This is a genomic window from Klugiella xanthotipulae (assembly GCF_006716695.1).
Taxonomy (GTDB): Bacteria; Actinomycetota; Actinomycetes; order Actinomycetales; family Microbacteriaceae; genus Klugiella; species Klugiella xanthotipulae.
Genome location: NZ_VFPN01000002.1, coordinates 576416 through 634086, shown reverse-complemented (window position 1 = coordinate 634086; position 57671 = coordinate 576416). Strand labels below are relative to the sequence as shown.

General features: G+C 64.8%; 28 protein-coding genes (2 of these 28 running past the window's edge). 20 read left to right on the top strand and 8 right to left on the bottom strand.

Annotated features, from left to right (window positions below):
- On the bottom strand, positions 1–870 hold the 5' end (the start) of the coding sequence (locus FB466_RS08830) for an MMPL family transporter (protein WP_141917696.1). 1188 nt of this gene lie to the left of the window's left edge; only the first 870 of its 2058 coding nucleotides appear in the window; it begins with the start codon at positions 868–870; its stop codon lies beyond the left edge, outside the window.
- Between the two features lie 75 nt (positions 871–945).
- Between FB466_RS08830 and FB466_RS08825 the strand changes: the two genes are divergently transcribed.
- The 4 genes from FB466_RS08825 (at position 946) to FB466_RS08810 (ending at position 4575) form a co-directional block, all read left to right on the top strand.
- Positions 946–1419: a MarR family winged helix-turn-helix transcriptional regulator gene (locus FB466_RS08825; RefSeq protein ID WP_141917694.1), complete on the top strand. Its 474-nt coding sequence runs from the start codon at positions 946–948 to the stop codon at positions 1417–1419.
- Positions 1420–2185: 766 nt separating this feature from the next.
- The gene (locus FB466_RS08820; RefSeq protein WP_141917693.1) at positions 2186–2962 is read left to right on the top strand and encodes a lipase; all 777 of its coding nucleotides are present in this window, start codon (positions 2186–2188) and stop codon (positions 2960–2962) included.
- Between the two features lie 172 nt (positions 2963–3134).
- Positions 3135–4007 (top strand): HNH endonuclease family protein, encoded by an 873-nt coding sequence (locus FB466_RS08815; RefSeq protein WP_141917692.1) that lies wholly within the window; start codon positions 3135–3137, stop codon positions 4005–4007.
- Between the two features lie 283 nt (positions 4008–4290).
- Complete coding sequence (locus FB466_RS08810; protein WP_141915348.1) at positions 4291–4575, top strand: pyrophosphorylase; 285 nt, start codon at positions 4291–4293, stop codon at positions 4573–4575.
- Positions 4576–4888: 313 nt separating this feature from the next.
- Here the strand turns inward: FB466_RS08810 and FB466_RS08805 are convergent.
- Positions 4889–6111, bottom strand: a protein-coding gene (locus FB466_RS08805; protein ID WP_141917690.1) for an IS3 family transposase whose coding sequence is annotated in 2 segments (ribosomal slippage) — positions 4889–5826 and positions 5826–6111 — 1224 coding nt in all. Because the reading frame shifts where the segments join, the coding sequence is not laid out codon by codon here.
- Between the two features lie 73 nt (positions 6112–6184).
- Between FB466_RS08805 and FB466_RS08800 the strand changes: the two genes are divergently transcribed.
- The 5 genes from FB466_RS08800 (at position 6185) to FB466_RS08780 (ending at position 23360) form a co-directional block, all read left to right on the top strand.
- A complete protein-coding gene (locus tag FB466_RS08800; RefSeq protein ID WP_141917688.1) occupies positions 6185–6364 on the top strand; it encodes a hypothetical protein in 180 nt (59 codons plus the stop codon).
- A gap of 91 nt (positions 6365–6455) precedes the next feature.
- Positions 6456–7598: an alpha/beta hydrolase gene (locus FB466_RS08795; protein WP_141917687.1), complete on the top strand. Its 1143-nt coding sequence runs from the start codon at positions 6456–6458 to the stop codon at positions 7596–7598.
- A 90-nt stretch (positions 7599–7688) separates the two neighbouring features.
- Positions 7689–10301 (top strand): helix-turn-helix transcriptional regulator, encoded by a 2613-nt coding sequence (locus tag FB466_RS13735; protein WP_141917685.1) that lies wholly within the window; start codon positions 7689–7691, stop codon positions 10299–10301.
- Between the two features lie 567 nt (positions 10302–10868).
- The gene (locus FB466_RS08785) at positions 10869–22838 is read left to right on the top strand and encodes an Ig-like domain-containing protein (RefSeq protein WP_141917684.1); all 11970 of its coding nucleotides are present in this window, start codon (positions 10869–10871) and stop codon (positions 22836–22838) included.
- A 114-nt stretch (positions 22839–22952) separates the two neighbouring features.
- On the top strand, positions 22953–23360 hold the full coding sequence (locus FB466_RS08780; protein ID WP_141917682.1) for a DNA polymerase III subunit chi: 408 nt from the start codon (positions 22953–22955) through the stop codon (positions 23358–23360).
- A gap of 99 nt (positions 23361–23459) precedes the next feature.
- On the opposite strand, the gene FB466_RS08775 is transcribed toward FB466_RS08780, so the two are convergent.
- Entirely contained in the window at positions 23460–24107 is a 648-nt protein-coding gene (locus tag FB466_RS08775; RefSeq protein WP_170206088.1) for a DUF1266 domain-containing protein, read from the bottom strand.
- A gap of 1053 nt (positions 24108–25160) precedes the next feature.
- On the opposite strand from FB466_RS08775, the gene FB466_RS08770 reads away from it, so the two are divergent.
- The 4 genes from FB466_RS08770 to FB466_RS08755 all read left to right on the top strand — a co-directional run bounded on the left by FB466_RS08770 (position 25161) and on the right by FB466_RS08755 (position 32465).
- A complete protein-coding gene (locus tag FB466_RS08770; protein ID WP_141915348.1) occupies positions 25161–25445 on the top strand; it encodes a pyrophosphorylase in 285 nt (94 codons plus the stop codon).
- Between the two features lie 148 nt (positions 25446–25593).
- Positions 25594–31125 carry a DUF6531 domain-containing protein gene (locus tag FB466_RS08765; RefSeq protein WP_141917679.1) on the top strand — a complete coding sequence of 1844 codons (5532 nt, stop codon included), beginning with the start codon at positions 25594–25596 and terminating at the stop codon, positions 31123–31125.
- The gene (locus tag FB466_RS08760; RefSeq protein ID WP_141917677.1) at positions 31122–31544 is read left to right on the top strand and encodes a hypothetical protein; all 423 of its coding nucleotides are present in this window, start codon (positions 31122–31124) and stop codon (positions 31542–31544) included. Before FB466_RS08765 ends, FB466_RS08760 begins: the two co-directional genes overlap by 4 nt.
- Positions 31545–32087: 543 nt before the next feature.
- Positions 32088–32465 carry a hypothetical protein gene (locus FB466_RS08755; protein ID WP_141917675.1) on the top strand — a complete coding sequence of 126 codons (378 nt, stop codon included), beginning with the start codon at positions 32088–32090 and terminating at the stop codon, positions 32463–32465.
- Between the two features lie 417 nt (positions 32466–32882).
- On the opposite strand, the gene FB466_RS13890 is transcribed toward FB466_RS08755, so the two are convergent.
- On the bottom strand, positions 32883–33014 hold the full coding sequence (locus tag FB466_RS13890; RefSeq protein ID WP_281285167.1) for a hypothetical protein: 132 nt from the start codon (positions 33012–33014) through the stop codon (positions 32883–32885).
- A 180-nt stretch (positions 33015–33194) separates the two neighbouring features.
- On the bottom strand, positions 33195–34208 hold the full coding sequence (locus FB466_RS08750; protein WP_170206086.1) for a quinone oxidoreductase family protein: 1014 nt from the start codon (positions 34206–34208) through the stop codon (positions 33195–33197).
- A 28-nt stretch (positions 34209–34236) separates the two neighbouring features.
- On the opposite strand from FB466_RS08750, the gene FB466_RS08745 reads away from it, so the two are divergent.
- From FB466_RS08745 to FB466_RS13630, 3 genes are all read left to right on the top strand, one after another.
- Positions 34237–34677: a MarR family winged helix-turn-helix transcriptional regulator gene (locus FB466_RS08745; protein WP_141917671.1), complete on the top strand. Its 441-nt coding sequence runs from the start codon at positions 34237–34239 to the stop codon at positions 34675–34677.
- A 190-nt stretch (positions 34678–34867) separates the two neighbouring features.
- On the top strand, positions 34868–35368 hold the full coding sequence (locus FB466_RS13635) for an EamA family transporter (RefSeq protein WP_211344793.1): 501 nt from the start codon (positions 34868–34870) through the stop codon (positions 35366–35368).
- Positions 35369–35373: 5 nt separating this feature from the next.
- Positions 35374–35715 carry an EamA family transporter gene (locus tag FB466_RS13630; RefSeq protein WP_211344792.1) on the top strand — a complete coding sequence of 114 codons (342 nt, stop codon included), beginning with the start codon at positions 35374–35376 and terminating at the stop codon, positions 35713–35715.
- Between the two features lie 20 nt (positions 35716–35735).
- Here the strand turns inward: FB466_RS13630 and FB466_RS13500 are convergent, their stop codons facing one another.
- Both FB466_RS13500 and FB466_RS08725 read right to left on the bottom strand, forming a co-directional pair.
- Positions 35736–36728, bottom strand: coding sequence for a DUF6745 domain-containing protein (locus FB466_RS13500; protein WP_170206085.1), 993 nt, complete (start codon positions 36726–36728; stop codon positions 35736–35738).
- Positions 36729–36838: 110 nt separating this feature from the next.
- Entirely contained in the window at positions 36839–37642 is an 804-nt protein-coding gene (locus FB466_RS08725) for a VIT1/CCC1 transporter family protein (protein ID WP_211344791.1), read from the bottom strand.
- Positions 37643–37912: 270 nt separating this feature from the next.
- Between FB466_RS08725 and cls the strand changes: the two genes are divergently transcribed.
- The 3 genes from cls (at position 37913) to FB466_RS08710 (ending at position 41931) form a co-directional block, all read left to right on the top strand.
- On the top strand, positions 37913–39367 hold the full coding sequence (gene cls / locus FB466_RS08720; RefSeq protein ID WP_141917666.1) for a cardiolipin synthase: 1455 nt from the start codon (positions 37913–37915) through the stop codon (positions 39365–39367).
- Between the two features lie 67 nt (positions 39368–39434).
- Positions 39435–40115, top strand: a complete 681-nt coding sequence (locus tag FB466_RS08715; protein ID WP_141917664.1) for a GAP family protein — start codon at positions 39435–39437, stop codon at positions 40113–40115.
- A gap of 160 nt (positions 40116–40275) precedes the next feature.
- Complete coding sequence (locus FB466_RS08710) at positions 40276–41931, top strand: MFS transporter (RefSeq protein WP_141917662.1); 1656 nt, start codon at positions 40276–40278, stop codon at positions 41929–41931.
- Positions 41932–41939: 8 nt separating this feature from the next.
- On the opposite strand, the gene FB466_RS08705 is transcribed toward FB466_RS08710, so the two are convergent.
- Entirely contained in the window at positions 41940–42314 is a 375-nt protein-coding gene (locus FB466_RS08705) for an META domain-containing protein (protein ID WP_141917661.1), read from the bottom strand.
- Between the two features lie 555 nt (positions 42315–42869).
- Here FB466_RS08705 and FB466_RS08700 point away from each other — a divergent pair.
- On the top strand, positions 42870–57671 hold the 5' portion of the coding sequence (locus FB466_RS08700) for an invasin domain 3-containing protein (protein WP_141917659.1). The gene runs 1011 nt beyond the window's last position; 14802 of the gene's 15813 nt are visible here — the first part of the coding sequence; the start codon lies at positions 42870–42872; its stop codon lies beyond the right edge, outside the window.

The window sequence follows — 57671 nt, the reverse complement described above, 5'->3', positions numbered from 1 at the left end:
GAGCAGGCTGAGTACCACGGTGCTACCGCTCGCGATAATGGCGGGGCCAGCCCCGTGTAGCGCGCGTGCCATCGCGTCTCGGCGGTCCTCGTGTATGCGCAGTTCGTCGCGGTAGCGGGCGATCAGTAGCAGGGCGTAGTTCGTCCCGGCACCGAAGACGAGTACCGAGAGGATACCGGTGACCGAGGCGTCCAGTTGGATGCCGAAGAGCGCGGCCACACGGGTCGCAACAATACTCGATACGCCGTCGGCGGTGCCAACCACCACGAGAGGAACGAGCCACAACCACGGGCTGCGGTAGGTGACGATGAGAAGCACCGCGACCACAATGACGGTGGTCAATAGCAGCGTGAAGTTAGCGCCCTTGAAGACCGCGGCGATATCGACGGCGAACCCTTCCGGTCCGGAGAGTTTGGCGGTGAGCCCCTGGGGGAGGTCCTCATTGGCGAGGTTGCGCAACTCGGTGGCTCGGTCGGCCTGGGCTGCCACATCCTCGTCCACCTCGAGAGGAACCACCACGAGGGCTACGGTGGTGTCGTCGGAGACGGTGGGGGGCGGAACCATGCCGCCCTCGGCGAGGTCAGCCACGCGGGCGGAGGCGTCGGAGATGGCGGCCATATCGTCATCTGTCAGGGTGTCACCGTCGCGGCTAAAGACGAGGATTCCGGCGGTTGAGTCAGCCCCGGGTAGCGTTGCCTGCAGATCGGCGACTTTTTGGGACTCGGCTGAGGAGGGGAGCCCGACGCCCGGTGAGCTTTCGCCACTGCTCCCTGACCCCAGGGAGAAGACCGCGGCGATGGCGAGGAAGGCCGCCGCCAGGACTATCCATGATGTCCGTTTACCCGTCACAAATTCGGTGATCTTTTTCATTCCGCCCTCTGGTCACAATTGTGCAGTGAAGTATTCACTAGTTAGGCTAACTAAATTAGCGATAAAGTGGATGTTATGCAAATAGACCCCGGAGGGGAGCGTCCTCCCGCACGCGTGCGCCCCGCGAGCCAGCATCTGCATCGCCTGGTTGAACTGAGCAGCGAGTTTGAGCGGGGGCTGGCCCGTGAACTCGGTATCAACCTGACCGACCTGGAGGCCATGGAGCACCTCATTCAGGACGGCCCGCTCAGCCCGGGTGATATTGCGCGCCGACTCGGTATCAGTGCCGCCTCGGTCACGATAGCGGTGGATCGGCTGAGTGCCATGGGTCACGTCTCGCGCCAGCCCAATCCCCTGGACCGCCGCGGCGTGTTGATCTCGGCCACCCCCGACTCTCGCCAACGCACCATGAGTGTGCTGATGCCCATGATCTTTGCGGTAGATGGAGTGCTCGACGAGTTTGAGCCCGAGCAGCAGGCGACGATTACGCGTTACCTGTTGCGGGTGACGGATCGGTACCAGGAAAAGGTTGATCGCCTGGGCGATTGACCGTTCGCCGGGCGAGAACGTGCTGGTCCATCGGGTATCGCGGCTGGCGCTGCCGTAGGCCGAACACCGAAGCCGTATTCGTGGGCACGCACGCGTATCCGCGGGGGTACGCACCCGCCGGGGGAGCACACGGAAACACCGCTCACCCGGCACGGGAACTGCGGCTTTTTTATCCCCCGAACCGGGGATTTTACTAATCTTTTAATCAAGCAACGACGGGCACCGTGTCCCAAACACAGCCCGTCACCGCTTGTTCTGCCTTACCCCAATGAGGCAGAGCATCGGGTGGTCGGAACCCCAAGTCCGCCACCCGAACCCCGCCTTACCCTAATGAGGCACCCCCGGATGGCTGGAACCCCAAGTCCGCCACCCGGACCCCGATATCCCGAAGAAGCGGGATGTTGGATGTCTGAATTTTTCACTACTCAGCATCCGACCCAGGGCCGTTGGTTACTCTGTGCGACAGAGGTGACCGACGGCCCTGTCTCGTTGCCCGGTATGCGGGGAGTGTGCGTACTCAGGGGATATGCATAGACCTCTAACGGGACTGCCAGTTCCGGGCCTCGATCAGGAATTACACTTAAACCGTACTCATAGGGGTGTGAGTACCGCTCGGTGACACTGATGGTGTCCCTCCCACGAGCTTCTAATGGCCGACCGCTCGGCCACCGACACGACTCATGTGTGCCGAGATACTAACGCAATGACGGCCGCGCTACCGCGTGGCGACGCTCCGCTCAGGGGCAGAGTACAAGGGGAACTCATTTTGACTCGCATCACATCGCTGGCTGCCGCGCGGCTTACTGCCGACGCGCGCCGTCTCCGTCCGACCCGCAAGAATGTGGCGCTCGGACTCTTCTCGCTGCTCGCATTCTCATGTGCCGCAACGCCCCTCGCTCCGACGGGAGCCTGGGCCGCCGATGAGGAGACCGTTACGTTTGCCTACGGCTCACTCACCGGAGCGGGTGAAGGTTCGCTCGTTGACCCGGGCTTCCTGGACGACATCAGCGTAACCAAACAGTCGCTCGATATCCCCGAGGTGCCCGAGCCGATAACGCTTGATCTGGAGACCTTTGATGTGGCCCTGGTGGATATCGCCACGGTGACCGACCCGGCCGACCTGAACAACGGTCACCACTTCGATGTGGCGGCAACGATTGCCGCCGCGTATGCGGAGGTCGGCACGAGCCGACCCACCGGCTGGAGCATGCCGGGTGAGTGTATCGCCGGTGCTAAGCGGTGGATTCTCGCCGGCGGCGGGGCCTGGACGGGCTCCGGCAGTCCCGTGGCCAACTATGTGGGGGCCACGCGTGTGGATCTCGCGGCGGCGACCCCCGGAGACGTCATCCAGTACACGCTTCGGAGTGCGCCGAACTCCTGGGCGATCGGGGTGCACACCCTGCTCATTACGGGTGTCAACAGCGACGGCAGCTTTCAGATGGTGGAGCAGAACAACCCGGCTGGTTCCGGCCTGGTCAGCGCAAACGATCACTGGACGCCCAGCCCGCCGAGCGGCTTTGACGCCGTGGTCTGGCGCTTCTAAGCGTGGGGGTGTTCTAGCCGGTTCGGTCCCCAGGTTCAGCTCCCCGCTGTGCCCGCTCGTCCCGGCTCGATGTCACACCCCTCCCGTACACTCGATGGCGTGACCCGGCCTCACAACGCGACCTGGTTATCCGAGCCAGCCGTCGGCGCAGGCCCCGCCGAAGGATACCCCGATGAGTACGTCAAAAAACGCCGCGACGCGCGCTGCCCGGGCCCGGACAGCGCGACGCGCGCGCCTGGCTGGCCTGGTGGTGGCGTTCGTCCTCGTGACCCTGTGCACGCTTCAATATCTTGAGCGTGAGGGCATTGTCGCCTTTCCGGGGGCAGACGCTCACCGCCCTGGGAACAGCGAGGTCGAGAGCGCTGACTCTCCGGTGCGTTCCGCCAGCTCGGGTCAGCTGACCGCGGCGAGTGCCGACATCCTGCTGGCCTCCGGCCTGGCACACGCAACCGATGGCGGTGTGCGGGTGGATACGCGGGCCGCCCTCGACGCCCTCGACGGCATCCCTGCCCCCACCGGCCGGAGCACCGGGGTGGCCTACGACCGGGCGGCCCAGTTTGGCGACGGCTGGGTGGACACCGACCACAACGGCTGCGACACCCGCAACGACGTGCTGCGGCGCGATCTTACGGATGTGCGGCTCGTCCCCAATACGCACGGCTGCCGGGTTCTCTCGGGCTCGCTGTACAGCATGTACCGGGGCGAGAGGGTCACGGGGGAGCCCGGGAAGGTGGGCGATGTGATCCATATTGACCACGTTGTGGCGCTGTCCTGGGCCTGGAAAAATGGTGCGGATGCCTGGAGCCGTGATGCGCGTATCGGGTTTGCCAACGACCCCATCCACCTCAAGGCGGAGGAGGCGGGCGAGAACACCCGCAAAAGCGATGACGGTCCGGCTGCCTGGTCGCCGCCCAACCCCGAGGGGGTGTGCGAGTATGCGGCGCTGTTCACCAACGCGGTGGCGGAGTACCGCCTATCGCTGCCCTCGGATGATCGGCGAGCGCTCCGTTCCATGTTCCTGTCGAGCTGTGGGGAGACTTTCTGAGGCTGCGCGAGTATCCGCTTTGTTGTGAATTCACCTGATCTTTCACACTAATTCTGCATAAAAAGTTTTTGAGGGTAATTTTCTTTCGGGATGTGTTCAGGTGAGCTCGACAGGGGTATTTTCCCCAGGCTAGACGTACAAATTGAATTATGTTTTTCCCGAGATATTCTTTGTGCTCATCTCGTCGTTTTTGTATCTCTCATTTCTCTGACTAATCTTTCCTCTAACGGCTTCTCGGACGTCTTGTTCGTGGGGCTCTTCCCCCGATGTTGGAGGTTTATTGATGTCACGCGTATTGTCTACCGAGCAGGCGAAGACCGCTATCCGTCAGATTCAGTCGATTGTGAATGGTGGTTTTACGGACCAGATTTCGCAGTTGGATGCTCAGGGGCGCATTCTGTCGGACCAGAATGTGTGGGATGGTCCGTTGGCGTCCACGTTCCGCGGCTCGACGTGGCCTGAGACGAAGGCGGCGCTGGATAAGGCGAAGACCGAACTGGAGCAGCTTCGCACGCAGCTGGATAAGATCTCGCAGGATATCTTCAGCGCCGGTGGCGGCGGAGCGTAAGTCTTTCATCGGCCGCGTCTCGTCACTGGCGAGGCGCGGCCACTGTCGTTTTTAGCGGTAATCAGATGGTGTGTGTGGGATTCAATTTCTCGCTGCCCGAATAGTTGAGAGATGTGACGCATGGCAAAGATCGGTGGTAACGACCCCACGGGGTACTCGTATAGTGCAGCGGATTCGCTGAAAACTGCGATCAGTAATCTTGTGAACGCCATTGATAATCAGCGGAGTTCGCGTGCCAGCTACGTGCGGACGGCGCAGCAGGATTTCCGGGGCTACTGGTTTGGCCTGGGTTTAGTTCCGACTATTTTGTTCATCACTCGACGGTTGTCACGAGTGACTGCGCCTCAGCATAGTACGCCGTCTCAACCTCGACCGGGGTTCGCCTGCCTAGCTCGCCGTGGAGGCGCTCATTGTTCCACCACCACACATACTCCAGGGTGGCGAGTTCGACTTCCTCAACTGTTTTCCAGGGGCCACGCATGCGGATGAGTTCTGCTTTGTAGAGCGCGTTCACTGACTCGGCCAGGGCATTATCGTAGCTGTCACCTACGGTCCCCGTTGAAGGAATCGCCCCCAGTTCTCTGACGCGGTTGGAGTAGACCATCGACATGTAGTTCGATCCGTGGTCGCTGTGATGCACGGCCCCGTCGAGCGTTCCACCTGATTGCCAGGCCGCCATCTCAAGCGCCTGCAGCGGCAGTATCTCAGCTTTCAGTGTTGAGGCAACGTTCCAGCCAACGATCTTACGATCAAAGACATCAATAATGAACGCGGTGTATGCGAACCCAGCCCACGTAGCAACGTAAGTGATGTCACACACCAACAACTTCATTGGCCCGTCGGCCACGAACTGGCGTTCGACGAGATCACCCGGCAGCTGATCCCTGACGTCACTCGTTGTTGTGAAGGCTCTCTTCGAACGACGTACCCCACGCACTCCGGCGATTTTCATCAGACGCTCGGTTTGGTCGCGTCCGATGACCCACCCTGCTCTGGTGAGGAGGGCGTGCATCTTGCGGCGCCCGTAGACGCTGTAGTGCTGTTTGTGGAGTTGACGGATCTCGGTGACGAGAATCTCGTCGCGTAGTTTCCTGACCGACGGGAGTCTGTGTTTCGCTGCCCGATATCCTCGGGACGTCAGAAACCCACGAATTGCCGAGCCCAGCACACGGCACAGGAACTCAACCCCGAAACGATCACGATAGGTATCGATGAATTGGATCATTTCGTTCGTGGCGGGTCGAGTTCCTTGGCGAAAAATATGCTCGCAGCTCGCAAGACTTCGTTTGCTTTCTTGAGTTCAGCGACTTCGCGGCGCAGTCGCCGGTTCTCCTCGTTCATATCAGTGGTCACGCCGGGTTTTTGGCCAGTATCGATCAGCGTTTGACGATGCCAGATACGCAGCGTGTCTGGTGAGACACCGAGGAGCTTGCCGACCTGGTTGCTGGCTGCGTTGAGGCTCGTATGCTCGGGGAGCGCTTCGGTGAGCATACGCAGCGCGCGTTCACGGAATTCTGGTTCATATTTGTTTGCCATGGTGTTCCTATCCTTGTTGAAAGTACGGAACTAAACCCAGGCCAAACCAGTTGCTATCGTGTGTCAGACGCCGATGTGGGGGGAATTCGCCGATGCGAACGCCAGAGGGCGCCGCTCGGGCATCCAGCGATTCCTCGCCACGCTCGACCCGCTCTGGCTGAGCATCGTCACCGGCATCATTGGTGTCGCGGGCATCGTGTGGGGCGTCATCACCTGGATCAAGATGCTGCGTGAGGACGCTGAGGACGACTAACCCGGCGTTGCCGTCACACCTGTTTCGGGGGTGATTGAGGTTCCGGCCCGGTCAGGCATAAAAACAGGTGCGTCGTCGCGCCCCAGCGACTATGCTGACAGCACACTACCGGTCGGTGCGAGCCCGTGTTGTGGGCCGCACCACCAGCAACCGACGGGGTGGGGGCCGCGACCATGATGCGTACAACACGGATGCCGGGGTTGCGCTGATGCCGCCCGCCCGGCCGCGACCGTGGTACCGCCGCCCGCGGCGGGTGATTGTCGCGGCCGTCGCCGTCGCCGCTACGTCCGGTCTCGCCGCCACCCTCATCACGCCCACGCCGTCGGTGCTTATCGTTCGGGAGCTTCGCGAGCGGGGGGCTGCGGAGGCCGTTGCCGAGATGGCGGCCTACGCCCCCGGCACGGGCGTGGCTGAGCGGCTCAATATCCCCTACGACGGCGTCAACGACGCGGTTACACTCGACCTGTACACCCCGGAAGAGGCCGGGGGGCCGCTGCCCGTGGTCGTGTGGGTCCACGGCGGGACCTGGGCCTCGGGCAGCAAAGCCGATGTGGCACCGTATCTGCGCATCCTGGCCGCCTACGGATACGCGACCGTGAGCGTTGATTATTCGCTGGCACCCGAGGCGCGCTACCCGGATGCGGTCACCCAGGTGAACAACGCCCTCGGCTACGTGAGTGCGCACGCCACCGAGCTGGGCATCGACCCGGACCGGATGGTGCTCGCCGGGGATTCTGCGGGGGCCCAGCTGGCCAGCCAGGTGGCAGCCCTGACCACCAACCCGGGCTACGCGGCCGACCTCGGTATCGTGCCGACGGTGGCCGCGTATCAGCTGCGCGGCATCATCCTTGACGGCGGGGTGTACGACCTCGACGCTCTGGGCGACCTGGAGGGGGCCGAGGGCTGGGGGTTCGCCACCGGGTTGTGGGCTTACACGGGCACCAGGGAGTGGGCCCAGTCGCCGGTTGGTCGGCAGATGTCCACGATTCACGCCGTCACAGCCGGGTTCCCTGAAACGTTCATTGCGGGCGGCAATGCGGACGCCCTCACCCGGCAGCAGTCCCGCCCCTTTGCCCAGAAACTGGCCGACCTGGGGGTGCCCGTCACAGCCGTTTTCTTCTCGGATGAGGAGGATCCGGGGCTCGCGCACGGCTTCCCGTTCCAGCTTGACCTCGCCGCGGCCCACACCACACTGGCCCGGACGGTCGCATTTCTGGTGCGGGTGACGGCGTAACCGTCGAATTGGTGCGGCCCCCGCCGACGCGCCGGTAAGATCGAGAACAGGGGGACGTGTGGCATCCCCATTGTGGGGAGGGGAGGCCATATGTCGGACTCTTTGCCGTTGCCCCGCGTGCCCCGGGACGCCATCCTCCGGCCCCGCCTCAACGCCCTGCTCAATGCGGAACTTCCGCTCACCGTGTTGCGGGCGGGCGGCGGAGCGGGCAAATCGACCCTGCTTGCACAGTGGCTCGCCGAGCGGGCCGCCCACACCGCCCGCTACCTGTACGTGGAGTTGGGGCGTCGGGCCATCTCGCGCACCGAACTCCTCACCCGGATCGGTGAGCACCTGTCCCGGCTTCCCTTCATCGATGACCCCCGGGGATGGCTGCGGGGACTGGCGGCCGCCGGGTCGGTAGAGAAGCAGTTGTGCATCCTCGTCCAGGCCCTGGAGGCACTGGCTGAGCCGCTCACCATCGTGATCGACCACTACTCGTCGGCGAGCGACCCGGCGAGTGACGCCGACATCCTCACCCTGCTGGAACGCTTCCGCCGCCTGCGCGTTGTCGTGGCGACCCGTTCACCGCGGCAGCTGAGTGGCCTGGCCGTGGAGGCCCTCGTTGATGTGGCCTACATTGAGTCGGCCGACCTCTTCCTGACCCCGGAGGAGGCGGGCCTCGTGCTGCGGGGGATGACCGGGCGGCCCGTTCCTGACGGGCTCGACCTCCGGCTCTGCCGCCTCCCGCTCGCCGCCCGACTCGTGGGCGTCGGGCTGAAACGATCCGGCGCGGAGGGGAACGCGGTCATCCCCTCGATGGAGGAGGTCTCCGACCTGCTCCTCGAATACTTCCTCGCCGACCCAGAACTCTCCGACATGGTGACGTTCCTGATGCGCGTCTCCCCGGCACCTCGGGTGACGACGGCGCTGGGCAGCCTGCTCGGTGAAACCGATCGTGCGCAGGAATTTCTCGACCGGGCCGCACTGGACGCGGTGGGTGCGTGGGCGGGTAGCCCCGAGGGGCCCATCTTCTCCCTCTTCCCGGAGGTCCGAGCCGCGCTCCAGCGGCAGGCTGCGCTGCGAATAGCTCCCGAACTGTTGCACGTGCACCACGACCTGGCGCGCTGGGCGCTCGCGGCGGGGCGCTACACCCTCGCCCTCGAAAACGCGCTCGCCGAGCACGACTACCTCTTTGCCTCGCGCGTGGTGCGGGAATCCTGGGCCCACCTGGACGACGCCCTGGCCGCGGAGTTTCTGCACCTCCTCAACGCGGTACCGAGCGCCGACCTCTCCGGATTCCCCACCCTGCTCGTGGTGATGGGCGTGGCCCTCACCGCCCAGGGTCACCGCTCACGCGCCGCCTTTCTGCTCACGAAAGCGCTCGCCGCGCTGGACCGGCGTGAGCAGGATGACGACCCCGTCGAGGCCGTCTGGTGGCTGGCTCTCGCCTCCCTCGCCCACCGTACTGTTGGCAATTTCTCCCAGGCTGCCCAGCGTGCCCGGCGTGCGGTCCAGGTGGCCCCCCGCATCGGTAAGAAGCAGCGCTACGAGATGGGTGCCAGCCTGCCGCTGCTGGTGCAGATCTGTGCTACCTCCCTTTTCTATAACGCCGACTACAGCCAGGCCATCGCGGGGTGTGAACTGTCCCTCGTGTACGCCGAGCCCCGGTTCCCCAGGGTGATGTTTGGGAGCGTCTCGCTACTCATGGGCATCCTGGCCTTCCGCGGCGATATGCGACGAGCCCGCACCCTGCTGGCCCAGACGGAGGCGGCGGGTCCGTCCGACGAGCTGACCCACGGTAACTCGGCGGAACTGTACCGCATAACGCGTGCCCTCGACCGGCTCGGGGTCGGTGAGCCGGCGGCGGCGCGTGCCGAGCTGGATAGTGTGCGCGCCCACCTTGGCAGGGCCGAGCACTGGGCCTACTTCTGCGCGGTGGATGCCTGGATTGACCTCTCCATTGGTGCCCCGGCCCGCGCCCTCGCCAGCATCGACGCGGCGCTCGTGCCCGGTGCGCATCCGAAGACCTCGCCGAGCATCCTCAGCGGGTTGCTGGGGATACGGGCGATGGCCCTCCTCTCGGAGGGTCACGTCGCCGGTGCCCAGCGCCAGCTCAGCGACCTCCCGGCCCCCGGCCCGCTCATCGTGGCGTTTCGGGGTCTCAGCCAGCTGGTTGGCGACCAGCCCGAAAAGGCCATGGCCACGCTCGCCGAGACGATTGACCGCACGGCGTCGGCCACGAACCTGCGCGCGTCTGCCCTGGCGCGGATCATCTACGCGGCGGCGGCCCTGCGCCTGGGCCACGTCGAGGTTGCGGTGGATGCCGCCACATCGGCACTCGAGACCGCGCTCGTGGTGGAGGGCTGGCTGGCCCCGCTGATGCTGCCGCGGCGCGACCTGCTCGCCCTGCGGGAGGTTGTGACCGGTGCCGCCCGCGAGTTCGTGGACTCCTTCCTGCGCAGCGACCCGCCGGACGACCTCTTCCCCATCGTCCACCGGGCGGTGCCGCTGACCGCGCGCGAAACGGTTCTGTTGCGCGAGTTGCCCAGCGGGGACTCCCTGCCCGTGATCGCGGCCCGGCTCTCGGTCTCCGCCAACACGGTGAAGGCGCAACTGCGCACCCTGTACCGCAAGTTTGGCGTGTCCTCCCGCGAAGAGGCGGTACGGGCGGCCGCGGAGTCCGGGTATTTCTTCCCGGGGCCACCGACCCCCACCGCATAACTAAGACGGCATCGGGTTAAAAGGCGGGTTAATTAGCCCCTGTTAGTGCTCCGCTCCGGTATACACCGCACCGCGGTGATTGTCTGAGGAGTGACGCATCGCATCACCCGTTCTCCGCGCTCACATGTGAGTGGGCGTACACGACGCTTGTCCTGCCCGGGATTTTTGGCCACACACCGGGCGTGAGGAGGGGCCGTCGGTCGGGGTGGGTGACGGGCGTCTGAGGAGGGGGAAAGAGTGATGGCTGTATCCACTGTGGGGTAGGCGATTCGTTTCGTCAGCGCTGGGGGGCTGCCAGCCCCCGCGGTATGCGGGGTGAAGCTACGGGTGGCGATCAGTCAGCTGTGGGTGAAATCACAAGGTAAACACATACTATTAATTGTGCGCGGTGGTCTGTAGGGGGCCACCCGTTCTGTGCAGCCATTTGGGGGCTGCGCGTCGTGTTGCGCGCCGGTTAACCGGTCGCAACAGCTGATTGGGGGAGCAATAATCCTGTCTGCTAAAAATTTTTACTTTTTATGGTGCAAACTGCGTCATAGTTCACACACATCTGAATCTCAAGAGGGTGTGAAGAACTTTCAAATACGCGAGACGTCAAAGCACTCGCCGCAGTTGAGCTACGCGTTTAGGGCGCTAGCGGCGGCCACTGCTTTCATCGTTGCGTTCTTCGGGCTTCTGAATACGAGTGCCATGATGGCATCCGCGGAGACGCTCGACAACGGCTACGACATCACCCTCTTCGTGAACGATATCCGGGACGTCGCTGATGTGACGCCGGGCAACGGCGTGTGTGCAACGCGCTATACCGTCACCAACACCGCCGGGGTGACGGCACCGAGCTGTACCCTGTACGCCGCCATCCAGGAAGCCAACGCCCTCACGGGTAAGCGCGTTCTGATCGCGCCGGCCCCCGAGATCCGCCAGGCAAACGCCACGGGCACGATGGCCTCCACGGGTACCGTGAAGCTTAACTACGACACCACCACGAACCCGACTCCGCAGGCGACCCCCATGGTGGCCAACGGTGCGGCCATGACCTCCAACGTTGGTGGCTATGTTGACGCTGATGACGGTGCGATGTACCTCATCAAGAATGACGGCATCACGATTGACCTGCAGAACCGGATCGGGTTCACCACCACGATTGACGGCCCGGGCTATGCCGTGTTCGCGTTCACGGGGAAGAACCAGTCGTTCCGTAACTTCAGCCAGCTCTCCAGCGGTGAGAGCATGATTTATGTCGGCCAGACCGCCGAGAACCTCACCGTGGAAAACGGTCTCCTCAACAACCCGCAGGGCAGTATCGCCGCCGAGCGCGCCGTGGTTGTTGTGGCCGGGGCCAAGAACACCACCTTCCGCAATGTGACCTTTGACAACCTCTGGTGGTACGGGCTCACCATGATCGCCAACGGCACCAAGACGATTGAGGGTCTGACAATCGACCGCTCCACGTTTAGTGCGACAGCGACCAACAACTACTACTACGGCATCCTGCCCTGGAACGCCGTCACGGTCAACAACATGAGCGTGACGAATACCACGTTCAAGGACTGGAACACCCGCGCGCCGATCACGCTCAACTCCGGCACGTACAACAACCTGTCGATTGTGGGAAACACCTTCCTCCAGACCCGGACGACGGCGACTGATGCCCTCACGCTCACCGCGGCCGGCAGTAACCAGGTCGTCGCCAATAACCTGTTTAAGTACAGCCGCACGGGTACCGCTGCGGACACCTGGGTGACGGCTGCGAACAACGGTTTGACCATCCGCGACAACCACTTCCAGGGCGGTGCACGCACCAACCTGATCACCGCGAATGGTGCGGCAAACACCATCAAGATTCTGCGGAACACGGCCGACAACATCGCGGGATTCACCAACACCCCGATTGCCGCGGAGTACTACAACAACACCAACCAGGTCTTTACCAACGCGGCCAACGGATACGTGCGTACCGTTTACCCGAGTGCTGCGACCATCCCCAGTGCCCCGGTGGGCTCGTGTGTGGTGAACGTGACCATGCAGGCACCCCAGACTGGTGGATACGCGCCCACATACCCCGTGTACGTGGACGCCTTCGCCGGTGACAACGCGGCCAACGGCGGCGACGACCGCGGTCTGGAACAGTACCTGGGCCGCGTGAAGGTTAACTCGGCCGCCGATTTTGCCAAGACCGTTCCCTTCGCCTACTCGGGCGGACCCGCCGTGCTGCGCTTGCAGACGTTCGACAGCCTCGGCCGCTCCTCGCAGTACTCGCGCACCGTGGCCATCACGGGTAGCGACACCTGTGCCCCCGAAATGTGGATCAAACAGGGCACAACCCAGGAAGACGCCACCTCGTGGCGCAACATCGTGTTTGAGGTGCAGTCGTCGGAGCCACTCGGCACCGATACCCTGACCGCCTCGGACATCACCTTCGCCTCGGGAAGCCCCGCGGGCTCGCAGGTGGTTGGCCTGGAGCAGATCTCGAGCACGCGCTGGAACCTGACGGTGAAGGCCAACGCCTCGGGCACGATCACCCCGGCTATCGCCAAGAACACGGTGAACGACCGGGCGGGGAACAAAAACACCAACCCGGCCAACACCAAGGTAGCCCCGATCAACTTTGCGGGTGCCGCGGATGACGAGGAGATGACCGGCGTTGCCGGTGCGGCCCTCGATAACTCCGTCACCTACAACTCGCCTCTGTCCATCACGCTGCCCAACCCCCGCTCCCTCACGGTGAACGAGGCGGGCGACGCCACCCAGGCCAGCTACCGGGTACAGATCGTAGCGGTTGACCCCAACACGGGTCAGGTCAACAAGGCCCCGATGGACACCGTGTTCCTTAACCAGGAGTGGACCGGACTGGTCAAGGACTCGACGCTGCCCACGCCCAAGCCGGCCCAGGCCGCGACCTCGGTTGCGAAGACGCTGCCCACCAACGAGCACCTGAGCACCACGCAGCCCACGCTCGACACCATCCAGAGCTTTGTTGACGTGCCCGTTGTGGCGATTAACAACGCGATTGTGGACGGTACCCGCAGCGTGACGCTCAACACCTCCGTGGATTCGACCGACTACGAGTACGACGAGTTGCAGATCGACATGCTCAGCGTAACGGTCCTCGACGATGACGCTCCCGTGGCGTCGGCCTCCTCGGTGAGCACGAAGACCAACAACGCCCTGGCCAACGGCTCGGCTCTGAACACTGTTCAGGCCGTCGTGAAGAACGCCGCGGGTGTTGCGGTCAGCAACGCGACCGTGACCTTCACACTGCCCGCCGGTGTGACCTACACCCCCGCGACGGGCACCCCGGTGGCCGGACCCGGCACGGTGACGGTAGAAACCGACGGCACCGGAACAGCCGCGCTGCCGCTCACCTCCTTGACGGGCAATAAGGCGTTCTCAATTGCTGCCGCGGTGAACACCACCCAGGCGATCACGGGTTCGCCCGCATCCGTCATCTTTACCCCCGTTCCCGTGGACACCTCAACCTCGAGTTTCAGCGTGTCAACGGGTACCAAGGCGGCCGATAACACCGAGAGTCACACGCTCACGGTGAAGCTGAGCAACCAGATCGGTAGCCCCGCCGGTGGATTTGCCGCGAGCATCACCGCGGCCGCTGCACCCGCAGCGGGCGTGACCGTTGGCGCGTTCACCGAGGGCGAGGAGGGCACCTACACGGCCCCCATCACCTCGACGACGGCCGGGACCAAGACCATCACGGTCACGGTGAACAACAACGCCGTCTCGCTCGTCAACCCGGCAGGGCAGAACACCGCCACCTTCGTGGCCGGGGCACCCCAGGTGGGTGCGGGCTACTCCTCGCTCGCGCTCAGCACCGCCACCAAAATTGCCAACAACGTTGACAAGCACACCGCAACAGTGACCCTCAAGGACGCCAACGGTAACCCGGTCACTGGAAAGGCCGGGGCGCTCACCGCTGCCGCGTCCCCCGCTACCAACGTCACCATCGGCTCGTTTGTTGAGTCCTCCGCGGGCGTGTACGCGGCCCCCATCACCTCGAAGAGCGCCGGTGCGAAGAACATCGCCGTCGTCTTTGACGCCGCGGGGCTGAACCTGGCCATCGGCAACGGCTCGGTCACCTTCGTGCCCGGTGCCGTGTCGGCGAACTCGTCGTCGCTCACGGTGAGTACGGGACCCAAGGTTGCCGGTGTCGAAACCCACGAGGCCACGGTCCTGGTGACCGACGCCCAGGGTAACCCGGTTGCGGGCCAGCCCGTCGTGTTCACCTCGGGTGCCACGATGGTTCCGGCTAACGGAACCGCGACCTCCGGTGCGGACGGTGTGGCTCGCGTCACGCTGTCCTCGAACACCGCCGGACAGTTTGCCGTGGACGCCGCCATCGGCGGAAACGCCGTGACGAACAGCCCCGGGCAGGTTTCGTTTGTGGCCGGTGGCGTCTCGTTTGCTGACAATACGACGCGCCTCAGCGGTACAACCGGTTCGATTGCTGCCGACGGTGCCGCCGAGCACACGGCCACCGTGACGGTGACCGACGCGTTTGGTAACCCCGTGAAGGATGCCCAGGTGGTGTTCGCCGCCGCGACCCAGCTGGTCACCAGCGATGCGCTCACGCAGCTCAGTGACGAGAACGGTCAGGTCTTCCTGAACGTCACCTCGCGGACCGCGGGAACCTTTGCGGTATCCGCGACGGTGAATGGCACTGCCATCCCCGCCACGAGCGGAAACCCCCAGTCGTTCACGTACAAGAACGGTGCCGCCTCGGCCACCGCCTCGTCCTGGACGGTCACGCCTGACGGCCCCGTCACCGCCAACGGTACCGACTCCTACACCGCCACTGTGACGGTGCAGGACAGCAACGACAACCCGGTCAAGGACCAGGGTGTGAGCTTCACGGTTCCCACCGGTGTGACCCTGACCGAGACCGGCCCGTTCGTATCGGACGAGGACGGCGAGGTTGTTGTGCACTTCACCTCGACAGCGGCCGGTGAGTTCACCGTGTCCGCCCACATCGGGGCCAACCTGATTGGCGAGGCCGAGAAGATCACGTTTAAGGCCGGTGACGTCGCCTTCGGCGAGGGAGCCTCCACCCTGGACGCGACGACCGGCACCCAGCAGGCCAACGGTACCGCCGCCCACACCGCCACGGTTGTGGTTCGTGACGAGCACGGCAACCCCGTGAAGGACGCCTCGGTGGCCTTCGCCGCTGCCTCGCCCGCCACGGTACTCGGTGAGAGCACCGTCACCTCCAACGCCGAGGGCATCGCCACGGTACAGGTCGTGTCGAGCACCGCGGGCACGTTCAACGTGACCGCGACGGTGAACGGTACCGCAGTAACCGCTGGCAGCCCCGCACGGGTCACGTTCGTGGCCGGTGCACCGAGCGCGGGAGCATCGACGTTTACCGTCACACCCACCGACCCGGTGGCTGCGGAGGGTGAGGTGCCCTTCTACGCGACCGTCACGGTCACCGACGCGCAGGGTAACCCGGTTGAAGGTGTCACCGTCGGCTTCGAGGCTGACGCGGTGATCTCCGGTGCCCGCACCGCCACGACCAACGCCGACGGCGTTGCGACAACCGAACTCACCTCGACAAAGACCGGTATCTTCACGGTACGGGCCACGATTGGTTCGGAGCAGGTGGGGAACATCGAGAACATCGAGTTCAACGCCGGTGCGAAGTCGCAGGACGACACCAATATCCAGGCGACGACCGGAAGCAAGCTGGCCAACGGGGTCGACGCCCACACGGTAACGGTTACCGTGGTGGACCTCTACGGCAACCCCATCCAGCACTCCTACGTCACGTTTAACGTGGAGGGTGACGCAACCGCAGCATCCCCCACCGGTGTACAGACCAACGCCGACGGACAGGCAACCCTCTCCGTGACGTCGAACACCGCGGGCACGTTCACGGTGACCGCGAAGTCCGACGGTGAGGATGTCACGACCGGCAGCCCGGCGAGGGTCACCTTCGTGGCCGGGGACTTCGACGTGTCGAAGACCACGCTGAGCATCCCGACACAGAACGACAACAAGATCGCCAACACCGTTGACGAGCACATCGCCCGGGTGACCGTTCTCGACGAGAACAGCAACCCGATCGAGGGTCTCGACGTGGTGTTCGCGGTTGAGGGTGACACCACGTTCACCCCCGTCGCGACGACCAACGCCAACGGTGTTGCCGAGACGCGGATCACCTCCGCCGTGGCGCAGACCGCCACGGTCACGGCCACGATTGGCGGCGAAACCGTCACCGACAGCGGCCAGGACATCGTGTTTGTTGCCGGTGCAGCTTCAGCTGAGGACAGCACGTTCTCGGTGAGCCCCGGAACCGTTGAAGCCAACGGGTCGGCCACGCACTACGCGCAGGTTATCGTGAAGGACGCCCAGGGCAACCTGGTCGAGGGTGCCACGGTTGACTTCACGGTCGCCTCGGGTGCCACCGCAGCGACGACCGCGACCACCGACGAGGACGGTGTGGCCCGCGTGCTCATCACCTCGAAGAAGGCCGGTGGCTACACCGTCTCCGGCTCGATCGGTGGCACGGTTGTGGGCAGCGACTCGGTTCAGTTCGTGTCCGGTGCGGCCTCCGCATCCACGTCACACTGGACGGTGACCCCGGAGGGCCCCGTTGCCGCCGATGGTTCCACCTCCTACAAGGCCGTCATCACGGTCAACGACGCCGAGGGTAACCCCGTGAAGAACGCCGAGATCAGCCTCGACACCGACACCGGTGTTGACCTGGTTGAGTCTGGCCCGTTCGTGTCCGCTAACGACGGCACCGTGACGGTTCACTTCACCTCGACCGTTGCCGGTGAGTACAGTGTCAGCGCCCTCCTGGGTGGCAACACGATCGGCTCGGCGCAGACGATTGAGTTTGTGGCCGGACCGGTGTCGCTCTCCACCTCCACGATTGCGGCAACGCCCGCGCTCGCCGAGGCGAACGGAACCCAGCGCAGCACGGTCATCGTGTCGCTCCTCGATGTGAACGGTAACCCCGTGCTCACCGCGGGAGACACCGTCACGATCACCACCAGCCGCGGCGTGGCGACCAGCACCGAAAACCTCGGTGACGGCACGTACCGCGCCTATGTCACCTCGCTCACCGCGGGCGGCGCTACCGTGGGCTTCACGGTTGCCGAGGCGGCGGCTTCGGCCACCGACACGGTGACGTTTGTGAAGACTCCGATTGCCCCCTCGGTCAACCCGTCCAACGGAACCAGCGTGAGCGGTGTCGCCGACCCCGGTGCCATCATCACGGTCACCAACGCCGCCGGTGAGACCATCGGCACGGCCGTTGCCGGACTCGACGGGGTGTACTCCGTGGAGATCACGGAGTCCGTCGCCAACGGTGAGACCATCACGGTTGTCGCCTCCGACATCAACGGCTTCGAGTCGGCACCCGTGCCGGTTGTGGTTGATGCTGTGGCACCCGCGGTCCCGACGGTCAACCCCTCCAACGGAAGCGTTGTGTACGGAACGGCTGAGCCCGGCTCGACAGTGACGATCTACGGTTCTGACAACGAGGTTCTTGGCACCGTTGTGGTGGGCGAAGACGGAACGTACGAGTTCACGTTTGACCCGGCCCTTACAGACGGTACGGATGTCCGCGTTAGCGCGACTGACGCCGCCGGTAATGAGTCGGACGCCGCCGTGCTCACGGTTGACGGCAGCGCGGTTGTTGCGCCGGGCGTCAACCCGTCCAACGGCACCACGATTGGCGGAACCGGCGTGGCCGGTGACACCATCACGGTGACGCTGCCCAACGGTGATGAGCTGACGGCCCTCGTGGGCGAGGACGGTACGTGGAGCATCACGCCCCCGGCCGGAATCACCTTCGAGGACGGCGACACGATCACGGTGACCGCGGAGAACGGTGCCGGAACGGTATCGCCCCCCACGGTCATCCAGATCGACAAGACGGCGCCCGCCCAGCCCGCTGTGAACCCGTCCAACGGGACCAGCATCACGGGTGGACCCGTTGAGAGCGGTGCCACGGTATCGTTTGTGGATGGGGCGGGTAACCCCGTTCCCGGCACGGTCACGGTCGATGAGGACGGGTACTTCGTCTTCACGCCCAGCCCCGTACTGACGGAGGACAGTGTGGTGAAGGTCGTTGTGACCGACGCCGCAGGTAACCCCTCCGAGCCGCTGGCGATCACGGTTGACGCGACCGCTCCCGAGGCACCCTCGGTGAACCCGACGGATGGTTCAGCCATCACGGGTACCGCCGAGAAGGGTGCGACGGTGACGGTGACGAACCCGGAGACGGGCGAGGTTATCGGTACGGCGACGGTGGATGAGGACGGCAACTTCGTTGTCGAGTTCAGCCCCGCGCTGCCCGATGGAACCGCCGTGACGATGACGGTTACCGACCCGGCTGGAAACCCGAGTGGCCCCGTCACGGTCGTGACGGATGCATCTGCTCCTGCTGCCCCGGTGGTGGACCCGACTGACGGTGTAACCGTGACGGGTACCGCCGAAAAGGGCGCGACGGTGACGGTGACGAACCCGGAAACGGGCGAGATCATCGGTACGGCGACGGTGGATGAGGATGGCACCTTTGTGGTCACCTTCGACCCGGCTCTTCCGGACGGTACTCCGATTGAGATTACGGTGACGGATCCTGCTGGTAATGCCAGCGAGCCGGTTAGCGTGACCACGGATGGTTCTGCTCCCGAGGTGGCTGTGGTGAACCCGACTGACGGTTCGACTGTCACGGGTACGGCCGAGAAGGGTGCGACGGTGACGGTGACGAACCCGGAGACGGGCGAGGTCATTGGTACGGCCACGGTGGATGAGGATGGCACGTTTGTTGTTACTCTCAACCCGGCCCTCCCGGACGGAACGCCGATTGAGATCACGGTGACGGACCCTGCTGGTAACAGCAGTGCTCCGGTATCTGTTGTGACCGATGGTTCGGCTCCTGCTGCCCCCTCGGTGGACCCGACTGACGGTTCGACCGTCACGGGTACGGCCGAGAAGGGTGCGACGGTGACGGTGACGAACCCGGAAACGGGCGAGGTCATCGGTACGGCGACTGTGGATGAGGATGGCACCTTTGTGGTCACCCTCAACCCGGCCCTCCCGGACGGTACTCCGATTGAGATCACGGTGACGGACCCCGCTGGTAACGCCAGCGAGCCGGTCAGCGTGACCACGGATGGTTCCGCCCCTGAGGTTGCCACGGTCAACCCGACTGACGGTTCCACCGTCACGGGTACCGCCGAAAAGGGTGCGACCGTGACGGTGACGAACCCGGAGACGGGCGAGGTCATCGGTACGGCCACGGTGGACGAGGATGGCACCTTCGCGGTCACCCTCAACCCGGCCCTCCCGGACGGTACTTCCATTGAGATCACGGTGACGGACCCCGCTGGTAACAGCAGTGCTCCGGTATCCGTGACCACGGATGGTTCCGCTCCTGTTGCCCCTGTGGTGGACCCGACTGACGGTGTAACCGTGACGGGTACCGCTGAGAAGGGTGCGACCGTGACGGTGACGAACCCGGAAACGGGCGAGGTCATTGGTACGGCGACTGTGGATGAGGATGGCACGTTTGTGGTCACTCTCAACCCGGCCCTCCCGGATGGAACTCCGATTGAGATCACGGTGACGGACCCCGCTGGTAACGCCAGCGAGCCGATCACGGTCGTGACCGATGCATCCGCTCCCGAGATGGCCACGGTGGACCCGACTGACGGTTCCACCGTCACGGGTACCGCCGAGAAGGGCGCCACCGTGACGGTGACCAACCCGGAGACGGGCGAGATCATCGGTACGGCGACCGTGGACGAGGATGGCACCTTTGTGGTCACCCTCAACCCGGCCCTCCCGGACGGTACTCCGATTGAGATCACGGTGACGGACCCCGCTGGCAACGCCAGCGAGCCGGTATCCGTCGTGACCGACGCGAGCGCCCCCGCCGCCCCCACGGTTGCCCCGTCGAATGGAACCGTCGTGTACGGTACCGCCGAGGAAGGCTCCACCGTGAACATCTACAACGGGGCTGGCGAGCTCATCGCCTCGGCTGTGGTGGGAGAGGACGGAACCTACTCCGTCAACTTCGATCCCCAGCTGGGCGACGGCGAGACGCTGACCGTATCGGCCACCGACCCTGCGGGCAATGAGTCTCCCCGGACTCCGCTCACGGTGGATGGCTCTGCCGTTGTGGCACCGTTCGTCAACCCGACCAACGGCACCGAGTTCAGCGGCACCGGCGAGGCCGGCTCCACCATCACGGTGACCCTGCCCGACAACAGCACGCTGACCACCACGGTGGGTATCGACGGCACCTGGAGCATCACACCCCCCGCGGGTCTGACGCTTGAGGATGGCGACATCATCACGGTCACCCAAACCAACCCCGCCGGAACTGTCTCGCCGCCCACCGTGGTGTCGGTTGACAGGTCCAGCCCCGAGGCTCCCGTGGTGAACCCCACGGACGGCTCCGAGGTTACCGGAACGGGTGAGGAAGGAAGCACCGTTACCATCACGAACCCGGAGACGGGCGAGGTGGTCTGCACGACCACGATCGGTACGGAGGGAACATTCACCTGCGTGATTGAACCCGCCCTGCCAGACGGTACCCCGATTGAGATTACGGTGACGGACCCCGCGGGTAACCCCAGCGAGCCCGTTACGGTGGTGACCGATTCCTCGGCTCCTGCTGCCCCTGTGGTGAACCCCACTGACGGTTCGACGGTGTCCGGCACGAGTGAGAAGGGTGGCACGGTTACCGTGATCAACCCGGAGACCGGTGAGCTGGTCTGCACGACCACGGTCGGCGACGATGGAACGTTCACTTGCGTGATCAACCCGTCGCTGCCGGATGGTACGCCTATCGAGATCACGGTGACGGATCCCGCTGGTAACGTCAGCGAGCCGGTATCCGTTGTGACGGATAATTCCGCTCCTGCTGCCCCGGTGGTGGACCCGACTGACGGTGTAACCGTGACGGGTACCGCCGAAAAGGGCGCGACGGTGACGGTGACGAACCCGGAAACGGGCGAGATCATCGGTACGGCGACGGTGGATGAGGATGGCACCTTTGTGGTCACCTTCGACCCGGCTCTTCCGGACGGTACTCCGATTGAGATTACGGTGACGGATCCTGCTGGTAATGCCAGCGAGCCGGTTAGCGTGACCACGGATGGTTCCGCCCCTGAGGTTGCCACGGTCAACCCGACTGACGGTTCCACCGTCACGGGTGCCGCTGAAAAGGGTGCGACGGTGACGGTGACGAACCCGGAGACGGGCGAGGTCATCGGTACGGCCACGGTGGATGAGGACGGCACGTTTGTTGTTACTCTCAACCCGGCCCTCCCGGACGGCACGCCGATTGAGATTACGGTGACGGACCCCGCTGGTAACGCCAGCGAGCCGATCACGGTCGTGACCGATGCATCCGCTCCCGAGGTGGCCACGGTGGACGCATCCAACGGCAAGACCGTGACCGGAAGCAACATCGAGAAGGGTGCCGTTGTGACGGTGACCGACGGAAACGGGGTACCCGTGCCCGGCACGATGGTCGTACATGAGGACGGCACGTTCGTCTTCACTCCGACCACGCCGCTGGCCGAGGGAAGCGCCGTGACCGTGACCGTGACCGATGCTGCGGGCAATAGCGGTACTCCGGTACCCGTCGTCGTGGACACCACGCCGCCGACCGCCCCGAAGGTGAGCCCCAGCGATGGCACCGTCATCACCGGTGGACCCGTCGCCCCCGGCGACACCCTCACCGTGGTGGACGGACAGGGCAACCCCATTCCCGGAACAACCGTGGTGGACAGTGAAGGCAACTTCACCTTCACCCCCGATAGCCCCCTCGCTGAGGGAGACATCGTGAAGGTTGTCGTCGCGGACGCCGTGGGTAACACGGTCGAGGTGGCCGTCAGCATTGACACCACCAAGCCGACGACCCCCGTGGTGTACCCGAGCGACGGTTCAACCGTCACCGGATGCGCCGAGGCCGGTTCGACCGTGACCATCACCGATGCAGATGGCAACACCCTGGGAACCGCGGTGGCGGGCGATGACTGCCACTTTGAGGCGGTCCTCACCCCGGCACAGGAGAAGGGCGTTGACATCACAATTGTGTTAACGGATCCTGCCGGTAACGAGTCGGAGAAGGTTGTTGTTCGGGTGGGCTCCGTGTCCATGCTGCTACAGTCGGCTCTGCTCCGTCCGGGGACAACCCAGGTGGCCTACGGCTACGGGTTCCAGCCTGGCGAGGTGGTCACGGGTGTGCTGCACTCCGAGCCCATCGCCCTGGGCTCCCAGGTTGCGGATGCCAACGGTGAGGTGACCTTCACAATCGCCCTCCCCGGCACCTTCGAGCTGGGTAGCCACTCGGTGATCCTGTCGGGAGCCTTCAGCGGTGAGGTGTCGGAGACCTTCATGGTTACCGTCGCCGACGCGCCGACGACGCCCGCCGCCACCCCGGGTCTGGCCGTGACCGGTTCGGACATCCTGATGCCGCTGAGTGGGGCCTTCCTGCTCGTGGCTGCGGGTGCCTGGTTCCTCGTGGCGAAGCGTCGCCGCGAGAACACCGACGCGGTCTAGTCCGCACCGGGTGGGGGTCGGGATGAGAGTCCCGGCCCCCACCTCCCTGCGGGTTTCGGCCCGCGCCCGCCCATTCTTGTGAGGCCGACCCGGAGTACCGGGTCAGAGGAGAACATGATGAACAAAAACTGGACCAGTGCGCTGGCCCTCGCGGGCATCCTGATGGCGGCCCCAGCCCTTGCCGGTTGCACCGCGGATGCCGCCCCCGAGCAGGCGCAGGAGGTGTCGCTGCCGGAGGGAATCCCCACGGACTTCCCGATTGCAACGGGCACCCCCATTGCGGCGGCGACGCTGGGCAGCTCCGGCTGGTCAACAACCGTGACCGTGCAGGATGCTGACGCTCAGCAGGCGGCCCTCGACGACCTCCTGGCGGACGGCTACGTGCCGCACGGCTCGGACGACGGCGATGGCGCACACCGCATCTACTCGCTGAACAACGGCACCAACTCGGTGACGCTCACCCTCCGCAGCGAGGACGACACGTACCTCGTTGACTACAGCTTTGCCCCGATGAGCCGCTAGGTTCACGGGTGCGGCTCAGGTGCCGCTCGTCCCGCCAGCAGAATGGTGATCATTCGGCTGGTGTGGCGGGCGGCACTACGTGTATAAGGGGATGCGCCGCTACAGCGTGTTGAGCGGGTGCAGCACCCAGGGCGACAGTTCCGGGTCTTTCTCCAGCAGGCGTCTCAGGGTGGTGAGGATCTCGGCGGGGTCGCCGCCGAAGCAGAAGCTGCGGCCCACGGCGAGGGAGAGGGCGTAGCTGCGCCAATCGTTGAACTCGGTGTGTACCTCCGGCACGAGCGCCCCCAGGATCTCCCAGACTTCGGCCTCGTCTAGGTAGCCGAGCGCGAAGGATTGGCGGGTGAGCGCGGCGGCACGGTCGTAGTCCCAGGCGGCGAGGGTGGGGCACCCGCGGAGGTCCTGCTCGGCAAAGCCGAAGCGCTGCGCCGCCGTGAGGAGTTGCCCGTAGGAATCGTTGAGGGGGGCCGACTGCCCGGCCTGGAACGCGCGGTACTTGTCGGCGTAGGTCTCGCGGGCCCCGGCATCCACGAGCCAGACGATGGCGTCGCGGGCGGTGTGTGCGTCAACCACGTTCCAGGTTTGCTGAAGGTGGGCGGCCAGTTGTTCGCGCGGGGTGCGGAGCGCGAGTACAAGCGGTGTGAAATCGGCGGCGGCGATTATCGCGGCACCGAGACCGAGTAGACGTTCCTGCGCAGGTTGCACACGGTTCTCGCCAACGAATCGCTTCAGCTTTTTGCTTTCAAACACCGGGGCTCCTTGGGATTGTGGGTAGATCGACCGACGTGGCGAAGACTCGGGGATACCTCGCGCCCGTGCGCCGCCTCGCCGGGGGGGGTGAGGATGCGGTGCGGTCAGAGTCGGCTGGATTGTTCGGGTGGGATTTCTCCCCGTGGGTACGCCGCGGGCGGGAGGTGACCACCGACGATTCGCGTGTCAACGGGGGGAGCAAACACTACACAATCTACTACACGCGGGATGGCGGCCTAGGGCCCTGTTCGGGACTGGATGATAAATATCATCGTTATCCTGGTGCTTCTCATTGTTGCTCTTGTATTCGCGAGCCCAGCGCTGGATTCGTTGGATGTGCGCTGGGTGACGTCGCGTAGAATCCGCGGAGCAGGTGAAGGGAAATCGAAGTTCCGTATCAGCCTGGCGAGTTATTGTACATACTCGTGAGTGCAACGATATAACCCTGGCGGCGGGTATTACGACTAAGGATATTGAGCAGCTCACCGCGTCCTTTACCCCCGGCGAAGCCTATGAGTTTAAAATGGGTTGGCTTTCGCAACGGGCCGCAACGGGTTTTCCGTTCTTCACCCCAACGGCAACGGATTTTCGGCAAGACGAATCAGGAGAATAGCGTGGCGGTAACACCCGTGGTTGGGTGGGGATGAGGTGGAGAGGTCTTCGGCCGCTGCGATGGTGGTGGCGTGGGGTAGTCCGAGGTCTTCTGTTGCGCGGTCAGCGGGAGACCTTCCATCCGGAAAGTCTCGATACCTCACCAGACCGATGCCGCGCGACCCCGACCTAACACTCTCAACCTCGAAGAACCTGTTTGCCTCGCCGTAGTTTTTGTGACCATTAAATAGCCTGTTGAGGGTGAATTTTTGTCACGAGAAAATTTCAGTTGAATGAATAATATTCAGATTTTCCCCAGATCAAACAACAATTTTCATATTTGTTTTACTTCTGATTCGCTATTGGGCATAATTTTGTACTGTTTCTCTGCTGTATACGCTGTACGCGAAGGCTTTCCCCGCGCTGTGCGGGTGAAAACGTCGTTATGTTGGAGGTTTATTGATGTCACGTGTATTGTCTACCGAGCAGGCGAAGACCGCTATCCGTCAGATTCAGTCGATTGTGAATGGTGGTTTCACCGACCAGATTTCGCAGTTGGATGCCCAGGGACGTATCTTGTCTGACCAGAACGTCTGGGATGGCCCGCTGGCTTCCACGTTCCGTGGCTCGACCTGGCCTGAGACGAAGGCAGCCCTGGATAAGGCTAAGACCGAGCTGGAGCAGCTTCGCACGCAGCTCGACAAGATCTCGCAGGACATCTTCAGCGCCGGCGGCGGCGGAGCGTAAGCGCCCGTGGGTGCGTCCCTGTCCACAGACCGGCCCGGCGCGGGTTCCGTTGGTGGATAGGGACGCTTTTCTGGGGGTAGACGCACAGGTGTGCGCCCGGCAGTTCACCGCTGGGAATGTTTTTGGGGTGTAGAAAAGGGTTTGGTCGATGTCTGATATGCACGGTAGTTCTCCGCTGGTTTACAACTACAACACGGCCGACGGGGTGGTGGCCGCGTTCACTAACGCGGCCACCACGCTGGAGGGCCAGGCTGCGTCCCGTGCCTCGTATGTGAGCACGGGAAAACAAGACTTTCAGGGGTACTTTTCAGACCTTTTCACGACGAACGCCTCGACGGCGGCCACGGATGCCACCCGCCTGGCCGAGTCGCTGCGTGTGGTGGCGACCTACGCGCAGGAGCTGAGGACGGCGGCTGAGGAGGAGGACGCCCGGCGGCGGCGTGCCCGCGAGTGGAAAGAGCGTCAGGACAGCCGCAACGTGTTTGAGGTCATTGGTGACGCTTTCACCGGCGGTGAGGATGCCCCGACGGAGAAGGCCGCGCCGGAGCCGCGCCACGATGCCCCGGCTCCCGCGGCCGGAACCCGGGACACCCCGCAGCCGACATCCGGTGGCGGTTCTGGCGGGGGAACGTCGTCGGCTCGACCGAGTAATCTGCGCTCGTTTGCCACGGGCATCTCCGGTCTTGACGAACTACTGAGTACCGCCCCCGGCACGTTGCGGGGTAAGTTGGCCGACTTTGCGGCGCAGTGCAAGTGGGGAACGCTTGACGGGTCGGGTGTGGTGACGGCATACGAGAGGTGGTTGGCGGCCAACGCTAATGACAGGCGGTGGGCGACCACTCTTGCCGATGCTTTTGCTGCTGCCGGTGGCGAGGGGAACGTCTCGTGGGTGTCAAATGCGGCGCTGGGTTCGGCGCTGGCAGGTGCCGGGGTTGATGCGTCCAGGTCAAGCCTGCAGATTGATCCGCCGACGGCCTTTGGCGCGCCCCCCACGACGGGATTCTCCATGGACCCGGTGAACACGTCAACGGGTAACTTCATTGAGCCGGAGGGAGACCTGCGCTGTATCGGTGGATCTGCCTCTCTCGCCCTGTCTCGCATGTATAACTCCCTGAACCCTGCGGCTGGCCTTTTTGGCCCGGGCTGGTCGTCAGCGTTGGAGTCGCAGGTGACCCTCACCGACGAGGGAGCCTCGTGGCGAATGGATGACGGGCGTGAGGTTCATTTCCCGCGCGAGGGTGCGGGCTGGGGTCGCGGTGCGGGCGAGAACTTCTGGCTGTCCCGGGAGGCGGGCACACGGGTTTCTCCGTTTGTGAATCCTGATGGCGGTGCCGTCCTCGTCGTTCGAAACAACGTTGGCCTGTGGTGGGCGTATACGCCCGGCGGGGTGTGGCTGGGGTCGGGTTCCGAGTCGGGAACCGCCGTGCGGTCCGTGCGTAACGAGGCGGGTGTCATCACTCGGCTCGAACACGAGCGTGGCCGCTTTATCGCGGTGGAGTATGGTGACGGCCGGGTGGTCGTGGCCCGGGCATCCGACGGACGCCGGGTGGAGTATGTGTATGACGATTCCGGGCGGCTCGTTGAGGTGCACTCCCCGACGGGGGTGCGCACGTACCGGTGGAATGACGCCGGTCTCATCGAGGCTGTCGTGGGGGCCTCCGGCGTGGTCGAGGCCCTCAACGAGTACGACGATTCGGGCCGGGTCACCCTGCAGGTCTCCCCGCACGGTCGGCGGGTGCGTTTTGCGTATTTGCCGGGCCGCGTCACGGTCGTCTCGGATGAGGACGGGTCCCGCTCGAACTCCTGGATCGCCGACGCGAAGGGCCGCCTCGTTGGTGTGCTGGACTCGGACGATAACCGCCAGTCGATGTCCTATGACGGGCACGGCAACCTGGTGTCGTCGATTGCCCGCGATGGCGGCGTGACGGTTCACGCGTATGACGCCCGTGGGCGCAGGGTGCGCACGGTCACGCCCGAGGGCGCGGATATCACGTATGGCTGGGATGACCTCGACCGGGTGACCACCGTGATCACGGAGTCTGGCAGCGTTGTTGACTACGAGTATTCCGGTGATGGCCGAAACCCGTCGGTGATTCTGGACCCGTTGGGCGGGCGCACCGAGCTCACGTGGGCCGGTAGCCTCCTGACCCGCGTGGTTGACCCGGTGGGCGTGAGCGTGTCGTTCTCCTACGACGAGCACGGTGATGTGTTGGCCACGACCAATCACAACGGCGACAGCGCACGGATCGTGCGGGATCAGGCTGGACGTCCCGTGCAGGCGGTAACCCCGGGCGGCAGCGTGACCCGGTTCACCTACGACGCTGCGGGTGTGCTGGCATCTCGTGAGGGGCCGGACGGTGCGCTGTGGCGGTTTGAGCACGATAGTGCGGGCCGGGTGAGCGCGATTGTTGATCCGCTGGGTGCCCGCACCGAGATGGAGTACGGACCCACCGGCGACCTCACACGCACGACGGACGCGCTGGGCCGAGTCATCGAGCGGTCATTCGACGACCTGGGCAATGTCTCCGGTGTGGTGCTGCCGGATGGTGCCCGCTGGGGGTTTGCGCACGACGCGCTCTCCCGCGTGACGGCGATCACCGATCCGGGAGGTAACGACTGGACGCGTGAGTACGGCCCCAACGGGATGCTCAGCGCGGTTGTGGACCCCACCGGGGTGCGCATGGAGGCGAGCACCGATCGGGCCGCGGGCACGGGTGCCCTCACGGATGCGTTCGCCTCGCTGTCCTTCCAGTTTGACGAGTACGGCCGCCCCTCGCGGATAGAATCTGCCGACGGCTCGGCGGAACTCGCCACGTACGACGCCGCAGGACACCCCGTCGAGATGTTGGATGGGGAGGGTGGCCTCACGCGCCTGGAGCGGGATGTCGCGGGCAAGGTCATCCGGGTCACCTCTCCGATGGGTGCGGTCACAGTGTTTGAGTATGACGGCTGCGGTCGCCCGTGGAAGACGATTGATCCGCTCGGTGCCGTGACGACGCTGTCGTACAACGCCGACTCCCGTGTGCAGTCGCGTACGCTGCCCACCGGCGAGGTGGAGTCCTACACCTATGACGTGGCCGGCCGGCTGGTATCGCGGGTGGTTCCTGGGAGGGGCGTCGCCCGATACGCGTACGACAAGGTTGGGCGGCTCACCCACTCCCAAGACACGTTCTACGGTACCCGCCGCTTCCGCTACAACCTCGCCGGTGAACTCGTTCAGGTGGTCAACGGTGTCGGCGGAAAAACGGACTACGAGTACGACGCCCGTGGCCGCCTCGTGCGCATCACCGACCCGGTGGGTGGGGTCACGACCCGAACCTACACCGAGACGGACAAGGTTGACTCGGTCACCGACCCGCTGGAGCGCGTGACCACGGCCACCTATGATGCCGCCGGGCGGCAGCTGTCACAGACGGATGCCGACGGCCACACAACATCCTGGACCTATGATGCGGGTGGCCGACAGGACACCGTCAGTATCGACGGTCGCCTGGTATCGACGGTGTCGCGGGATGTTACCCGCCGCCGGGTGGCGTTCACCGACCACACCCGGGCCAACGATCAGCCCGTGGAGCACATGTTGGAGTACAACCGGCGCGGGCAACTTATCCGCCGCACCCGCGGCGACGCCGAGATGCGCTGGGAGTATGACGCGGATGGTCGCCGGGTGGCGTTCACCGACCACACCGGCACGCAGACGAGCTACTCTCACGATGCCGCCGGCCGAGTCACGAGCGTCGCTAACCCGCAGGTGGGTGAGGCGTTCTTTGCCTACGACGCGGCCGGGCGCCCCACACGCTCGCGGGCGGGCGATCTCGCCCAAACGTGGGAGTACACGGACGGGTGGCTCACCACACACACTCGCACCGGCGCGGACGGTGCCGACGTCACGCTCATCGGGCGGGATAACACGGGCCGGGTCACATCCGTGACACACGATGCCACCACGACATACCACTACGACGATGCCGGGCAGCTCGTCGAAACGACGACCGACAACGGTACGGCCCGGGCGTCCTGGACGTATGACGCGGGTGGTCGTCTCCTCACCGAGCGTGGCGTGGAGGGTACCGAGCGGCACTACACGTACGACGCTGCCGGGCAACTGCTGAGCGTCACCAACGGCAAGACGACCAGCACGTACTCGTATGACGGCTCCGGTCGTCGCACCCGGGAAACACGCACGGACGGCTCCGGCTGTGACTACGCGTGGGACCCCCGCGGATACCTCACCCGCATCACCGCCACAGACAACACCGGATCAACGGCGAGCCTGCACGACCTGTGGGTTGATGCCACGGGCGAACTCGCCAGCATTACCGCAACGACCCCCGAGTCGGATTCTTCAGCGCGGGTGCCGGTGTGGTGGGATACCGCCAGCGTCTACCCCACCCTGGTCGGGGCAGGAGACACACAGATCCTTCCCCTGGTGGGTGGCGTGACCGGTATCGGGGATACCTGGACAACCCCGGGATGGCGCGCCACCCGAGCAACGGATACCGCCGACCCGTGGGCCACAATCGGTGCCGCCGGGATGCCTGCTGTACCCACCGCCGGTACTTCACCGGCGGGCGGCGACCCGTTGGTAGGGTTGCTGCCGGCCGGGGTGGATCTCACCGCGTCCGGTGGGTTGAGTGTGGGTGGTCTGGAATGGCTGGGTGCCCGCACCTATGACCCCACCACCCGCGGATTCCTCTCCGTAGACCCGCTGGAGCCTGTCACGGGTGCGGGATGGTCTGGGAACCCCTACGCGTACGCCGGTAACAACCCTGTCGGGTTAACAGACCCCACCGGGCTACGCCCCGTCACCGATGAAGAACTCGCGGCGTATAACAACGCGAATAACGGTGCTTTCGCGGCTGCCGGCGAATGGTTAGGCGATAACTGGGAATACCTCGCCGGCGGTGCGATGGTCATCGCCGGTGGTGTCCTTATTGCCACCGGTGTCGGCGGGCCACTGGGCGGTGCGCTGCTGGGCGCGGGTGTGGATGCGATTATTCAGAAAGCGACCACGGGTAGTGTTGACTGGGGCCAGGTCGCGATTAGTGGTGTCTTTGGCATGGTCGGTGGCGGTATTGGTGCGCAAATCGCGGGCCAGGTGGGGGAGGCTGTCGGTTCTACGGCGTACGCGTTCCTCACAGGGCCCGGACCGCACACCCTCGAAGGAGCCGCTGCAAGTCTGGGTACAGGCCTCGCAATGACGGTTCTCCCGGGGGGTCTGGGTAGGGTGCTGCCACCCGCAGCGACCCGACCACTCGGAGACCTACCCACCACACCCAGTTCATCAGGTCGTACCACGTTTTATACTGCACAGGATGCACACGATGCGGCACGGCTTCATAGCGGGGGAGAGCCATGGCCAACTGCTCCCCACAGGGCACACTTTGGGCCTGGTGTATACGCGTGGGGTACATATGACGATGCTGCCGCCTACGCAGGACGCAGGCCAGATCGTGACGTGTTGTCGTTCTCGGTCGATAATGAGACGCTATCTAATTTCAACCAAGCTCACATCTCCCAAATGAGCGACGAGCAATCTGGAGGATTCATGGAAAGATATAGTCAACTTTGGGATGGAAATCCGGATCATGGCCTTGACTATATCACTAGGCCAACGGATTCAATGACGGAGCACTATTTCTCGTCAGATGTAATGGGTGCGCTAAGGTTCGACCGATGAGAATTGAATCGAACTATCTGTATAGAGTAATTCGTGCATCGTGGGGCATCCATATATCAGCGAATGGTAGTGCAAATATATTCGATTCAGAAGCAAATCTGGCACGCGGCGAGTTTCGGTTTCACGTTGAAGGCGACTGTCTTCCAGGCGTACGGAAAGCCCTAGCCTTCGGAGCGGCACTAACCATGTCTCGCATTTTGCAGGAAGTCAATTATGCAAATGTGGATATTATTATTAATAATATTGTGCATAGTGATGTTGATTTTCAGACCGAGGGTGCCGTTGCGCTCGCTATTCGGCTCCTGGAAAAAATGTTCAACCTTGATGAGAGCGAGATAGATGTCCAATTTGATCATGATCTGAATCGGTATACATTTCCCTGGGACCTCTCAAAGCTTGGTTCGTTCTGGCTCGACTAGTGTCGTGATCGCTGGACAGGTTGGTGAAGCTGTCGCTTCTACCGCGTATGCGTTCCTTACAAGGCCGGGGCCACACGCCCTCGAAGGTGCCGCGGCCAGTCTGGGTGCAGGCCTGGCCATGGCAGTCGTGCCGGGCGGTTTGGGCAGAGTGCTGCCGTCGGGAGCCACGCGACCACTTAGCGAACTAGCAACGACGCCAGGAAGCGCGCCGCGTGTATTCACAAATCTCGCACCTGACGACGTACCACGGATGAATGGTATTGATTTTGTACAGCCAGAGCGACTATCACGTGTTACAACAAGTTTTAACTATATAGTTGATACTGACGGTCAGCTTCTAATTGCTGGGCAAAGATATGGGCACATAGACTTATCAAATGGGGCCGATGTTCTCGCAGCAGGAGAATTCAAGCTACTCGATGGTACTGTAATTAAAATTAACAACGCATCCGGTCACTATAAGCCCTACGGTCCCCATGCCCAAGAAGCATTTGCAGATTCTGTATTACCGGTAAAGCCCGGCTCCTATTACGAGGTAAATAGATGAAAGAACTCACTAGTGATGGAAACGTAAGGTTCGAAAGCCTAGTTTCGGATATCGAGAGAGTAGCACGAATCGCCGCTGGTGCCAGTGAGTTCGAATACATGCTGGTAAAGTTGCTGCAGCTATTGGAAAGTAATACTGTGGACAGAGAAGTAGTAATTTCTACTTTCAAAAGACTAGCGTCGGAGTGGCCGCATGGGGCAATTGAAATGCTTGAGTTTACAATGAGAAAACTCCAATGGCCTGAAGTTCAGGCGGCGTTAGAGATCTATCAGGAATTTGGCGCAGATTTTAGGTACAGAAGCCTTGCGAAAAAGGCTCTGCTGGTCTATGAAGAAGTTTGGGAATATAGCGACATGTATGTAACTTATAGATGAGCTCGTCCTAATTGACTGGTCGTCAACCCGCACGTGAGTGAGGCGTTCTTTGCCTACGACGCGGCCGGGGGTGCCATAAGCTCGCGGGCGGGGGATCTTGGGAGTGTGGATTTAACGGTGTATCCGGCTCAACACGCCAGGCGGTGAGCTTGGCTGGAAGGGAGTCGTTATGACGGCGACACTGGATGCTGTGAAAGATACGGCGATCACTGCGAAAAGAACGAGATTTCCGAGGCTTATGTGGCTAAAGCCCGGCTCCTATTTTGAAGTAAATCGATGAAAGAGCCGGTGGCGTCATAGCGTGGTGGCAATGGGAAGGGGTGTTGCTACCACGCTATGACACCACCGCGAGCTTGCAGGAGAGATCGAACAAGAAGAGTCTGACGATGAGTGGTGGAAACTAAACGCATACCGGAGCTAAGTGAGATGAAGACCAACAACGATGCTTTCGCGGTCGCCGGTGGTGTCCTTATCGCCGCAGGTGTTGGTGGGCCGCTCGGCGGTGCGCTCCTGGGCGCGGGTGTTGACGTGATCACACAAAGCTGGCACGGGCAGTGTTGACAGGGGGCAGCTCGTCACAGCGGGTCCAGCGCTGGATCCGCTGGGTGTGGTCTGTATGACGTGTCACGTAGAATCCGTGGAACTGGCTGATGTCGGGCTTTCGGCGTGTGGTGCTGACCCGCGGGGCCGCCCCCGGTGAGGGACCGTGGGTGCGTCTTCACCAGCCATTTATGGCATCGCGAGAACCGCTTTGCTTCCAGGCACGCACCGTTCCGCATCCGTCAGCGCACTGGCGTAGTCTTCGAATCTGACCTCATGCACCCGCGGCGGGAGCAGGGCTCCGGTGGTCAGGTCGGTGAGCACCGCTGAGAGCGTGTTGCGGTAGGCGGCGCGACGTGCGGCGACAATCAGGGGGATGGAGCACACGCGTTCGCTCGGGTGCGCGTGCCGTCGAAGAGTCGCCGACACGAATCCCGCCAGTGTCGCGCGTTGCGGATGTCGGTGTGTCCCGTCGAAGGCGATACGGACGATGCGCCCCTGTGGGGAGACCGCGCGGTGCAGTTCGCGACTTCCGGTGTGGTCGATTGCGCCGACGACACCCCCTCCCGTCGCCTCGACGAGCGCATTGATCCAGTCGGGATCGCGATAGTCGAGCACCCGCGCACCGAGGGCTTCGGCCCGCTGCCTGGTCCGTGGGGATGCCGTGCCGAAGACCGTGAGGCCGCGCGCCACAGCGAGTTGTGTGGCCCAGCCTCCGACCGCGCCTCCGGCACCCTGCACAAGAATCGGGCCGTGCGTGGTATCCAGGGCGTCAAGGGCGAATTGAGCGGTGACCCCGTCCAGGGGTGCGGTGGCCGCGGTCGCGGAATCAAGCCCGTCGGGAACCGGTACGAGCAGCGACGGAGCAACCGATAGGAGCGTTGCGTGCGCTCCCATGCGCGGCAGGATTCCCGCCACGCGCTGCCCGACCGATAGGCGGGGGTGGCCCCCCGCCCCCAGGTGCTCAATCGTGCCGATGAGGTCGTACCCGGGCACGAATCGCGGGAACGGCTGTAGGAGGTACTTGCCCCGAATCGCTGTCAGGTCTGTGGCCCCAACGGAGGCGTGGGTGACGCGAACCACGGCGCGCTTCGTCACGGAGCGCCGCCCGGGGGAGCGGGTGGGAACTGTCGGGGGGTCACCGAAGCGGGTGACGCGCATCGCCTGTGGTGCTGGCAGTACCTCAGATGGGTGACATATCATGTAGTTCAGCCTACAGGAAATAGATGATATGTCACATACTTCTGAGCAGGATTCGGTGCTCGCGTTTGCCTTCGAGCTCAAGAGCCTCGCCACTGAACTCAATTCCGCCCTCGCCGCACGGTTTCGCCCGCTGGGCCTGACCGGCGTGCAGGCCGAAGCGATCATCGCTCTTGACTCGCTCGGGCCGGTGACGCTCAAGGAACTCGCGACGCATCTCGTTGCGGAGTCGGGACATCCGAGTCGCTTGGTTTCTCGACTGGTTGACGACGGGCTCGTGGCTCGCACCGTTTCACCCTCGGACGGCCGTGCCGTGGTGCTTAAGCTGACCCAGCACGGACGTGACCTCGCCGCCAGGGCTCGCGAGGCACGCCAGCCCCTCGTTGAGGAGTTTGCGCACGCATGTGACAGCCGCCTCAGCGAAGCGGTTGATCTTCTGCGGCAGCTGCGTCGCACCCTCGCGGAGCGCTGACGTGGCACGCTGAGACGGTTTGTTTGTGAATCAGGTGTTCGCACTCAACTTTTTCACGAAGCAACCACCGCTTAGCTTATGGAACGCCTCAATTTTATTAAGCTTCTAAGAACGGACAGCCGCTGTGAGCTCATCGACCGCTATCGCCCCTCATTAGACCCGAAGCGGAGTACTTAAAGCGGCAGTCCTTGTGGCCATTGGCTCGGTCGGTATCCAGATTTCGTCGGCGCTGTCCGCTGGGCTTTTTGATTCACTCGGTAGCTACTCCGTAAGTTCCATAAGAATGTTGATTGCTGCGTTTGTCTTGCTGGTGGTTTTTCGTCCGAAGATAAAGCGGGTCACCAAAAAAGACTGGGTAGGGATAACGCTTTACGGCGCATCAATGGCAGTAATGAACCTTGCCCTGTATGCCGCCATAGATCGTCTTCCCCTGGGAATTGCCGTATCACTTGACTTTCTTGGACCCTGTGCAATTGCGTTGCTTGCGTCGAAGCGGTTCAAGGAAGGTGCGTGTGCTGCCGGGGCCCTCCTGGGTGTGCTGCTCATTGCTGGACCAGGCGGATACTTCAATATGATTGGGTATCTTTTTGGTCTTTTAGCTGCGACTGCATTTGCCGTTTATACATTTTTTTCAGAAAAAGTGGGGAAGTCTGAGGGGGTGTTGCTAACCTCGCGCTCTCGGTTTCGGTAGCTGCGGTGCTGTCTCTACCTTTCGGACTGCCAAAAATTGCGGTTGTTACGTCGAATGAGTGGCTTGTGCTGGTTACTTCTGCAGGTATCGGTGTCGTCATTCCCTACGCGGTCGATACTCTGGCGGCGAGAGTGTCGTCGGCTCGCGTTGTTGGAACGCTCTTCAGTATTGACCCTGTGATGGGGGTCTTGTGTGGGTATCTGATGCTTGGGCAACATATTGATCGTGTTGCGCTCATCGGCATTTTTATAGTTGCTGGATCTGGCGGGCTACTCGTGTGGATATCTGGAGATAAAGGTGGCCACCTGAAAGCTAAAAGAGATATCAGCGACAACGAGGCCCAATAAAAACGGGGCGCGGTCGCGGTCTACGCGTCGATAATGGTGCTCTCGATATCCTCGTCAGACGGTTCTCCCGGGGATGCCCCCGCGCCGTACACCGCCCCCGTATCGCCCTCGGCGCTCTCCCCGTCACGGCCTGGGTCGATTCCTGCCGCCACGCGTACCCCGTGTCGGGCATGAAACCCCCATCCATCCGCAAAACTGATGCACGGTCCCGTGTCCGAGTGCAACCGCCCCTGCTCGTCCAGGCTCATCTGCGTGGGCCGCTCGCACAGGATCGCCACGTCACGCAGCGCCCACCACAGGGGCACGTTGCGCATCACCTCGGAGTGCCCGCGCCAACCGTCGAGCCCCTCCACCCCCAGCCGGGTGAGGGCATCCCACAGCACGGAGGCCCACACCTCCTGATGATCATCCGCCAGGAGCGAGCGCCACAGGACCAGGTCGCCCTCAAACGAGGCCGACCGCGAGGTGGCCACGGTATCCGGCAGCTGGTGCAGCAGCATCCCGGTGACTCCCGAGGCGATGGCCTCACGGGCCTCGACCCGGGCCGGGTCGAGAGCACCAGGACCTTCCAGGCTGCCCGCGTGGGCACGGAGGTGTTCGGCAACGGCCCCCTCTACCGTGCCCCAGATGCGGGACCAGGCCCGGGATGCCGGGCCGTCCGCCAACTCGCTGACGATGGTCTCGACGGTGTTGGCCACTCGGTTGGCGATGACCAGCTCGGTTTCTTCCCACATCCGATCCCACACGCGACGGTAGATGCGGTGTCCGGCCAGGGGCACCCCGTCGGCGATGAGACCGGGCACCATCGCCTGGGCGTAGATCCCGGCGAGCGGTGAGGGCACCCAGAGGATCGTGCGGGGCGGTTCAAGACCGAGGTCACGGTAGGCGTGTCGCACGCCCTCCTCTGCCGCGGCGCGGTCGGTGGGGACGGTTGTCTGGGCGTGACGAATCCAGTCGTTCCGGGTCTCGGCGAGCACCTCGCGCTGGGCGGGGCTGAGGTGAGTGAGTATCATGCGCGATCAATTCTGTGAGAGCGGGTCGAGCGGGAGGGCCTGCCCGCGGCCAGAGCCGTTCCCGCTGTGCAGTCTAATCGCATCCACTGTGGGGGATCGCTGGGAGCCGGTTACACAACCCCCGTGGTCCCGAGCAGACTTCCGATGGCGAATGTTGCGGCCAGAGCGAGCGCGCCGCCCACCACCACGCGCACGGTGGCACGCATCTTTGAGCTACCGCCCAGGTGCGCCCCCACCGTGCCCGTGAGCCCGAGCGCCAGCAGTACCACGACAAACGTGAGCGGAACGCGGAGGTTCTCGGGCGGCAGCAGGGCGGTGAGAAGCGGCAAGACGCCACCGATGGTGAAGGCCACGGCCGAGGCAAACGCCGCGTGCCAGGGGCTCACCACGTCATCCTCTGAGATGTTGAGTTCGGCCGAGAGGTGCGCGGCCAGGGCATCGTGGGCTGTCAGCTCTTCGGCGACCGCCCGTGCCGTTTCGGAGGAGAGGCCCTTCGCCGCGTAGATACCGATGAGCTCCTCCAGCTCTTCCTCCGGCATCGTCTCTAGCTCCCACTTCTCCTTGGCGATCAGCGCTCTCTCGCTGTCGCTCTGGCTACTCACCGAGACGTATTCGCCGAGCGCCATGGAGATGGCCCCGCCCACGAGGGCGGCCATACCGGCGGTGAGGATGGGGCCGCTCGCCGTTGTCGCGCCGGCCACACCCACCACAAGCGCCGCCACCGAGATGATGCCGTCGTTGGCCCCGAGCACGCCGGCCCGCAACCAGTTGAGGCGCTGAGCGGTGCCCGCGGTGTGCGGCTCGGCGGGGTGTTGCGAGTCGGCGACCTGCGAATCGGCCACCTCCGAGCTGGCGCGCTCCGACGAGGTGGCGGGATGCTGTGGTTCGGTGGGAACGGAATTGTGCGTAGACATGCCCCCCAGCACACCACATCCCCGGCACGCACGCTAGGCAGGCCAGGCATCCCATAGCCGAGCTCAGCACGCCCTTAGTGCATACCCGGCTCACGCGAGAATGCGAAAAAGCGAGACATGGCCGGGGTGTCACCGCTAGGTTGTGAGGTGTGGCCACCTCACGATTCACTGCGACTCGGCCTGCCCGCTCCAGCGTTGTAGCGGTCATCGAGCCTCGGTATGACGTGGGATAGCGGATCGGCAATAACGCCGCAAAGGAGGGGGATACTCATGAACGACGCCACTCTGTGGGCGGTTAGTCTTGCCATTGCCCACCTGGTGATCTGTCTGGTGGCCGCCGTGCTCATCTCCATGAACCGGCGGCCCACCTCGGCGATTGCGTGGGTGCTCGCGATCATTTTCGTTCCCTACCTGGGCATCCTGTTTTTCCTGCTGATTGGCGTGGGCAAGCTGCCGCGTCACCGGCGGGCTCAACAGGCCGAGGTCAACCGGCTCGTGACGGAGCGCACCGCGGGCCTGAGCACCGTGGGCAACTCCGGCGAGTGGCCGACCTGGCTCGGTTCACTGGTGCGACTCAATCGCGAGCTGGGCTCCCTGCCGATGGTGGGTGGTAATCGGGTGCGCCTGCTGCCCGATTACGTGGGCTCGATTGAGGCCATGGTCGCGGCCATCGACCGGGCTGAGTATTACGTGCATGTGGAGTTCTACATCCTGGTGCACGACCAGACCACACACCCCTTCTTTGAGGCGCTGCGCCGGGCGTGTGAACGCGGGGTGACGGTGCGGGTGCTCTCCGACTTTGTGACCGGCTTCCAATTTCCGAATCGACGCGAGACCCGGCGTCTTCTGCGCGAGATGGGGGCCGAGTGGCTGCCCCTGCTGCCGCTCGTGCCGTGGCGTGGTCAGTGGCAGCGGCCCGATATGCGCAACCACCGCAAAATTGTGGTGGTGGACGGGTACACCGGATTTATGGGCTCACAGAACATGATTGATTCGAGCTACTTGAAGAAGAAGAACGTGCAACGCGGCCTGCACTGGCACGAGCTGATGGTGGAGGCGGAGGGCCCGATTGTGCGCGAACTGAACGCCGTCTTCCTCACCGATTGGTACAGCGAGTCGGGTGAACTGCTGCCCATCGACACGACTCCTGTGGTGTTCTCGCCCCGCCCCGAACTCGTGGATGCCCAGGTGGTACCGAGCGGCCCCAGCTTCGACAACGACAACAATCTGAAGCTTTTTGTGGCGCTGATTCACCAGGCCGAGCGGCGGATCAGCATCACGAGCCCCTACTTTGTACCCGACGAGTCGCTGCTGATCGCGCTCATCACGGCCGCGGCGCGGGGGGTGGCTGTGGAGCTTTTCGTCTCGGAGGTTGCCGATCAGGTGCTCGTTTATCACGCGCAGCGCAGCTACTACGAGTCGCTGCTCGCGGCCGGGGTGCGCATCCACCTGTACCGTGCGCCGACGGTGCTGCACTCCAAGCACTTCTCGATTGATGATGAGGTTGCGGTGATCGGCTCATCCAACATGGATATCCGTTCGTTCGCGCTCAATATGGAGGTCTCGATGCTGGTGCACGGCCGCGGGTTTGTGACCGCGATGCGCGCGGTGGAGGATGACTACCGGCGCGCGAGCATCCCGCTCGACCTGGCGGAGTGGGTGAACCGACCGCTCCGGCAGAAGGTGGCCGATAACCTGGCCCGGTTGACCTCCGAACTCCAGTGAGCCGTGCCGCGGCAGTCGCGTGCCGGGGCGGTACAGTGGGCACAACATTTGCGAGAGGGGACGCAGCATGAACGGCATCCTGGCGGAGCTGTTTGCCCTGAGCCTGGGGGTGGCGATCAGCCCGGTGCCCATTATGGGCACGGTGCTGCTGCTCGTCTCGCCCCGCAGCGCGAGTGCGAGCGTGGGTTTCGCCTTCGGCTGGATCAGCGGTATCGCGGTCGCCGTGACGGGGTTTACGCTGCTCGCGGCGCTCATCCCGGTGTCGGCCGCGGCCCGCGAACCGGCCGACGCGCCGCCCGTCTGGGGCTACCTGCAGATCGGCTTGGGGGCCGCACTCATCGTGGTCACGCTCGTGCAGTGGCTGCGCCGCCCCCGGGACGGTGCCGCCCAGCTGCCCCGCTGGGTATCGGCTGTTGACCGGCTCACCACCGCGCGTGCCGTGCTGATCGGGTTTGTGTACTCCGCCCTGCGGCCCAAGAACCTGCTCATCGCCGTCGCCTCTGGTGTGGTAATCAGCGCCCCCGGGCTGAGCCTCGCGGAGCGTATCGTGGCGATTGCTGTGTACAGCGTGCTCGCCTCGGTCACGATTGCGGCACCCATCATGGCGTACTTCTGGGGCAACCGACGGGTGGAGGCGGGGCTGGAGACGCTGAGCGACTGGTTACTGCGCTACTCCGCCGCCGTGACGAGCGTGGCGATGCTGATGCTCGCCGGTATCCTGCTGTGGAGTGGCCTCACCCACCTGTAGCCGGATATTCGGCGCGGCGATCACAACGGATCGTGACGATGCTATATCGCTCGGCACCGCGTTTCTGTCACAATAAGTGCAGAGCGGGTCGCGGGGGTCCGCCGGATAAGAAAACAGCACCGCAACACACGGGTGTGTTGTCGGGCGTGAAAGGTTACTGATGACCACACAGACTGTTTCACACGCACCGGCCGGGTCCGAGGCAGCGGCCTCCTGGCTGCCCATGGTGGTCGTGGTTCTCACGCAGATCCAAGCCTCCTTCGCGGTCAACGCGCTGACCGTTTCGATGGCCGGTATCACAACCGACCTCGACACACCCGCCACCTCGGTGGGTACCGCGATTACGGCAGGCACCTTTGCCATGGCCGCCTTCATCCTGCTGGGGGCCAAGCTGGGGGCGCGGTTTGGCACACGCCGCGTCTTTCAGATTGCCGTGGTGATCCACGCCGCCGCGATGGCCGCCGTGGCGCTCAGCCTCACCCCGGCGATGCTCTTCATCGCGCAGGCCGCTTCGGGAGCCGTTATTGCGCTCATCGCGCCGGCCCTCACGGTGTTTATCGCCGCCAACTTCCAGGGCGAGCAGCGGGCCAAGGCGATCGGTTTTCTTGCGGCGGCTATCCCCGCCGCTGGGGTGCTGGCCCTGCTGATTGCGGGCACCTTCGCCTCAACAATTGGGTGGCGCTGGTCGTTTGCGCTGGTCGCCGCCATCGGCATGATTAACCTGCTGCTGAGTTTCCGGCTGAAAGCCATTCCGGCCCAGCCCCATCTTGTGATCGACTGGGTGGGCGCGCTCATCGCGGCCGTGTCCATCATCCTGCTGAGCTTCGGCTTCAGCGGACTCAACTCCTGGGGTGTTGTGCTGGCCACGGACTCCGCCCCCTTCGCTATTCTGGGGGTCTCACCCGCGCCCGTCCTGATCGTGCTCGGGCTCATCGCGGGCCAGCTCTTCTTCACCTGGCTGCGTCGGGGCCGGGATACCGGTGCCCCGCGCATCTTCGACCTGCGCGTGCTCGCGACCGGTTCCGAGCGTGCCGTCACGATGTGCATGTCCGCCATGCTCTTTGTGGGCACGGCAGCCAACTTCCTCATCCCGCTGTACATCCAGGTGGTGCAGGGGCGGTCGAGCTTCGAGACCTCGATCTCGGTGATCCCGTATACGCTGTCCATCTTCCTGTCGAGCACATTTATTGCCCTGCTGTATAAGAAGTTCACGCCGCGCCTGCTCGCCCGGGTGGGGTTTGTGGTGGTCGCTGCCGGGCTGATTATCCTGGCGTTCACAATCCGTAACGAGTGGGAGCAGTTCTTCGTGATCGTGGGGCTCATCACGCTGGGCCTCGGCCAGGGCTCAATCGTTGCCCTCGTGTTCAACACCCTGCTGTCGGCTGCGCCCAAGGAACTGGCTGGCGATGTGGGCGCGTGGCGTGGCCTGGTGCACAACGTCTCGGGCAGCGTGGGGATTGCGGTTGCGAGCGTCTTTGCGGTGGGGATGCTGGGCACACTCATTGCGACGAGTGCCGCCGAGCATCCCGAGTTGCCGCCGGAGCTTATCTCGGAGGTGAACATCGACGACGTCAACTTCGTCACCAACGAGCAACTTCTGGGTGTGCTGGGGGAGACCTCGGCCACGGATGCCCAGGTGGCGGCTGCGGTGGAGGTGAACGCCGACGCCCGACTGCGCTCCCTCAACATTTCGCTCCTCGGGCTCGCGGGGGTTGCCCTGCTCGCAATCGTGCCAGCCGGGCGGATGCCGGGTCGCCGCGAGGACGAACGGGAACTGGAGAACGAAGCCCCGTCCGCGGGCGTTGCCGCCCAGTAACCTCGGGGTTACCGGGTGCGTGTGAGCGTGCCGATCTTTTCGTTCGTGTCGTTCGACACCGTGAGCGTGTCGCCATCAACCGTGGCGCTGCGGGCCGCGGAGAGCCACAGATCAACGCCATCGCAGGCCATCAGGGTGGAGGCCGTCTGGTCGAAGGTGACGGTGTCACCCTCCTGACTCCAGGTGCCGCTCAAGCGGTTGCACCCGTCCGAGCCGCTGATTGTGCCGCCGGCGTCAACCACGAGGAACGGAGTGTTCTGGGCCTCGGCATCGCCCCAGGTGCCGACCGGGTCGCCGGGGTCGGAGCTGAGGGGGGCTGCGCATCCGCCGAGGAGGAGGGCGGTAGCTGCGGCCAAGACAACAATCAGCGGTGTTCGGTTCATGTCGGTAGGTTACTGCAGCGTTGGCCACCGCGGCGCGGGTTCGGCAGAGAAGCGGAGAAATTTTTTTACCGAACACTCGCGCCAGCGGGCTCCCGTGGGTAGCCTGGAAACACATACTCCGCATTCTGGTACGGAAAGAGCCAGAATCAGGTCGGCGCAGGGTAGCGCGGACGGGGTGTATTAAATCGGAGGGGGTACCGCCGTGACGCACGTTGTTGTTGCCGATCGGAGGATGCTCCGTGGGGTGAATTCTGTGGGTGAATTTTTCGCAGCCCTCGTCATAGTGACCGAATCAGTGGGCAGGATATCAACTAAGACGTGCCGACTCGGTGCCGAGGGGGAATCGTGGACACACACCGCGCTTATTGGAAGCGACGATACAGCAGCCGCTAGCCCCGCGGGGGAGACGGTTCAGGCCACAGGGTTGATGCCGCGACGACGGTGTATGCCACTCACGACCGTTTGTACGCCCTCAGCCGTGGCCTCCAGTCCACTCCACACTTCTGTTCAGGACGGCCCTCGTCGGGTCGCCACCGGTGAAAGGCACCACCACACATGATTCGCTCGTCCAAAGATCCGAAAAACGTGGCCGCGGCAGCGTCGGGCGGGGGGCGGCGTGCCCTCGCCGCGCTGCTCAGTATCGCCCTCACCCTCTCGGCTCTGACCTCCCTGGCCCTGGTGCAGTCCCCGGCCGCACAGGCTGAGGTGGTGGACAACGGCTACAGCCAGACGTTCTATGTTAACGATGTGCGCGATGTGGCGGATGCCGCCCCCGGCGACGGTGTGTGCGCCACCCGGTTCACCGCGGGGGTGCCCGCCGTTGCCACCTGCACCCTGTACGCCGCGATTCAGGAGGCCAACGCTCGGCCTGCGGGCGAGAGCATCCTGATCGCCCCCGCCCCCCAGATTCGCTTGATCAACGGATCGTTTGCCGCGAGCGCCGAGATCGACCTGAACTGGAATACGACCAACAATCCGGCCCCGCAGGTTCCCGAGATGTCAACCAGTATGGTGGCGGATGCCGGGATCGCCGGCGTGATCGACCTCGACTCGGTCTCGCGCTACTGGGTGAAGCACAACAACGTGACCCTTGACTTCCAGAACCGGCTGGGCTGGACGCTCGCCACCGATTTGGGCTCCAACGTGCTCCTGTTTACCGGCAGTAACCAGACGTTCCGCAACTTCACCAAGCTCACGAGCGCCGAGGCGGGTATCTACGTGGGCTCAACGGCCCAGAACTTCTCGCTCATCAACGGGGCCGTGGCCAACCCGGCGACGACACCGCCATTGCCCTCCAACTACGCGATTGAGCGCGGTGTGGTGATCGTGGAGGGGGCCCGGAACACGACCATCCAGAACATCCGTTTTCAGCGCAGCTACTGGGATGCCGTGCTCCTGGCCCCCGCCTCAAACGCGTCGCTCGTGATCGACGGTCTCACCATTGACCGCAGCAGCTGGGATCAGCCCGTTAACGGCGGTACCTACGACCCGGCCTACAACTACTTTGTGCGTAACTATAGCGCCAGCGTCTCCGGGCGTGACATCCTCGTGACCAACAACACTGTGCGCGCCTGGGGTGCTGACGGTGGGAGCAGCGATGTGATCTCGTTTCTTGGTGGGACCTGGACCAACATGATGATCCGGGGCAACGCTTTCACCGCAACCGTTAATCAGGCGGTCAACCCCATCATCCTGAACGCCATCGGGGCGACCACCACCACCGTGCGGGACAACACCTTTACCTATGCCGGCCCGGGTACGCGCGGCAGCGGCATCAACTACGCCTGGGTGCGCACCTACAACACCACGGCGGGTGTGCAGATTTTTAATAATCGTGTGGTGGGTGGAAACAACACCCTACAGCTGTCCAATGAGGCCCTCCTCCCGGCGACCACAACAAACCCCACGTTCCGCAACACCATGACCCGGGTTGCCGGTACCGTCACGGCCGCCAACGAGAACACACTGACCACCAATAACAACATTTACAACTCCTCAAACGGCACCATCCGCACGGCCTTTCCGAGCGCGGCCGCCGTGGTCGCTACCCCACCGCAGACCTGTCGCATCGATCTCACGATTGCGCCACCGGGTACGGGGGGCACGGCCATCCCCACCCAGGCCATCTCTGTGGATGCCTACCTGGGGCGTACAACGGCCACCGGCGGCGATAACGTGGGCCTGGAACAGTACCTGGGGCGGATCAGCACCACCCAGGCCGCCCTGCCCGCCACGTTCAGCCTGCCGTACACGGGGGTGGGGGTCGGAAACGTTGTCCGGTTGCAGACAACCGAGGTGGCCACGGGGCGCACCTCGCAGTACTCGCGGACGCTCGCGGCCACGGGGGCCGATACCTGCGCGCCACAGTCCTGGATCAAGCAGGGCGGGTGGTTCAGCGAGAGCGGGGCGATCTCGGCGACCCAGGAAGACCCCACGTCGTTCCGTAACGTGAGCTTCGACATCCTCACCTCGGAGCCGCTCGGCAGCAACGGGCTCACGGCCGCAGATATCGTGTTCTCGGGCACAGCACCCGGTCAGCAGGTGGTATCGCTGACTCAGGTGTCCGACACCACCTGGACGCTGGTCGCGAAGGCCAATGGCACCGGAACCATCGTGCCCACCATCCCGGCTGCGGCCATCAACGACAGCACGGGCAACGTGAGCGTGGGGGCCGCAAACACCACGGTGGCCCCGCTCAACTTTGCCGGGTACAGCGATAGCGGCCAGACCACCGGGATCCCCGGGGCGAGTGTGGACCACTCCGTGCTCTACAATTCACCGCTCGCGATCACCGCCCCCGACCCGCTCAACCTCACCGTCGCGGAGCCGGGCAGCGCCAGCGCCACCTTCCGGGTTTCTAACCTCTCGGTGGACGGCTCCGACCGCGTGATCAAGGCCCCCTCGGCCCCCGTCTTCCTCAACCAGGTGTGGTCTGGGCTGGTGCCGGATGCCGCGCTGCCCACCCCCGCACCACCGCAGACCGCCGCCGGTATCGCCAGGGTGATACCCACCCACGCTAACCTGAGTACCGTTGAGCCCACGCTCGACACGATTGACCGCTACGTGGATGTTCCGGTGCAGGCCATCGACAACCTCACGGTGGACGGTACGCGTGGCGTGACCCTGGACCTCGACGTCACCTCGGAGGACCCCGAGTTTGATGGACTACTGCTGAGCTCGGTGAGCGTGAGCGTGACCGATAACGACCGGCCCGTCGCGGCCTCCTCCACGCTCGCCGTCACTCAGGACAACCAGCTGGCCGATGGGGAGTCCCTGAACACCCTCACCGCGACCGTGCAGAATGCCGCCGGGGCTCTCGTAAGCAACGCGCCGGTCACCTTTGACGTGCCGACCGGCACGGTTGCCAGCGGAAGCGGCACCGTGGGTGGGGCTGGTGTGACCGTGACCGCCGTGACCGACGCCTCCGGTGTGGCCACGCTCTCCCTGACGAGCGCCACGGCCGGGAGCTATCCGGTGGGGGCCCGGGTGAACGGTACGGAGGAGATCGCTGACTCCCCGCAGGAGGTCACCTTCGCCCGCGTGCTGATCGACCTGGCCTCCGCTGACACCAACTACACCGTGTCCTCGGGCGGGGTGGTGGCCAATGGCACCGCACCGCACAGCATCACGGTTCGACTGATCGACGTGACAGGCGACCCGGCTACGGGATGGGCGAGCGCCCTCTCCGCGGCCGCGGCACCGGCCTCGGGTGTGACGGTGGGAACCTTCACCGAGACCGCGACCGCCGGGGAGTACACCGCCCCCGTCACCTCCACCACGACCGGGCCCAAAGGCATGAGTGTGTCCCTGCTCGACGATGGTGGGGTGAGTCGGGTGATCAGCCTGCTCGCGGGCGGCAACCCCAATGCGGTCTTTGTCGCGGATGCCCCCGTGGTGGGCGACGGATTCTCCGCGATCACCATCGACGACAGTGGTAACCGTCTCGCCAACGGCAGCGCGTTCCACCAGGTGACCGTGGTGCTCGCCGATACCAACCACAACCCGGTCACGGGTGCGGCGGCCCGGCTGTCCGCCTCCGTTGCGGATAACGCCAGCGGTGCCGCCACCGTGACCAGCTTTGCCGAGACGGGAACTCCGGGCACCTACACCGCGCTCGTGCGCTCGGCCGAGGCGGGGGCGCAGGAAGTGACGGCCCTCTTCGACGGCACCCTGGCCGTGGGTACCGTGACGGCCAACTTTGCGGCCGGTGCGGTTGACCTCGGTCACCCGGGCAGCCGGGTGAGTGTGACAACGGGTGATGTGCCCGTGGGCATCGGGCAGCACACCGTCACCGTGACCCTCGCGGATGCCAACGGCAACCCCGTTCCCGGGCAGGCCGCCTCCCTCAGCGCGGCCCCCAGCAGTTCTCTCGGTACGGGCACAGTGACGGGTTTTGTCGAGACCGGTACCCCCGGCACCTACACGGCCACGGTCACCTCGACCCTGGCGGGAGCGAAGGCGATCACCACCCGCCTCGGAGCGAGTGCAGTTACCCTGGGCGGCAACGGTACCGCCACCTTTGTCGCGGGCACGGTCGATCTGACGAACACCGCCTCCAACTACACCGTCTCTGACGGTGATGTCACGGTTCTGGCGGGCGAGCACGGTGTGACCGTGACCCTCGCCGACGAGTTTGGGAACCCGGTCTCGGGTCGGGCCGCCGACCTGGAGGCCGCCACGGCCGGCGATCTCGGCAGCGGCGATATTGGCGACTTTGTCGAGACGGCCCTGCCCGGTACCTACCGGGCGCTGGTGACCTCCTCCGTGTCGGGCGATAAGGTCATCACGGCGACGCTCGCGGGTGACGACCTCACGCTCGACGGTAACGACACGGCGACCTTCGTTGCCGCCGGAGTTGACGTGGACAACATCGGCACGCGATACCACGTCTCTGTGGGTGACGAGGTCGTGGGAACCGGGACGCACACCATCACGGTAACGCTCTCAGACTCCAACGGGAACCCGGTCTCCGGCCAGGCGGAGGGAATCGAATCGACCACGCTTGACCCCCTCGGCACGGGCACAATCTCCACGTTCACCGAAACCGGGGTGGAGGGCACCTACACCGCCACGATCACGTCGAGCGTGACGGGAGGCAAGTTCGTCACGACCGTGTTTGGGGCCGAGGACCTGACCGTGCTTCTCGATGGCAACGACACCGCCACGTTTGTCTCGGCCCCGGTCTCCCTCTCCGCGAGCGGCTTTGAGGTATCAACAGGCTCGCAGACCGCGGGCACGGGCTCGCATACCGCGACTATCCGGTTGGCGGATGCCCTGGGAAACCCCGTTCCCGGAGCCGCAGCCGATCTGGCCGCAACCACGGGCACCCCCGATGGTGTGAGCATCTCCGCTGTCACCGAGACGCTCACGCCCGGAACCTACAGCGCCACGATCTCCTCGACGAGCGCCGGGGCCAAGGGTATTGCCGTCACCTACGTGGGAAATACCGTTCCCGCAACCGGCAACGCCACGGCCCTGTTTGTGGCCGGCAGTGTCGATCTGGGCAACGCGTTGACCGACTACACGGTCTCGGGCGGCAGCGTCTCCGTCTCCGGCGGGACGCACTCGATCACGGTCCGGCTGGCGGATGCCCAGGGCAACCCCGTTGCCGCGCGGGCACCCCAGCTCGCGGCCGCGGCGGCCGACTCCCTCGGTACCGGGTCGATCGGCCTGTTTGTGGAGGGCATCCCGGGCAGCTACACGGCACCGGTCACCTCCTCCCTGGCGGGAGAAAAGGCCATCACCGTCACCTACGGCGGCGACCCCGTCTCCCTGGAGGGCAACGGCATTGCCAGCTTCGTCTCGGGCGGGGTGGCCCCCGGCAATGTGAACACGCGCTACTCGGTGTCCGGCGGTAACCAGCCGGTCGGTACGGGCAGTCACACCGTCACCGTGAGCCTCGCGGATAGCGACGGTAACCCGGTCTCCGGTGAGGAGGCTGGTATCAGCGCCGAGTCCGCTGGCCCGCTCGGGACCGGCTCCTTCTCCGACTTCGCCGAAACCGGGACCGCGGGAACCTACACCGCAACGATCTCCTCCACCCTCGCGGGCGGAAAACCCGTCACGGTGAGCTTTGGCGGTACACCGCTCGCCCTGGAGGGTAACGGCACGGCCACCTTCATCGCGGGCGGGTTCGACCTGAGCAACCCGGCATCGGGGTACGTCGTCTCTGCGGGCTCAGTCTCGGTCTCCGGCGGCTCGCACTCCGTGACCGTGACCCTGGGCGACCAGTTTGGCAACCCGGTGAGCGGTCAGGCCTTCCAGATGGTGGCGACCACGGCGGCAGCCCTCGGCACCGGAACGGTCTCGGGTTTCTCCGAGACGGGGACGGCGGGAACCTACACCGCCACGATCACGTCGAGTAACGCCGGGGCTAAGCCGATCACGGCCACGCTGGGGGGTGACGACCTCGCCCTGCTGGGGAACGGCACGGCCACCTTCATCGCGGGCGGGGTCTCCACCGCCAACGCGGGTACTCGCTTCTCGGTCTCGGGCGGATTTGTTCCGGCGGGTACGGGCAGCCACACCATCACGGTGACCCTCGCGGATGCCCTGGGTAACCCGGTCTCTGACCAGGCTGTGGGTATCAACGCCAGCACAACGGGTGACCTCGGCACCGGAACCGTCACCCCCTTCGCCGAGACGGGCACGGCGGGTACCTACCTGGCCACCATCACCTCGACCTCCTCGGGAGGGAAAACCATCGCGGTCAGCTTCGGTGGCTCCGGGGTCACCACGGTCAGTAACAACGTCGCCAACTTCAGTGCGGGCGAGGTGGACCCCGCCAGCCCCTTCACCGGCTACGCGGTGAGCACGGGTGAGGCCTCCGTCTCGGGAGGCTCGCACACCGTCACGGTCACGCTCGCCGACGCCCTGGGTAACCCCGTGACGGGTCAGGCGGCCGCGCTGGCAGCCGACACGGCGGACCCCCTGGGCACGGGCATCCTCACGGGCTTCACCGAAACCTCGACCGAGGGCACCTACACCGCCACGATCACCTCGAGCGTATCGGGCGGCAAAACCGTCACCGCCACCTTCCAGTCCGGGGCACTAACCCTGCTGGGCAATAGCACCGCCACCTTTGTGGCTGGCAGCATCGACACCGGCAACGCGGGCACCCACTACTCGGTCTCGACGGGGGACCAGCCCGTCGGCACGGGCAGCCACACCATCACGGTTCTGCTCGCGGATGCGCTGGGCAACCCGGTTTCCGGCCAGGCCGCGGTGCTCACCGCGCAATCGGCCAACAGCCTCGGCGACGGTTCATTCTCCGTCTTCACCGAGACGGGCACCGCGGGCACCTACGAGGCCACCGTGACCGCCACCCTCGTGGGCGATAAGGTTCTCACGGCCCAGGTGAACGGAGACCCGATCAGCCTGACCGGTAACGATACCGCCACCTTTGTGGCCGGTTCCGTTGATCTGGCGAGCGCGGGCACCGCGTACTCCGTGAGTACGGGCGACGAGACCGTCGTCACGGGGGAGCACACCGTCACGGTGACGCTGGAGGACTCCCTCGGAAACCCCGTCTCCGGACGGGAAGCTGACCTCGCGGCGAACACCGCCGACCCTCTGGGTACCGGCAGCTTTGGCGATTTCACCGAGACGGCAACGGCGGGCACCTACGAGGCCACGATCACGTCGAGTCTCGCGGGGGCTAAAGCCATCACGGTAACGCTCAGCAGCGAGGCCCTGACCGCTGCCGGGAATAGCATCGCCACCTTCGTGGCCGGAGCCGTCGATCCGGGCAATGCGGGCACCTCCTTCACCGTGTCGGGTGGCAACCAGCCCGTCAGCACCGGCACCCACACGGTCACGGTGCGCCTGGCGGATGCCGGGGGCAACCCGATCTCCGGCCAGGCAGCCGCGCTCCTCGCGACCACAACCGACCCGCTCGGCACGGGCTCCGTTCTGGGTTTCACCGAAACCCTCACCCCCGGCACCTATGAGGCCTCTCTGAGTTCGACGGTCTCGGGCGGCAAAGTTATCACCGTCACGGTGGCGGGCGAGGATATCACCCTCTCCGGCAACGGCACGGCGACATTCATCGCGGGGGCAGTGGACCTCAGCAACAGCGGGAGCGTCTACGCCGTGTCGGGTGGCAGCCAAACGGTGGGTTCGGGCGGTCACACGGTGACCGTGACCCTGGCCGACGAGTTTGGCAACCCCGTACCCGGCCAGGCCGCGGAGCTGGGGGCCGCCACCACCGATCCGCTCGGCACCGGAACCGTCTCACCCTTCACCGAGAGCGGCACAGCGGGCAGCTACACCGCGACCGTGACCTCCACGGTGTCGGGGAGCAAAACCATCACGGCCACCCTCAGCAGCACCGATATCACCCTCGGCGGTAATGGGATTGCGCTCTTTGCGGCCGGTGTGGTTGACCTCGGTAACTCGGGTTCCTCCTTCGCCGTCTCGACCGGCAACGCCTCCATCGCGGGCGGCTCACACCTGATTACGGTGACCCTCGCGGATGCCCTGGGTAACCCGGTCCCCGGCCAGGCTTCCGGTCTCGACGCCGACACGCTTGACCCGCTCGGCAGCGGCACGGTCTCGCCGTTCACCGAGTCGGTCACCACGCCGGGCACGTACACCGCCACAATCACCTCGAGTGTCTCGGGCGGCAAAAACGTCACGGTGCTCCTCGGTACCGACCCCGTGTTCCTCGTGGGCAACAACGTCGCCACCTTCATCGCGGGTGGTGTCGATCTCACCAGCCCGGACACCCGCTACACCGTCTCCACGGGCAACGAGACTGTCGGCACGGGTACGCACACCGTCACGGTGACGCTGGTGGATGCCGCGGGCAACCCGGTTCCCGGCCAGGCCGCCACCCTGACGACCGACACGACCGGCTCGCTCGGCACCGGGACCGTCTCGCCCTTCACCGAGACGGATACCGACGGTACATACACGGCAACGATCACCTCGACCGTTTCGGGTGACAAGGTGCTCACGGTACTCCTCGGCGGGTCGCCGATCACGGTCGGGGACAACGACACCGCTGTCTTCGTGGCCGGGGCCGTTGACCTGGGCAACCCCGCCACACGGTACTTCGTGTCGGAGGGGGAGCAGACGGTGGGCTCCGGCTCACACACGATCACCGTGCAACTGGTGGACTCCCTCGATAACCCGGTGACGGGGCAGGCCGCCACGCTGACCCCGGCAACCACGGGAGACCTGGGCACCGGAACCCTCACCGGCTTCGTGGAGACCGCCACCGCGGGCACCTACACGGCCACTGTTATTGCCACGGTTCCCGGACCCAAACCCGTCACCGTCACCGCCGGTGGTCCCTTCGTCACGCTTGACGGTAACGGCACCGCGCTCTTCGTGCCCGGTGGGGTGGACCTGGGCGATGCGGGCAGCGGGTTTGTGGTGTCCGAGGGCGAGGTCTCGATTGAGGCCGGTGAGCACTCCGTCACGGTGACCCTCGCGGATGCCCTGGGGAACCCGGTCTCGGGTCGGGCATCCGACCTGCTCGCCACGACACCAGGGGATTTGGGCGTGGGGGGTGGCATCACGGTATTCACCGAGACCGCAACGGGCGGCACCTACACCGCCATCATCACCTCGACGGTGTCGGGGGACAAGACCGTCGCCGTGACCCTTGCGGGTGACAGCGTCACGGCCTCCGGTAACGCGGTCGCCGCCTTCATCGCGGGCGGGGTGGACCCCGACAACGCGGGTACCGGCTTCTCCGTCTCGACCGGGGAGCAGGTCGTGGGTGCGGGCTCGCACACCGTCACGGTGACCCTCGCGGATGTTGCGGGTAACCCCGTCACCGGCTCCGCCGCGGGTCTTCTGGCCGTCGCGACCGGCCTCGGTACGGGCGATATCACGGACTTTACGGAGACCGGAACGCTCGGCACCTACACGGCGAGTGTCACGGCGACCCTCGCGGGCAGTAAGGTCGTCAGTGTCACCTACGGCGGCTCAGACCTCACCGCTGACGGCAACGACACCGCGGTGTTTGTTGCCTCGGGCATCAGCCTGGCCAACAGCAGTAGCGTCTACTCGGTATCCGCCGGTGACGTTTCGGTGGATGGCGGCGCGCACGCCGTCACCGTGACCCTGGCCGACGAGTTCGGCAACCCCGTCTCGGGTGAGGCGGCCAACCTGGTGGCCACCACCACCGACCCACTCGGCTCCGGCACGGTTTCGCCGTTTAGCGAGACGGCTCCGGTCGGCACCTACCGTGCCACGATCACGTCGAGCGTCGCGGGCCTAAAGGTGGTCACCGCTACGCTGAGTGGCGACCCGATTACCCTCGACGGCAACGACACGGCGCGCTTCATCGCGGGCGGGGTGGACCCCGACAACGGCGGCACAACCTACTCGGTGTCCACGGGCCCCGAGACCGTGAGCGTTGGCTCACACACCGTGACGGTGACCCTCGCGGATGCCGACGGCAACCCCGTCTCGGGCCAGGCCTCCGGGATCGACGCCGACACCCGTGACGACCTGGGCCTCGGCACGATCACGGGCTTTATCGAGACGGACACCGATGGCACCTACACCGCGACCATCACCTCGACGGTGTCGGGGGAGAAGACCGTCACGGTGGTCTACGGGGCCGACCCGGTGACCCTCGTGGGCAACGGTGTCGCCTCCTTCGTGGCGGGTGCCATCGACTTCGATAACGCCGGAACGGCCTTCACCGTCTCGTCGGGAGACGAGAGCGTCTCGACGGGTGAGCACACCGTCACGGTGACCCTCTCCGATGATCTGGGCAACCCGGTCCCGGGCCAGGCGGCCGGTCTCGACGCCGACACCGCGGATTCTCTCGGCACCGGATCGTTCTCGGCGTTTACCGAGTCGGCGGGGGCGCCGGGTACGTACACGGCGACCGTTACCTCCACCCTCGCCGGCGATAAGGACATCACGGTCACACTGGGGGTCAACTCGGTTCAGGCCTCGGGTAACTCGGTTGCGAGCTTTATCGCGGGCGGGGTTGACCTGGCGAACAGCGGCAGCGGCTACTCCGTGTCAACGGGTGATGCTTCGGTGGATGGCGGCTCACACACCGTCACGGTGACCCTCGCCGACGAGTTCGGCAACCCCGTCTCGGATGCGGCGGGCACCCTGCTGGCGGACGCAACGGGCGACCTGGGCAGCGGCACGATCTCGGTCTTTACCGAGCTGGGTGGCACGCCGGGTACGTACACGGCGAGTGTCACCTCGAGTCTCGCCGGGGACAAGACGATCACCGTGACCCTGTCGGGTGACGATGTGACAGCCTCCGGTAACACGGTGGCAACCTTCATCGCGGGCGGGGTCGATACCGGCAACCCGGGCACCCGCTTCAGCGTGTCGGGTGGCACCGAGGTTGTTGGTCTGGGGGCGCACACCGTCACGGTGACCCTCGCGGATGCCGACGGCAACCCCGTCTCGGGTGCGGCCGCCGGTCTGACCCTGGACACCGCCTCCGCGATTGGGACGGGCAGCCTCGGCACCTTCACCGAGACCGCCACGGACGGCACCTACACCGCCACGGTCACCTCGAGCGTTGCCGGGGACAAGACCATGACGGTTGACTACGCCGGTGACGCGGTATCGGCCTCGGGTAACGCCATCGCCAGCTTTATCGCCGGTGACGTTGACCTTGCCGCCGTCGGCAGCGGATACTCCGTCTCGACCGGCGACGAAACGGTCGGCACGGGCAGCCACACCGTCACCGTGACCCTCGTTGACGCTCTCGATAACCCGGTCTCCGGCCGCGCAGCCGACCTCGTTGCCGACACGGTGTCCGACCTGGGCACCGGCACGTTCTCGGCCTTCACCGAGGTGGCGGGCACACCGGGCAGTTACACGGCCACCGTGACCGCCACCGTTGCCGGGGTCAAGGCCATCACGGTGACCCTCTCGGGTGACGATATGACCCTGGGTGGCAACGGCAACGCCACGTTTATCGCCGGTGTGGTGAACCTCGCGACCTCGGGTACCGAGTACACCGTCTCGACCGGTGACGAAACGGTTGGCACGGGCAGCCACACCGTCACCGTGACCCTGCTCGACAGCCTGGGTAACGGCGTTCCCGGCCAGGCGGCCCTGCTCGTGGGTGCCGCGGCCGATCTCGGTACCGGTGGTGTTTCCAGCTTTACCCCCACCGCGGATGCTGGGGTCTACGAGGCCACGATCACGTCGAGTGTTGCGGGCGACAAAGCCGTGACCGTCGCGTTTGACGGCGACGCGGTGGCGGCCTCCGGTAACACCACGGCCGCATTTGTTGCCGGTGGGGTTGACCTCGGCAACGCGGGTACCGCCTACAGCGTGTCGGGTGGTGACGAGATCGTGGGGACGGGTTCACACACCGTCACCGTGACCCTTGCGGATGATCTGGGCAACCCGGTCTCCGGCCAGGCCGCCCAGTTGCTTGGCGCTGCGACGGGTCTCGGCACGGGAACGGTGACAGGCTTCGTCGAGACGGCAACGCTGGGTACCTATACGGCCACGATCACGTCGAGCGTGTCGGGGAGCAAGGCCGTCACGGTCACCCTGGGTGGTGATCCGGTGCCCCTCTCCGGTAACGGCAGCGCGGCGTTTATCGCGGGTGCGGTTGATCTGGGCAACGCGGGCAGCTCCTACTCGGTATCGGGTGGCAGTGTCTCGGTTGCGGGTGGCTCGCACCTGGTGACGATTCTGCTCGCGGATGACCTGGGTAACCCGGTCCCCGGCCAGGCCGCCACCCTGCTCGCCGCCGCCGCCAACCTGGGTACCGGTTCGGTGTCGGCCGTCACCGAGTCGGCGACCGTTCCGGGCAGCTACGAGGCCACGGTCACGTCGAGTGTTTCCGGCGATAAGGCCGTCACGGTCACTCTGGGCGGTGACGCGGTGACCCTCTCGGGAAACGGTACGGCGACGTTTGCGGCTGGCGGGGTTGACCCGGGCAACGCCAACACCACGTTTGACGTGTCCACCGGAGACCAGCCCGTTGGCACCGGCTCGCACACGATCACGGTGCGTCTGGCCGATGCGGCGGGTAACCCCGTCCCGGAGGAGGCGGCAGCCCTGAGTGCCGACACCGTGAGCCCACTCGGCTCCGGTAGCTTCTCGGGCTTCACCGAGTCGGCGACCGTGCCGGGCACGTACACCGCCACGGTCACCTCGAGCGTGTCGGGCGGCAAAGTCATCACCGTCCTGTTCGGGGCCGACCCGGTTGCGGCTCTGGGCAACGCCACCGCCGCCTTTGTGGCGGGCGGCGTTGACCTGACCAACCCCGGCACCTCCTATTCGGTCTCCACGGGGAGCCAACCTGTTGGCTCCGGTGAGCACACCGTCACGATTCTGCTCGCGGATGACCTGGGCAACCCGGTCCCCGGTCAGGCGGCGGGCCTCGTGGCCGGCTCCTCGGGCCTCGGCACCGGCACCGTCGGCGCCGTGACCGAGTCGGGCACCGCGGGCACCTACACCGCCACGATCACCTCAACCGTTTCCGGTCTCAAACCGGTGACGGTCACGCTGGGCGGCGAGGCGGTGGCGGCCTCCGGTAACACCGACGCGGCGTTCATCGCTGGTGCGGTTGACCCCGGCAACCCGGGCACCTCGTACTCGGTGTCGGGCGGCCAGGTCTCGGTGTCGGGCGGCTCGCACCTGGTCACGATTCTGCTCGTGGATGCCCTCGGTAACCCCGCGCCCGGTCACGCCGCCGAGAGTGTGGCCACCACGGCTGCCAACCTGGGCACGGGATCTGTTTCGGCCGTTACGGAGACGGGTACTCCGGGCACCTACACCGCCACCGTCACCTCCTCGGTTGCCGGGGATAAGGCCATCACGGCCACAGTGGGTGCTGTGCCGATCACTCTTCTGGGCAACGGCACCGCGGTCTTCATTGCGGGCGGTGTTGATCCCGGTAACTCCGGCACCTCGTTCAGCGTGTCGGGCGGTGACGAGACGGTAGGCGCGGGTTCACACACCCTCACGGTGCTGCTCGCGGATGCCGAGGGTAACCCCGTCCCGGACCAGGCCGGTTGCCTGGCCGCGGGCACCACAGACGGTCTCGGTACCGGAACAATTGGCGTCTTTACTGAGACGGCCACGGCTGGCACGTACGAGGCGAGTATCACCTCGACCTCGGCGGGGAACAAGACGATGACCGTCACCTGTGGGGCCAGCGATCTCAGTGCGGTGGGCAACGACGTCGCGAGCTTTGTGGCGGCCACCGTTGATCCGAGCGGTCTCGGTACCAGCTTTGAGGTTTCGACCGGCGAGGAGACGGTGGGAACCGGATCGCACAGCGTGACGGTGACCCTCGCCGATGCGTTCGGCAACCCGGTCTCCGGTCAGGCGGCTCTGATCGTGCCCTCGACCGCCGACCCGCTCGGTACCGGCACCGTCACGGGCGTTGTGGAGAGCGGAACTGCCGGTGTGTACACGGCTACGATCACCTCGACGGTCGCGGGCGACAAGACGATTGGCGTGACGTTTGACGGCACCGCGGTAACGGCGGGTAGCAACGCCGTAGCCACCTTTGTGGCCGGTGGCGTTGACCTCGGTAGCCCCGACAGCAGCTACTCGGTGTCGGGCGGTGGCGTCTCGGTATCGGGCGGCTCGCATCTCGTCACGATTCTGCTCGCGGATGCGCTGGGCAACCCGGTCCCCGGCCAGGCGGCCCTGCTGCTGGCCAGCACCACGGATGGCCTCGGCTCGGGCACCGTCTCGACGGTCATCGAGACGGGCACCCCCGGCACCTACACCGCCACCGTCACCTCGTCGCTCGCCGGTGACAAGGTCATCGCGGTGACGCTGGATGGTGACGCCGTTACTCTCAGCGGTAACGACACCGCCACCTTTGTGCCCGGTGGCGTTGACCTCTCGAACTCGGGCACCCGCTTCCAACTCTCGGGCGGGAGCCAGACGGTGGGCACGGGCAGCCACACCGTGACCGTGACCCTCGTGGATGCCGGGGGCAACCCGGTCTCCGGTCAGGCGGCTGGCCTCTCGGCCGACTCGTCGCCCGGCCTCGGGCAGGGGGGTATCTCGGGCTTCACCGAGACGGGCACCCCCGGCACGTACACCGCCACGATCACCTCGACCACTGCGGGCCAGAAAACGGTGACGGTGTTCTTTGGCGGCTCCCCGATTACGGTCGCGGGCAGCGGGGTGATCGAGTTTGTGGCCGGTGCTACCGACCTCGGTAGCCCGTCATCGCACTACTCGGTGAGCGTGGGCTCCGTGCCGGTCGGCTCGGCTACGCACACCATCACGGTGGCGCTGACGGATGAGTTTGGTAACCCGGTGTCGGGCGAGACGGGTCTTGCGGCCGGGACGACGGGAACTCTCGGCACCGGCACGCTCTCGCCGTTTGCCGAGACCCTCACCCCGGGAACCTACGCGGCCACGGTCACCTCAACGATT

Coding starts and splice junctions, on each gene's coding strand:
- FB466_RS08810 (WP_141915348.1), top strand. CDS start 4,291: ATGTCACGCGTATTGTCTACCGAGCAGGCGAAGACCGCTATCCGTCAG.
- FB466_RS13500 (WP_170206085.1), bottom strand. CDS start 36,728: ATGATACTCACTCACCTCAGCCCCGCCCAGCGCGAGGTGCTCGCCGAG.
- FB466_RS08780 (WP_141917682.1), top strand. CDS start 22,953: ATGATGAACAAAAACTGGACCAGTGCGCTGGCCCTCGCGGGCATCCTG.
- FB466_RS08745 (WP_141917671.1), top strand. CDS start 34,237: ATGTCACATACTTCTGAGCAGGATTCGGTGCTCGCGTTTGCCTTCGAG.
- FB466_RS08815 (WP_141917692.1), top strand. CDS start 3,135: ATGAGTACGTCAAAAAACGCCGCGACGCGCGCTGCCCGGGCCCGGACA.
- FB466_RS08750 (WP_170206086.1), bottom strand. CDS start 34,208: ATGATATGTCACCCATCTGAGGTACTGCCAGCACCACAGGCGATGCGC.
- FB466_RS08725 (WP_211344791.1), bottom strand. CDS start 37,642: ATGTCTACGCACAATTCCGTTCCCACCGAACCACAGCATCCCGCCACC.
- FB466_RS08765 (WP_141917679.1), top strand. CDS start 25,594: ATGTCTGATATGCACGGTAGTTCTCCGCTGGTTTACAACTACAACACG.
- FB466_RS08710 (WP_141917662.1), top strand. CDS start 40,276: ATGACCACACAGACTGTTTCACACGCACCGGCCGGGTCCGAGGCAGCG.
- FB466_RS13735 (WP_141917685.1), top strand. CDS start 7,689: ATGTCGGACTCTTTGCCGTTGCCCCGCGTGCCCCGGGACGCCATCCTC.
- FB466_RS08825 (WP_141917694.1), top strand. CDS start 946: ATGCAAATAGACCCCGGAGGGGAGCGTCCTCCCGCACGCGTGCGCCCC.
- FB466_RS08795 (WP_141917687.1), top strand. CDS start 6,456: ATGCTGACAGCACACTACCGGTCGGTGCGAGCCCGTGTTGTGGGCCGC.
- FB466_RS08755 (WP_141917675.1), top strand. CDS start 32,088: ATGAAAGAACTCACTAGTGATGGAAACGTAAGGTTCGAAAGCCTAGTT.
- FB466_RS08715 (WP_141917664.1), top strand. CDS start 39,435: ATGAACGGCATCCTGGCGGAGCTGTTTGCCCTGAGCCTGGGGGTGGCG.
- FB466_RS08705 (WP_141917661.1), bottom strand. CDS start 42,314: ATGAACCGAACACCGCTGATTGTTGTCTTGGCCGCAGCTACCGCCCTC.
- FB466_RS08800 (WP_141917688.1), top strand. CDS start 6,185: ATGTGGGGGGAATTCGCCGATGCGAACGCCAGAGGGCGCCGCTCGGGC.
- FB466_RS08770 (WP_141915348.1), top strand. CDS start 25,161: ATGTCACGTGTATTGTCTACCGAGCAGGCGAAGACCGCTATCCGTCAG.
- FB466_RS08760 (WP_141917677.1), top strand. CDS start 31,122: ATGAGAATTGAATCGAACTATCTGTATAGAGTAATTCGTGCATCGTGG.
- cls (WP_141917666.1), top strand. CDS start 37,913: ATGAACGACGCCACTCTGTGGGCGGTTAGTCTTGCCATTGCCCACCTG.